Raw genomic sequence first — 56799 nt, 5'->3', positions numbered from 1 at the left:
TTCAGGGGTGTTTTTGTTTGGTAAGTGTACATCCCAAAAAGCACAGCCTTCTGATGGTCAACGTGGGCGAAAAAGCGTGCCTCCGGCGGCCAGGAGAAATCCCCTGGACCCCAGGTTTCTGAAAGAATTTGCCCCTCGTTCCTCGGGCAAACCACATCCGCCTTTCAAGGACGTCTTACCTTGATTATCGTTCGGCTATCGGCCTGTTTTCATCCCCACCCCCCGGACACCCTCTGTACCCAGGCTCCGCCTGGGGATGTTTTTCGAAGGCTCTGCCTCCATGTGTGATGTCTCCGAAACCGGCGAAGCCCGTCAGCGAATGTGACGGGGCGAGGTACGAGCCCCGGAGCATTCGCACCTTGCTTTCGAGGTGGCACACCTCGCCGCCGGAGGCATGGTTTTATCGTTTTCTTGCCCACTCCTCCATGCGGCAGCGGGTGCGCAGGATAAAGAGGAGGCAAGGGATGGCGGCACCCGGGGCGAAGCCCAGGGCTGTGTCGGCCAGGAGGCGGCGGAAGGTTGTGGTCGCTGACGGGGAGGTCCAGGTTTGTGTTTCGTCGGGAAAAGTGGCGGTGACCTTGTGGGTGCCCCACACCAGTGGGGGCGCGTTATTGGTGGAGGCGGCCTGACGCACTTCGTCGGTGAGCCGGGTGCGAAGGTCTCGGATGTGGGACTGGCTGACGGGGCGCTTGGGGACGTCGAACCGATGGATCCAGGGCATGTGCCCCTGGATACGGTCACAGGCCACGTCTTCGGCGCTGACAAAGGTGACGGGGATGTTGTGTTCTCCAAGCACGGCGGAGAAGAGTTCCACCTCGGTGACGGGGCTGTCGTTGATGCAGAGCTTTCTTAAACGCTTATGGAAAATGTGGGGGCTGAACCCTTCCTGGTCCGGGGCTGCGTGCCAGCCGACCATCACGGCGCAGTCTGCCTCGGGCATGGTGCCGATGAGGGGCACGGGGTGCCAGCGGTGGCCTTGCTCGCAGCGAGCTTCGGCCATGAGTTTTTCCGGGAGGATGTTAAAGCCCGTACCGTGCATGTCGCCGACGGTGATGCGGTGGTAACCGGCGTCAAGAAGGCCCCGGGCCGCGGCGTTGACATCGGCTGTGAGAAGGTGCCTTGCCTTGTGCCACGCATGGGCACCGGGCGTGCACTGGGCTTTGGCGTGAACGCCGATGATGCCTTCGATGTCTGCTAAGATAAGGGCTTTATCATTCATGGGGCGCTTGCCTGTGGTTTGGCATACTCGGTTTTTGAGGGTGAGGATACTCCCTTGGGCTCTGCTGTCTCAGCTCTCCAGCATGATACGTGGCTGATGGCGCCCAGGGCAAGAAAAAAGCCCTTTACTCCCAAACGGGTAAAGGGCTTTTTTATCTGTGCTCTGTCGACCGATGCTCGTTCGTGCTACTTCTCCACCCGGACATCATCGCCTTTACATTGGGAATCGTGGGGCAGGTGGTGGTGTGGTGCGCATGATCACCAAAGGCCAGGATCATAAGGGCCCCCAGGGTGTGGATAACGGCGATGGCTCCCAGGCCAACGTCTGCCATGAAGTCGGTGCGGGTGTTAAAGCCATTGCAATCGAGAAATCCCATGGCCGTGTGAAGGGGAAGGAGCACGGCCGAGAAGACGAGGTAGACGATCCGCTGCAGGGGGTTGTGCTTGGCCCGCTCCGTGGCGGGGACGGGGTGTGGCTCGCCTTTGAAGATGCCCACGGCGTAGTGGCGCACCACCAGGGCCATCTTTCGGGTGGTGGGGATGTAGTGTTTCCATTCGCCGGTGGTGGCAATCCAGAAGGCAAAGAAGGCAAAGGCCACGGCCCAGGCGATGCCGGAGATGTTGTGGATAGTGACGGCTGCCTCAAAGCCCATGAGGGTGAAATTGCCGTGGACCTCAAGGCCCGTGACCATGAGGACGGTGATGACGGCCACCTGGAACCAGTGCCAGAGGCGCTCGTAACGGGTGAAAAGGTAGATGGGTTCGTTCATGGTATTTCCTTTAAAAAAACGGGCGAAGGGCCAATGGATAAAGGCGAAAGGCCGTGGAGTCGCTTCGCTCCGGTCAGTTAAGTAAGGGAGGCAGGGCCTCCCGAGGGCCATTCCCAAAGCAGAGCCTGGGAACAAGACCAAAAAGGTGAGCCGTGTAATCGCAACCTGGGTGGAGGGGAGCCGTCTCTCTCCGCCAGGGGCACGTTTTTACCCTTTTCGCCGTGCCAGTACACGAATCGTCCCGTGAATCACGACACCGACAAGGGATGCCAGGACCAGGGCCCAGCCCGAGGCTTCCAAGGGGCCACTGGTGTCGCGGCCAGGCGTGCGAAACCTGCCCAGGTGGCGCGGTGAGTCCATGCGGCCCCCTTCCCGGGTGTGGCATTCGGCGCAGGCCACGGTTTCCTCTTTGGGGGCCACCATGTGGGTGATGGGAAAGACGTAGCTGGTCTCGGCAAAGGCGAGCTCCCCGCTGAAGGGAAGCCCTGCGTGCTCCATGCCGCTGGCCACGGCCCGGTTCCAGTCGTAGGTTTTCCAGTAGGCGTCACTCCCGTTTTTTCCGAAGAGGTGGGGGATGACGAGGTTTTTGCCTGGGCGTGGCTTGGCTGTGCTCGCCGAGACCGACCTCGCGAAGGGGAAGTAGGGCGTTGGGGTCCGTTCGGTCACCCAGGGGGCGGTTGACGGCAATCTCTTTTGAGGGATCCACCGTGTCCCGGGCCGTGAGGGTCTCGATGCTGCCGTTGAACCAGAAGTACTCGGGTTTGACGTGTTTCTCCCAGCGCATGTCCCCTTTCTTGGTCATGTAGACGGGCTTGCCGTAGGGACCGTTTTCCACGTAAGGTTTTCCCTCCTTTTTGACGCCGGCCTTTGACCAGTCCCACCACATCTTGGTGGGCTTTTCCCGGGCAAAGGTGGGGATGTGGCAAGTCTGGCACGAGCCCCGCCCTTGTCGAGGTCGTTGGCCTTGGATCCCTTTTGGTGAGGGGTGGCCGTGTGGCAGGACTCGCAGGAGATTTTGTGGGTCAAATCATCCTCCACGAGGCTTTTTCGGCTCTCAAAGGCCGGGGTGCGGTAGGAGCGGCCCGCGATGTCATGGGCCACGGTGGTGTGGCAGCGCACGCAGTCGAAGTTTTTGCCCTTGGCATCCATGTGCACATCCAGGGCGTTGTCCGGCATGAAGAGGGAGGAGTCCAGGTCGCCGTGCTTGACTCCGTCCCCGCCGCCGCCGAAGAAGTGGCAGGTGCCGCAGTTTTTTCGCGTGGGGCGTGCCACGCTCTGGGCCACGGTGTTCCACTCCGGCGGGGTGAAGGTCTTTTTCCCAAACTTTTTGGGTTTGTCCACGGGCAGGCCCGCCATGGTGGGAAACTTTTTGTAGGTGCCTGTCTGCTCATGGCAGACGAGGCAGTCGATCTTCGTCTCGTCGGTGAAACCAAAGCTTTTATCTTTCCAACCGTACCCGGCGTGGCAGGAAGTGCATCGGGGCTCGTTGCCGTGGATGCTGATGCAGAAGTTGTTCAAGGTCAGGCCTGCCTTGCCGATTTTCTCCTCTTCAGGGCTGTCGGGGTCCCGCCAGGTCCAGTGGATGGTCTGCATCACCTGGTTGCCCGCCTCGTTGTGGCAGGTGAGGCAGGCTTTGGTCACCTCGCTTCCCGAGGTGAAATTCTGCTTCAAGATGTCATGGTCGGCATGGCTCGTGGTGATCCACGGTGTGGTGTCTGCCGTGGCCTGCCTTGCCATGGCGCGTCCCGGTGCTTCGTCCGCCCGGGCAGATTCAAGCCCGAAGCAGGCCAGGCACGCCATGATCAGCCCCAGCCTTCGCATCATGTTTCCTCCCATAACGTCTCCCTTCGATGTGTGAAAAAACAGCCTCGCCGGAGGCCATTGAATAGTTGCATTTGCAGCATTTCACCGCAAAGGGTGTGCCAGGTGGCTGAACGTGTAACATATGGAAATGGCAGCTTCATATTGCAGGTGTGTTTGGGCTGTGTTAATAAATTAACGTAAGTATGGCAACAAATGTTAATTTACGTTAACTCCGCCCATGAGGTGACCCATGGAACACGTGATTTCTCATATTTTCGACACCCTTGCCGACGGCGTTCTGGTTGTGAACAGCAAGGGGCGGATCCTCGATGCCAACCGGGCTGCCGAGGAACTCACGGGGTTTTCCCGGCAGGAGCTGAAAGGGGGCCCGTGCCGTATGCTGAACTGCTCGGGCTGCAAGCGGATTGAAAAGGGTGGGGAACATCCGCACTGCAGCCTTTTTGCCTCAGGGGGGGAGAAGGTGGTGCGGTGCACCATCAAGTGCCGGAGCGGTGAGAGCATCCCGGTGTTGAAGCGGGCCCGGGTGATGGAGGACGGAGACGGGCAGGTTATCGGTGCCGTGGAGATCCTCACGGACATGAGAAAACTCGTGGCCCTGGAGAACCGGGTGGACGACCTGGCACGGGAGGTGGTGGCCAGCCGGGAGCACCACGGCATCGAAGGGGAGTCCGCAGCGATTCGCCGGCTCCTGGCCTTTATCGACAGTGTGGTTACCTCCACGGCCCCGGTACTGATCCAGGGCGAGAGCGGCACGGGAAAGGAGCTGGTTGCCCAGGCCATCCATACGGGCAGCATGGGGGCAGGGGCGCCCTTTATCAAGGTGAACTGTGCAGCCTTGAATGAAAACCTTCTGGAGAGTGAGCTCTTCGGCCATGTGAAGGGGGCCTTTACCGGTGCCTCCCGGGACCGGGTCGGTCGCTTTGAGGCGGCCCACGGCGGCACCCTCTTCCTGGATGAGATCGGGGACATGCCCGCCCCGATTCAGGTGAAGCTGCTGAGGGTCCTTGAGGAGAAGGTGATCGAAAAGGTGGGGGACCACACCCCGGTACCGGTGGATGTGCGGGTTATCACCGCCACCCACAGGGACCTGGGGGCCCTTGTTGAAAGGGGGGATTTCCGGGAAGACCTCTATTTCCGCATCAACGTCATTCCCGTTATCTGTCCGCCGCTGCGGGAGCGCGACGGCGACGTGCTGATCCTGGCCAACCGGTTTCTTACGCGGTTTGCCCTGCGGGACGGAAAGCCCATGACCGGCATCTCTCCGGAAGCCGCAGCAGTCCTTGACGCCTATGGTTGGCCGGGGAACGTCCGGGAGCTGCGCAACGCCATGGAGTATGCCATGGTCCTGAGCCGAAACGGGCGCGTGGAGGTGGAGCACCTGCCCGTCCATGTGGGGAACTCCCGGGAAGCCGTCCCCTTTCAGGGGGGACGGCGGGCCGTGACCAGGGATGACGTGGAGGCCGCCCTTTTTCGGGCGGGGGGCGTGAAAACCGAAGCCGCAAGGCTCCTGGGGGTGAGCAGGGTCACCTTGTGGAAATGGATGAAAAAAATGGGGCTTTGAATTAAAGGCCTGATCCCTGCGTCCCTTTCATCTCTTCCTCAATTTGCCTGTCCAGCTCCTCCATGCTTGTCTGCTCTTTGGGGGTGGTGACGGCGCTTTCGGCAAAGGGGTTTGCGTCTTTGCTCACCCAGCCCGTGCTGTCCCAAAGATGGTGGCGTTCGTCCATGGCTCCCTGCCAGGTGAAGGTGCCCCAGGGCGTTTTGAGGGCCTCTCCTTTTTTTCCTTCCATGCGCTTGCCATCCTTATAAAGGCTCCCGTGGTAGCCCTGGCTTCGGCTGCCCGGATGGAGGATGTGAACCACAAGCTTCCAGCCATCTTCTTCCTTGACCATCACCTTGGGCGCGGTGCGGCCGCAGGGGGGCCGCTTTTTCATCTGGGCGACGCATGTGCGGTGCTGGGTCAGGCAGGCTTCCTGAGTTGCCGTGCAGGTGGTGCGGGGGCATGGGGTGGACGGATCGGCCGTTTTGTTGGGGCAGGAGGACGGTGTGGCCAAGGCTGCGGCGGTCACGGCAAGGGCGGCTGTCAGGAACAGGCATATGCAGGTGCGTTTCATCATGTCGGGTCCTTTTTCGTTTTCTATGTCACGGAGATGGGTTGGGTACGGTTTGCTGCCCGTGGGTGGGCGTGTGAATGTCTATTTTTGCGGATGAGGGGGGAGAGGTCAAGGGGGAATGGGAGAAAGGGCTAAAGGCTAAAGGGGAAAGGTAAAAAGGCTAAGGGCTAAAGGGGAAGGGCTAAGGGCAAAAAGGCTGAGGGCTAAAGGGGAAGGGGTAAGGGCAAAAAGGCTGAGGGCTAAAGGGGAAGGGGTAAAGGCAAAAAGGCGAAGGGTGAAGGAAAGGACGGGTTTTCCGGCTTGCGCAGAGGAAAGGGATCCGGCTAAAGTAAGTTTTTTGGGTAATGACTCAGCTCATCATTGCCTCAGGCGGCCCTGCCGGAGGCAACTGAATCGTTGCATTCATCATTTCTTTTCAGGACGTACCCATGAGCCATTCCGATCCGGTCATCCGCCACGACGCTCTCTCCCATTGCCGGATGCTCTTTTCCGGTGACTTTCGCCTGCTGGTCATGGCGGCCCGTGCCGGTCAGGGCAAGACCACGCTGGCACGGCAGCTGATGGCCTCGGCCCCGTCCCTTTGGCATGCCTGCTCACCGTCTCAGGATGACCCGTCGGTCTTTATGGACGGGCTGATCCACAGCCTGGGGCTGCCTTCCCTGCCCGAGGGCGGCTTACCAGAGAATCGCTGGGAGCAGGCCCTGGCGCGGCTTGTAAAAGCAGCCCCCGATCTGGGGCCGGGCCTGCTGATTGTGGATGACTACCACCTGGTCATGGACAGCCCGGCAAACCGTACCTGCCTGCAGCAGCTTCTTGCCCACAGTCCGTTGCACCTGGTGATCCTGACCCGTGAGTACCCGGATCACGCGGTCCTGGCCCCCCTGGGGGACACCCTTTTCATCGACAATGACCTTCTGGCCCTGAGCCTGGACGAAACCGCCCAGGTGGTGCAGGCTGCCCAAGGAGACCCTGTTGCGGCCCACACCATTCGGGACATCCATGCCCTCTCCGAAGGGTGGCCCGGAGGGGTGCGGCTGATCCTGGAGCACGGGCGGCTGAGCGGCAGGCCCTTGTCCGGACATTTTCCCAAACTCTCCGGCAGTCGGATTCTCGGGGCCATGGATCTTCTCTGGACCGAGGCGTCTCCCAGGATGACCCTTCTGGCGGGTCTGGAGCGTATTCCTTTAGGAATCCTGACGGACGACGGTCCCTGGCGCGCCGAGGGGGAGCAGCTTGCCTCCCTTGCGGACAGGGCGTGCTTTGTGAGGATTCAGAAAGACAAGGATGGGGAGTGGGTCATCCTGCATCACTTGCTTCGGGATGCCTTTGCAGCTCGTAAATCCAGCCTGATGCCGGAGTTTTGTCGCCGCTGGGCCGAGGTGCTGGGTGCCGGATGCCTTGAACGGGGCCTTGTGGAGGAGGGGTTGCTCTGCCTGAGTCGGGAAGGCTGTCATCAAAGGCTTGCCGAGGAGCTGAGTTCTCACGGGCTGGCGCTTCTTGGACGGGGCCGGTTTGCCCTGGTTGCCTCTTTTCTCGATGTGCTATCGCCCTGGTCTTCAAAAAGTTATCCCTGGCTGGACCTCTGTCGGGGTATGATCATCCTGCTCACCAAGGACCCTGTCTCCGCCTGGCAGTGGCTGGAGCAGAGCCTTGACGGCATGCGCGAGGCAGGTGATGGGGCAGGAGAGCTTCATGCCATCGGTCGCCTGGTGGAGTATGAGGTGCTCCACGGCGGGGCCTACGGCAGGCTTGCCCCGGACATCGAGCGGGGAAGGGACCTTCTTGAAACCATCGATTTGGCGGCGCATCACCGGCGTCATATCCTGGCGGCCCTGACTCTGGGGGCATGCTACGCCCTGGACGGGGCCGCAGCCCGCGGTCTGCTTCGCCTTCTGGAACCGGAACTTACAGCAGGTGGTGAAGATCACCTGGATCTTTTCAGCCTCCTGGTGCCCTGTTTGCACGCCATCCTGCGGACCGACGTTCCCAGTGCCCTTGCCGAACTCGACGCCAAAGTGGCGCCGGAGCGCATGGCGGCCTTGAGCCTGTCAAGCCGTTTTGCCGTTCACTTTTGTCTCTTGAACATCCTGCGTATTCGCGGCCGGGTGGATGATTTTACCCTGGCCGGGAGGTATGTGAAGACCCATTTTGCGCCTTTTCTTTCGTCGCCCTACCTGGTGAAGATGACCCGTACCTGGGACGCCCTGGCTGCGTTGCGCGGAGGCCGGGTAGAAGAGGCCCTCGGGATATTTGACGAGGTACTCACCACCGATGGCGGGCAAGACAACATCCACGCCGTGACCCTGAGCTGGAAGGCCCTGTGCCTGGCCCACCTGGGCAGGCACGACGAAGCCCGGGCCCTGTCTGCGGAGATCGGGCCGGTGGGACCCCTTGATTGCGGTCACTACTACGCTCGCCATTGTGCCATGATCCTGGGGTGCAGCCGAAGCCTGGACCCGGGGGATGATGGTGCGGTGCCCATCCTGATCCAGCACACCTCAGACCACACCCTTTTCGAGGATGCTTCCATCCAGGTTCTGGGGTTGGGATACCTGGCCAGGCGATACTTGACGGACGGCGAGGTCGATGCCGCCATGGGGACTGTTACGCGTATGCTCTCCATGATGGAGACCGTGGATTGCCTTAATTTTGCCGGATTTGAGCCCCTCACGTTCACGCCCATGCTCACCGCGGCGGTGTCCGGGGGAGCCGAGAGCCGACGGGCTTTTCTGGCCGCCAGGCAAATGCTGGGCGTGGATCTTCTGGACGACGGCAGCGCCGTGCCCGTGCTGGACATCCGACCCGCCCCCGGTGGGCGCCTTGATGTTTGTTGCCTTTCCACAGGAAAATCGGTGACGATTCGAGCGACCCAGCAGGTCCGGCTGCTCACCCTCCTGCTTGGGGAGCCCGGCACCTGCATGACCGCCCATCGCCTGGCTGCCCTTCTCTGGCCAGAGAAGGAGCCCAAAGGCCTCAGGGGGCGCCTCGACAACCTCATGAAGCGCCTGAGGCAGACCCTGGGCGCAGCCCTGGACGCGACGTCGCCCCGGTGTTACCTGGCCATTGACGCGGGCACGGCTGTGCTGCGCCATGTCCGGTGCGAGGCGGCCCGCCTCGATGACCTGCTGGAAGAGGGGCGGTTGATCTTGGAGCAGAAACGCCCCTGGACCGCCTCCGTTCTTTTGACCCGTGCCTTTTCCCTTCTCAATGATCCCGCCCCCTTTGTCCCCGACCCCCGGGAAGTCCGCCTTGCCGCCCTGGCGTGGTGCCCGGTGCTGGCCCAGACCCACGGCACGGACCGGGCCCTGGATGCCGGGCGCTGTGCCCTCACCTTCCTTCCCCTTTCTCCGTCCCTCAATCGACTGATCCATGATCTCTGCCTTGAGGCAGACCGTCCCCACCAGGCCCTGGACCAGGTGGAGCAGTTGCGAAAGTCCCTGCGCCGGTCGGGCCACAGCCTGGAAGAGCAGGAAGCGGTCATGGAGAGCTTTTGGGGCTAGGACATCCCACTGGTGGTTTTTATCTCGTTTTAACAGGTTACGTGAAAACGACAGGTTTCTGACAGGTGGGCCCCCAAGGGGGCGTATACTTTTGCCGATGGGTGGTTTACTTCATTCAGTCAGCCTTCCGGGTTGTACCGGGTATGCTGAATTAAGGAATCATCGAAAGGCACGTTATGTACTCTCCAAGATATCGACTCTTCTGGTGCGTGTGGTTGCTCTGCATGTTTCTGAGCGCTCCATTGCATGCCCTGGAACCCCCTTCCCCTGATGCCGCGGCACAGGGCGATCCTCTCTTTTCATCAGACAGTGCATCCCCATGGGCCGTGGAACTCGGCGTGGACCTTGCCGGGTATGGGGCCGAAGCCACCTCAACGTACGGGGGGGAGGCTTACGACCTGAGCGTTCGTCACGGCATCAGCCCCATGGTTCAGGTGGCGTATCGGCTGAACGGGAACTGGGATCTGGAAGGCGGCGTGCGATACGACTGGATACGCTGGAAGCTCTCTCCCTCCCTGGGGCCCGATGACGGTTCTGTGCGTGCGCTGACCCTGGCCCTGGGCGCGTCCCGGCATGGTGCCGAGTGTACGGTTCCTGCCTTGGGAGCCATCCGGCCCGTAAGCTCGATGGCCTTTTTGTGGCGCTTTCTCGACGCCGATCTGGACGGCCCTGTGCGGGACTACCGATCCGGACCCGGGGTGGAAGTCGCCGCAGGTTTTACCCGTGACTATTGGGGGCTTCGTGCCGGTCTCTCCTATACCCATCATGAAGGGGCCGACCTGCTTCCCGGAGCCACGGCTGAAGACCTGGACCTGCTGGGGGCGTTCGTGCGTTTTACCCTTTTTATCGGTCGTTAAGGTGGGAAACCTGCGGGGACCGGGTTGGGGAGCAGCTGCGTCCAGCCCGGTTTTGCCTTTCCCCGTATCCCTCACCCCATGGATGGTTTTGTGATGAAAGACCCTGACATCAACCGCCGTACCCTGCTCAAGGGCATGGCCGCAGCCTCCCTCGCGCTGGCAGGCCTCTGCATGGGCCGTGTTGCACTGCTCGATGGCGCTTCGACCGTGGCCGGGGTATCCCTTGGGGTTGCCCATGAGTGGGGAACCCTCAAAGAGGCCGTTGTGGGATCGCCTTACGTAAAGATCCCAGAGAACCTGTCCCCGGAAGTGCGCCGGTGGTTTCCCCGGAAATGGCAGGCGTTTTTTGGCGCCCATGCCGGGAAAACCCTGGCCGAGGCCGATCCCGCCTTTTATAGGCGCATGGATCGCCAGATGACGGCGGTTATGAAGGTGCTGACGGATCGGGGCGTCACGGTCCACAGGATCCCGGAGATGACCCGGGTTGAGCTGGAATATATGGATTCGGTGTTCCCTGCCTGCGGGTCTCAGCTCTATCCCCGGGATCCGCTCCTGACGGTGGGGGACAGGTTCATCGAAACGGAGCTCCTGTTCCCGTTTCGTCGGCGGGAACGCTTCGGGATTCGGCGGGCATTGGACCGGCGGTTTGCACAAACCAAAATGGCCCGGGTTTCCATGCCCCCCCTGGTGCCGCCGCCGGTGTACGGAAGGGGGACCGCCCCATGGGGGCGGGGAGCTGTCCTCGAAGGGGGAGACGTCCTCGTGCTGGGGCGGGACATTCTGGTGGGGCTTTCCGGCAATGCAAGCAACCCCGAGGGCGTCCGCTGGCTGGCTGAGTACCTGGGAGCGGGCTACCGCGTCCATGAGGTGAGGCTCAGTCCCCATGTGCTTCACCTGGATTGCTGTCTCTCCACACCGAAGGAAGGCTTGGCCGTGGTGTGCCCCGAGGCCTTTCCCGACGGCCTGCCTCAATGCCTGGATGGGTGGGAGACCGTAGGCGTATCGGCGGCCGAGGCGTTGGAAGGCTTTGCCTGCAATGGCCTGATCCTGGATGAGAAGGCTTTGATCCTAACCGCGGGGGTGCCGCGCGTTGCCGACAGTCTGCGGGCCGCCGGGCAGGAGGTGATGGAGGTCCCCTTTGATGCCGTGACTTTTTTTGGCGGGTCCCTCAGGTGCTGGCATCAGGCCCTGGCGCGGGAGAGTGCCTGATGGCGCGAAACAGTGAAGGGAACCGGTTCAGCACATGTGGGGTCGGCTTTTCGGCTTTGTCCGGGGCGCTTTTGGGCGTGGCCACCACGGCCCTGGTCTCCTGGCTGGCCTGGGTGTGCCTGGTTCCCTTTCTCCTTGCGGTGCGGAGCGCAAAAAAGCCCGTGGCGCAGGTGTGCTGGGCAGGCCTGGCCTACGGTCTGGTCATGTCGTTTTGGGTGGCTGGGGCCGCTTTAAGGTACACGGGCGACCGCTGGGGCGTGGCCCTTCTCTGCCACGGCGTGGCCGTGGGGATCATGGCCGCAAAGGCGGGAATTATCCTGATGCTCTTTGTCCCGGTGCGAAGGAAATCCGCTGGCGTTCAGCTTGTTTGGTGGCCTTCGGCAGCCATCCTTGCGGAGATGGGAATGTACCACCTTCTGGAGGGCTTTCCCTGGTTTCAGTACCCCATGGGGTTTTCCCAGGCCGGAAATCTTTATGTGAGTCAGCTGGCGGCCTTGGGAGGGATTTTTTGGCTCTCTTTTGTCGTGCTGATGCTCAATCTGTGTGCACCCATGGGATCAAAGGGCGCTCCCCAATCTGGGCGGCCTTTGTTGTGCTTTTTCTTGCCCTGCTTCACGGGGGAGGGGCCCTGGCGGTTCGTCAGGTGGAAGGGCTTCGTATGGACGGGTTTCCTGTGGCCATTGCCAATGACAATTCTTCTTTTACCCTGCGGTGGACCCGGGAGCGGGTGAATGAGTATGCGCAGCGCCTTCTGGGGCTGGCCGCATCCATTAAAGGGAAGGGCCAGTGCCTGACCATTTGGAACGAGGGCGTCGTACCCTGGTCCTACAGGCCGGATGATGACCTCATCCTGGCCATTCTGAAGGCCACAAACACCTCAGCCGACACCCTGCACCTTATCGGCATGACCACCGCTGTTAAGGGCCACACCTTTAATTCGGCTTATCTTTTTACCGGCAAGGGGCAGGTGACGGGGCGCTACGACAAACAGAATCTCCTGAAGGGCATCGAAATGCCTGCTTCAGGGATGAAACTTCCGTTTTTTGAGGCCTCGCCCTTTGAAGAGCCTGCAGAGGCAAACCGGGGGATCCTTGCGGCCGGCCGTGCCCGCATCGGGGTGCTCATCTGCAACGAGAGCAGCACCAACCGGGTGGCAGCCTCCTTTGCCCGCAGCCCCTACGATTTCCTGGTGGTCCTGGCCAACAACAACTGGTTCACAGGCACGCCCCTGATCCGTCACCATTTTTACTTCAATCGGCTCCTGGCCATCCGGAACCGCAAAGACCTGGTGGTCAACAACAACCTCGGGGTGTCCGGCCATATTTCCGCCTCCGGCATCATTGTGCAGAGGCGGGAGTCCAAAGAGCCGTTTGTTAGCTATTGTATCGTCAAAAAAATCGTGAACCATGGAGATACTTGATGAAAAAACGCACCCATTGCTTGATGGCATTGTTTCTATGCGTCCTGCTCTTTGCTGCGGATGCCTCCGCGCGTATCGTTGCACACACGAATTGGCGCTGGCGCAATGACGACGGCACCGAAGAGACCGCCACCTGGGCCACGAAAGAGGCCCGACAGCCCGCGACCCTTGTGGGAAACGATGAGATCATCCGATTGAGGTTCAATAACATCAATGGCTTTGACTGCGGCGAGTTGAAGGTGAAGGGCGCGGGCAGTGACTTTTTTACTCCGTATTCTGACTTTTTTTGTTATGGGGACTCGCGGTTTTTGACGGACGGGGAACCGGTGCAGAGGCGGTTGGGAGAAGATACCTGGGGGCGGAACGTTTATCATCCGGGTGGGGTTGCCGTGGAGTCTCCCTGTCTGATCATGGCGCCACCAAACGATACATTTCAGGAGATTGAGCTTTGCCTCAAGGCCAAAAAGGGACCGGGTGTTTCGGAGGGAACCTATACCTTTCAGCTGCCCGACGGGGATGAGACCTCTGTGGGACTCATTTATAAACATCCCCGGGCTGCCGTGGTCTCTACCCTGTCCCCGTGGGAAATCGCCGCCACCTCGGCCACAGGGCGGGGGGACTTGAAAGAACTCGGGCTAAGGCATCCCGTGAGTTACGGGGTGTGCTGGTCCGACACCCAGGACCCGGATACCTCCTGCTCCAGAACCGACGGAGGCAAGACGGGCTCCACCGGACTGTTCGGGCATGCCATGACAGGGTTGTCCCCGGGCACCACCTATTATGTGCGGGCCTTTGCCGTGAACACCGGGGGCACGGCCTACGGCCGAGGAGCGGGTGCGTTTGCCACCTGTCGGCTTCCGACACGGAAGAGCCCCGGGTGACGGGTGACGGCTAGCGAAAACAATGACAGCTCCCTCAACATCACCCCCATGGTGACCTTCAGCGAGCCCATGGAGCCGGAAAGCCTGACGCCTGCATCCATGAGCCTCACCACCGCCGGAGGCGTCAAGCCGTCTTTCCGCCATGTGTATGTGGAGGCCTCTCGAACCCTGGTGGTGATCCCCGAATCGGATCTGCCCGCCGATACCCTCTTGACCCTGACCATCTCCACCTCGGTCCGTGACCGGGCGGGAAACAGCCTGTACGAGACATTTGTGCGGCACTTTACCACGGCAAATCCGGGTGCAGACGACGACAGCGACGGGGTGCCCGACTCCCTGGAACAATTTCCCGGGGACAGCTCCCGTGCCACGGTGGCGACCGTCACCAACACGGGTCATTTTACCCTGGATGCCTCGGTGCTGAAACCTGGGGTGACACTTGCCGACGTGCGGACCCTCTCGGAATTCGACCCCTCTCTGGGGACAACGGGAAAACCCCGTGATGCCGAGTTCCCCGACGGGGTCCTTGCCTACCGGGTGGTTTCCGTGCCTTCAGGGGAGAGTGTGGAACTGCCCGTGGGGATGCCTTCAAGTCTTCCTGAGGGCACTCGGGTCTACAAGGTGACGGAGGCGGGATACGTGGAGATCACGGAACGATGCCGCATGGAAGGCAAGACCCTCTACGTGACCCTCACAGACGGAGGCCCAGGTGATGCCGACGGCGAGGTCAACGGAAACATCGACGACCCCCTTGCCGTGGACATTCCCAAGGCAAGCCCATCGCCAGATACGGACCCCGTGGGGGGCACCGACCAGGGAGGGCCGTGCTTTGTGCGAAGCGCGGGATGGCGGTAGGGGCAAGCCTCCGGCGGCCAAGGGCTGAGCCCTTGGAACCCGGGGGCGCAAATGCGCAGGGCGAGGAACGAGCCCCGGAGCATTTGCGAGCCTGGGGATTTATCCCCTGGTGTTTTTTCCGCTATTCGTGATCAGGAAACCAGGTTTTGTAGTTTTCCCGCATTTTGTACTTCTGCACCTTGCCGCTGGCCGTCATGGGGTATGCATCGACAATGGCCACGTGTTTGGGGATTTTAAAGCGGCTGATTTTTCCCCGGCAGAAGTCCCGCACGTCTTCGGGGAGGAGATCTGCCCCCTGTTTCGGGATGACGAAGGCGGCCACTTCCTCGCCGTATTTGCGGCTGGGGATGCCCACCACCTGGACGTCCTGGATTTCTTCCATGGTGTAGAGGAACTCTTCGATCTCCCGGGGGTAGATGTTCTCCCCGCCCCGGATGATCATGTCCTTGTGGCGGCCGGTGATGGTGATGTAGCCGTCCTCGTCCATGGTGGCCAGGTCCCCGGAGTGGAGCCAGCCGTCTTTATCAATGGCTTTTTCCGTGGCCTCGGGCATGTTGTAGTAGCCCTTCATCACGTTGTATCCCCTGCAGCAGAGTTCGCCCTGGGTTCCCGGGGCCACCACGTCTCCGGTCTCCGGGTCGATGAGCTTCACCTCGATTTCGGGCATGGCTTTGCCCACAGTCTCAACGCGCTTTTCAATGCTGTCTTCGATGCGGGTCTGGGTGATCACCGGGGAGGCCTCGGTGAGGCCGTAGCAGATGGTGATCTCGCTCATGTACATCTTGCGGATCACCTGCTTCATCACGTTGATGGGGCAGGAGGACCCGGCCATGATGCCGGTGCGAAGCGAGGAAAAATCGAACTTGGCAAAGAGCTTGTGCTCCAGGATGGCGATGAACATGGTGGGCACGCCGTAGAGGGCTGTGCAGCGCTCCTCTTCCACGGAGGCCATCACCTGCACCGGGTCGAAGCTCTCCAGGACCACCAGGGTGCTGGCGTGGGTGACGGCGGCCAGGACCCCTAAGACGCAGCCAAAGCAGTGAAAGAGGGGAACCGGCAGGCAGAGGCGGTCTTCATGGGTGAAATTCTGGTTTTCGCCGATCCAGAAGCCGTTGTTGCCGATGCTGTGGTGGCTGAGCATCACCCCCTTGGGGAACCCGGTGGTGCCGGAGGTGTACTGCATGTTCACCACGTCGTGGCAGGAGAGGGTGGCCTGGCGGGCTTGGTAATCTTCCTCTGAGACCATGGGGGCCATGGCTTCGATCTCGGGGATGGAGTACATGCCCCGGTGCTTTTCGTGACCCAGGAAAAAGACCCGTTTGAGGTTAGGGAATGTGTCGGTTTTGAGGTAGCCGCGCTGGCAGGTCTTGAGTTCGGGGATGAGGTCGCAGGCGATGTTGATGTAATCGGCGTCCTGATACCCGTTGATGACCAGGAGGTTCTCCGACTCCGACTGCTTGAGCAGGTACTCCAGCTCGGCGGACCGGTAGTTGGTGTTCACGGTGAGGAGGATGGCGCCGATCTTGGCGGTGGCAAACTGAAGGGTCACCCAGTAGGGGATGTTGGTGGCCCAGACCGCCACCTTTTCGCCCTTTTGGACCCCCAGGGCCATGAGGCCCCTGGCCACCCGGTCCACGGTCTCGCCGAATTCGCGATAGGTGAGCCGAAAGTCCCGGTCCACATAGATGATGGCTTCGTTGTCCGGGTGCTCGGCAACGGCTTTGTCGAGGATCTGCCCTAAGGTCAGTTCCCGAAGATTGGTGGTGGTCATGGTCTGCTCCGTATTGCGCTGGCCCGTTTCACGGGCCGGGTTCGTAACCGAGGGATCTTCTTAGCACGGGCGTGGCGGGCGTCCCCACTATTCCGGGATGTAGAGCACCGCGTAGATGCACGCCGGGGTCTCTGAAGCACAGCTTACGTAGTGGGGGACCACAGAGTTGTAGTAGATGCTGTCTCCGGCCTTGAGAAGATGGGTCTCCGTGCCGTAGATGACCTCCACCTCCCCTTGGGTGACCACGATGAACTCCTCCCCTTCGTGGGTGGAGAGCTTTTTGTCATGGGCAGATTCGGGCAGGATTTCAATGAAGAAGGGTTCCATGTGCCGGTCGGTTTTGCCCTGGCCCAGGGAGAAGAACCTGAGGGCAACGGGCTTGTCCTTGTCCGGGAGCATGTCGATCTCTCTTTTCTGATCGCCTTTGCGCACAATAAGAGGATCTTCGCTTACCTGATCATCAAGAAGGGTGCCCAGGCGGACCCCTAAGACCCGTGAAATTTTGAGCAGGGGGCCAAGGGAGGGGAAATACTCTTTCTCACGACCGATCTGTTCCAGGAACTCCCGTTGAAGTCCCGTGCGCTCCACAAGATCCTCCAGGGTGATGCCCCGTTGTTTCATCAGGCCGGCAATACGGCTGCCGATCTTCTCGATTTTCATGCAACGACTCCTTCATGTTGTGTTGGTGGATGGCTTGCCATCAAATATCACAAGGGGTGCCGGATTCCTTACAGGACGCAGGCACGTGGAGCGCCCCTCCTGCGGGATTGCTGACCGCCGGTCACCCTGGCGGGGATTGAAAAGCATCGTGAGCCTGTCTCGTCGTGATCGGATGGGATGTCCACCGGTCGGGTGGGGGAAGAGGAAACAGCTTGAGAATGATCCCTTTCATGTTACAGGATCTCTTACCGAATTCATGCCTTGATTGTAAATGGATTTTTCGTGGAAAAACGTGTTTTTTTCGGTTTCTCCGCACGCGGGAAAGGCGGGTTTGCCCCCCGGGGCTTTCCGGGTGCGGGGCAAGCTGGGGAGAGGTGGGCGGCATCGACGAATCGCAATGGGGGTATTCCTCCTTTACGGGGAACATAGTGGCTGATTACTTGGCCCAGAGGATGCGATGGTTTGCCGTGTCGATGGTGTGGGGAAAGTGTTTGAGAAAATCCATGCCCAAAAGGCCTTCGTGCTGGGTATGGCCTCCGTAATAGGGAATGACCGTGATGGTGGGGTTTTCCAGCTTCTTGGGACCCAGGGAGATGAAATCCGCCCTGGTGATACCTGTCTGGATGGTGTGGCCACCCGCCACCGAGGCATGGCCCGTAGCCATGTTCCTCAGACCGATGCGGCGTGCAAGGGCCTTGTGGATCACCGTGGTGCTGGCCCCGGTGTCCAGGAGCAGGATGGCCGAGACCGTCCGGTTGTTGTTGCCGATGGTCACCCGGACCAGGATTTTGTTGTCGGCAAAGGTGAACCGGGTAGAGGGCGCATTGGCCACGGGGGCGGGCTTGCCCTTCCGCTCCCGCTCTTCCTTGGTCATCTCTTCTTCTTTGAGGTCGACCACGGGCTCTTCGGGCTTCTCGTCAAACTGGTCGTAGAAGACCTTTGATTTTTCCGCCTCCTCTTTGGGCACCTGGCTCAGGTCGTCGGTAAAGCAGATGACCCCGTCTTCGTTTCTGTACTGGTAGAATTCCGCATATCCGGTCCCGCTGGAGAGAACCCAGGCCGCGGCAAAAAGTCCTGCGATGATGTGTCTGAGATGCATGGTGCTGTCCTCTCGGCCTGTTGCTCGGGTTATCCCATGGCCTCGGGAAGGACCAGGGCAATATCTGGAAAGAATATCACAAGAAGGGCAGCCAGGGCCAGGGCCGCAAGCAGAGGAAGCACCCCCTTGAAGATCACGGAAAGGGGGATGCTGGGCACAGCACTGGCGCCAGCGTAAGCGTGGATTCCCACAGGGGGGGTGATGACGCCGATCTGGGTGACCAGCACGATGACCACGCCGAACCACATGGGGTGAAACCCCAGCTCGGTGACCACCGGGTAGAAGATGGGGACGGTGAGCATGATCAGGGCCAGGGCGTCGATGAAGCACCCGCCCACCAGGTAGACCAGGACAATGAGGCCGATGACGGCATACGGGGGCAGGGCCATGTCCGCCACGGCCGTGGCGATCTCAAAGGGAATGCGGGTGACGGCCAGAAAATGGCCGAAGATGGTGGCTCCGGCCACGATGACAAGGATCATGCAGGAGATGCGGGTGGTCTCGGAGAGGGCGGCTGCAAAGCCTGAAACGTCGATGGTGCCTCGGGCCAGGGCAATGGCCAGGGTGCCGAAGGCGCCGATGCCCCCCGCTTCCGTGGGGGTGAAGATGCCGAAAAAGAGCCCGCCCATGACCAGGGCAAAGAGGAGTAGGGTCTCCACCAGGCCGCTCAACGACGCCAGGCGCTCTTTGGTGGTGCTTTTGGGTCCCCGTGGCGCCACCTCCGGGGTGATGAGGGCCCAGACGGCAACGGCCGCGGCAAAGAGCAGGGTGAGCAGGATCCCCGGAAGGATGCCCGCCATGAAGAGCCCTCCGATGGACTGCTCGGTCATGATGCCGTAGAGGATGAAGATGACGCTGGGGGGCACGAGGATCCCCAGGCTCCCCCCTGCCGCCACCACCCCTGCGGCCATGGTGTCCTTATAGCCGTAACGCTTCATCTCCGGGATGGTTACCGAGGCCATGGTGGCGCAGGTGGCGTTGGTGGAGCCGCAGATGGCGGAAAATCCGGCGCAGGCACCGATGGTGGCGATGGCCATGCCCCCGGGCAGGTGACCCATGAACCGGTAGGCTGCCTTGAAGAGCCGGGTGCTGATGCCCGCATGGAAGGCAATCTGCCCCATGAAGATGAACAGGGGAATCACGGTGAGGTTGTACGATCCGAAAACGTCGATGATGTCCCGCACCGCCAAATTCAACGCCGCGTCAAAGGAGACCAGGGCGCCAAACCCCAGGATGCCGGTGAGGGCCATGACAAAGCCCACGGGCATGCCCGTAAAGAGAAGCACAAAGAGAAAGAGAAAACCGGCGGCCCCGGCGGTTGTTGGAGACATCATAAAGATACAGACCCTCAATAGCTCGGTTGAAAATGCCGAAAAGCCTCCGGCGGCGAGGTGTGCCACCTCGAAAGCAGGTTGCCATTGCGCTTCGCCCTTCGTTCCTCAGGGCAAATCGTAATGGCATTTTCTGCGGGCTCCGCCCGCAACCAAAGCTGGCGGCTTTACGGGACGGTTCATAATCTGTTGAGTCCGGGTGATATTAAGAAAATTCCAAAACCCTTCATCGTGTTTTTAGAAAAATGAAATGGGCCTCTCCTGCAAAAGCGGCGGCCACATGTCACACACCATGCGAATGCCGTTGAAAACGGTTGCATGATGTCTGCTTTCATGCATTCGCCTCAGGGTTTCCAGGTGCCCCCACCTGGCCGCCGGAGGCTGGCTTTTCCTGCCCACTTTAACCATAGAAGGCTGGCTTTTTGACCATACAAGGCACGCTTTTCGCTACTTTAGCCGTGTGGCCAGTACGGCCACAAAGAGACCCATGCCTGCGGTGATGCCTGCCACCACGGGCCACACCGGGATTTTGAGGGTCATGGAGACCTCGGCGGCTTCTTTCAGCTCCAGGGCGTGGCTGCCCATGCGCAGGGTGAGCAGGCCGAAGAGGAGGATGAGCACCAGGGTGACGGTGCGGTCCAGCCATTTTGCAGGGGCCGGGGGGAGCTTTTCCCTCAGGAACGCCACGGCGATGTGGCCCCCTTTGAGGGTGGTGTCGGCCAGGGCAAAGGCCACCATGAGGGCGCTGAGGAACCCCACGGTTTCGTAGGTCCCTGCGATGGGGCTGCGGAAGAAGCGCAGGACAACATCCAGGCAGGTTGCCGCCATCATGGCCAGAAGGCAGGCGGCGGCGAGCCAGGCGGAGAACGTGGCTCCCTTGGTGATGCCTGTGGTGAGCGGGCCCGGCCTGGTCATGCGCCCCTCGCCTGGAGTTGGAGGGCCATGATGCGTTTGAGGGTCTCCACCAGGGTGGCTCCGTCAAGGCCTTTCTCTGAGGCCCGGGTGATGTAGTCCGTCACCACCGGGCGGACCGCTTCTTTCCAGGCCGCGTTTTCCTCTTTGGAGAGTTCCACGGTGCGGTTGCCCCGGGCAAGGCTGGCTTCCATGCCTGAGGTATCCAGCTCGTCCCAGGCTTTGCCGTGGACATCCACCCACCGGGCGCTGGTCTGTTCTAAGATGGTTTGCAGGTCGGCGGGCAGAGCATTCCATTTTCGCTTGTTCATCACCACGTACATGGTGGTGGTGTAGCCCACGGTTTTGCAGAGGGTGGTGGAGGAGATCACCTCGGCCTGGCGCCAGCCCTTGAGGACTTCCACCGGCCCGAAGGTGCCTTCCACCACGCCCTTTTGAAGGGCCTCGTAGGTGCTGCCCTGGGGCATGGCCACGGGCACGGCGCCCAGGGCTTTTACCACCTTGGCCGAGAGGCCGGTGGAGCGGATCTTCAGGCCCTTGAGGTCGGCCAGGGAGGCCACCGGTTTTTTGGTGTGGAGCAGGCCCGGTCCATGGGCGTGGAGGTAGAGCACTTTCACGTTGTCCAGCTCTTTGGGGGCCATGGCCCGGTGGTAGGCATTGACCACCCGGGAGGCGGTGAGGCCGTCGGGATAGCCCATGGGGAGGTCACAGGCCTCCATGACGGGAAAGCGGCCCCGGTTGTAGGCGAACACCGACATGCCGATGTCGGAGATGCCCCCTGTAACCCCGTCGTAGCAGTTTTTGGCGTTGGTGAGGGTTCCGCCGGGAAAGACGGTGATCTTGATGCGGCCGTTGCTCTGTTTTTCCACCTCTCTGGCCCAGGCTTCGGCGGCTTTGGCCTGGCCGTGGGAGGCGGGAAAGAAGACGCTGTAGGTCAGCTTCCAGGTCTTGGCTGCTGCAGGGGTGGAAAAAAGGGCCAGGGCAAGGGCCCCGGCAAGAAGAAGGCAGGAACAGCGAAGGACATGTCGGGTCATGGTACACTCCTCGGAAATCCTGGTGTGATGTCACGTCGAAGGCCGTGGCGATGGCTCGGCCTGAAACCATGGTGTTTCGCCTTGTTGTGGAATGGTGATGCGTCATTAAAAAACCGTGACTGGCGGTCATTTGTCAAGGGAATTGTGGCTATGGTGGGGAATCCATGATGTTTTTTGCGTGCGGGTTCCCTATCAAGGGGCTGGGCGCGTGTTGATGGGTTGAGGCCGTCAAAGGGAGTGTTTTTTGGGACAACAGGAATGAAAAAAGCCCTGCACGCGTCAAGTCGGGCGTGCAGGGCCTTTGGATGCAGGGAAACCGAAGTGTCTGTTTTATACCAGCCCTTTAGTCATTGGGGGTGTCGGCTTTTTCCACGATGCCTTTGTGGGGCTTGACCATCTCTTTTTTCAGCATTTTCCGTATGGCCTGACGCATGTCCGGGTCCTGGGTGAGCTTGATCATGTCTTCGCTCATCTTCATGGCGTCGGCGTCGTCGTGGGGAAAATCGTAGAGCCCGTTGGCTTCGTAGTAGGCGTGGTCGGCCTGGAAGACAAAGCGGTGGCGTCCCCACACGTCGTCTCGGAAGACCTTTCGGCCGCCGATGCCCACAAAGGTGGCCGGGCGCACATACCCGCGCTCGGCAAAGGCGGTGATGCGGCGGACCATGGTGTCGATGCGGGAATCAATGAAGCCGCTTCTCTCCACCTCGTCGGTGACGGTGTCGGCAAGGTGGGCGCCCTGCCATTCGACGATGGCGTCCAGGGTCCCTTTCAGGGCCACCATCTGGGTCAGGGGGCCGGAGAGGAGCAGGCCCACCTGCTTGCCCTTCAATGCGGGAACATGGTTCTGGAAAAAGCTGCGGTCGAAGAACTGCTTCCAGGTGGACGAGAGCCACCGGTCCCTGATTTCACCGGCGAGGATGAGGATATCGGCCGGGGCCACCTTTTCCCGGGCAAAGTCGATGAAGTCATCTTTGCCTTCGTAGATGCACGCGTGGTCGAATCCGCACTGGATACAGCCCAGGCAGTCTCCCTTGACGTTGAGCTCTGAGAGGGTAACCACCTCGATGTCCGCCTTGAACCCTTGGGTGCAGCGGGCCACCATTCGCCCTAAATTGGTTCCGTCGTAGTTTTCGTCCTGAATGAGCAGCACTTTCAGGGGGCCTGAGTCCACGGGTTCAGGTGCCGGGCCGCTCTCGTAGACATGCCAGCTGTAGGAGAGCGGGTAGGTGCGCTTGCCGAACATGGCCCCGGAGGCGACATCCTCGAAGAGTTGCGCGGCAAACTGGGCCAGGCGTATCTGTCCTTCTTCCTTGAGGAGGTCGTAGGAATCTGCGGAGTAGGAGCCGGCGAAGAGGGTGTCTAAGTCGTCGTTGATGGCCCGGAGGTAGTCCACGGCATAGTTGTCGAAGAAGTTGATGGAGGTGGAGATGGCCGCAGCGTATTTCCCCTTGAATAGCGGGGCTTTGCCGTCGTTAAACACCTTCTCGATGAAGCGCTTGTACTGGGCAGGCACCAGGCAGGTATAGACGGGTGTGGCCCAGAGGATGAGGTCTGCCTGTTTCACTGACTCCATGACGGCGTCAAAGGCATCTCCGTTTTCTTCCATGAGGGCGTTGATTGTCTGGCCGATGTGGAACACATCGTAGGTATGTTCCGGGAACAGTTTACTGATGTAGTTGACCGATTGCAGGGTAACGCTGTCCTTACCCTTCGGGCTCCCACTAAGGACGGTGATGTTCATCTTTGGACTCCTTGAAGTTGCAAAAGCAAATCTTTAGGGGCCGGAAAGTGCACCATGAAACTACTGAAATGTCTACTTCCCCCTTCTCCACTGAGTGAGTTTTAGCAGACGGTCAATTCGTGTGTAAAGCGGAAAGTTTCACTTGCCACTTTGGTGGTTGAAACTTGGTAAACAATGTTTTAATATCGGAACCATTCTTGCCGCAAGTCCCCGAGGCGCGCGGTAATTGCTTTCCTCAGTTTTAAACTCGAATTTGTTGTTTTTTATGTAAGTGCTCAGACCCACTATGATTTTTTGTTGAACCGCTGTTTCTTTTGAAAAAAAAAGGCACATGGGGGAGGGGCCTGCCACCACGACGGCAGGGTCGTGTCGTCGGGTTCGGACAACCCGCATCGGGATACACACGGTGATAAAATTCTACAATTCCAGGCCTGTGGGGGCGGAATTGCCAACCCATGCGAAGGATCGAGGATCAGGCACAATGGAGCAGATGATATCCGAAGATATTCCCCGTACGAATCGCGGGGTGCCTTATGTGAAGATGCGCGACCTCAAGTCGCTGACGGGGCTGCCCGGGTCCACCATTCAACACTATGCCAACCTGGGGCTCCTGCCGGGAACGGTGAAGACCGAGACCAATGTGGCGTGGTACCCCCCGGACACCGTGGCGCGGATCCGGCTGATCCGCCTGCTGCAGAACCGGCATCGCCACGCCGTTACTCAGGCCATTTCGCGGGAGGTCTTTATCCGCGACACCGGCCTCACCGCAGAGATCGTGGAACGGCTGGAGGCCTTAGGCCTTCTGCTTCCGGTGAGCGAGGGAAAGTATGATCGGGAGGACGTGATGGTGGCGTCCCTGGCCCGGAAAGCCCTGGCCATGGGGGTGGACCTGGAGGACCTCACCTTTTATTCGGATCTGGTGGGCAAGATGGTGGCCCGGGAGATGAAGCTGAGACGGGGGGTGAGCCGGGGGCTCAGCGTGGAGCAGAACAGCGCCATGACCCTGGAGCTGACCCGCATGGGGCGGGCATTTCGTATCTACCTGTTTGACCGGACCTTTCAGAAGGTGATCCTGGATTCGGTGTCGGAGGATGATTCGGAAACCATGTGACGGAGGCGCTGCCCCCGGCGGAGAGGCCGGGGGCAGTGCAGGGGCTTGTGTCTACAGGCCCAGGGGGGTGAGGCTTTCAAAGCCCTCTTCGGTGACCACGATGGTCTCCTCAAACTGGGCGGAGAGGGAGCCGTCACGGGTGACGGCGGTCCACTGGTCATCGAGGATATAGAGCTCGGGGCTCCCTAAGTTGATCATGGGCTCGATGGTGAAGACCATGCCGGGCACCAGGGGGATGCCGTGCCCCTTGCGGCCGAAGTGGGGCACCTGGGGGCCTTCGTGGAACTCGTAGCCCACCCCGTGGCCGATGAACTCCCGGACCACCGAGCAGCCCTGGCCCTCGGCGTAGCTCTGGATGGCGTGGCCGATGTCTCCGATGGTGTTGCCGGGGCGCACCACGGCAAGGGCCTGCTTCAGGCTCTCTTTGGCCACCTCCACGATCTTTACGGCGTCCTTGGACGGGGTGCCTACATAGTGAGTCTGGTTGGCGTCTGCGTAAAATCCGTCCACAATGGAGGTGATGTCCACGTTGATGATGTCGCCGTCTTTGAGGACCCGGTCTCCGGGGATGCCGTGGCAGATGACATCGTTCAGGGAGAGGCAGACACTCTTGGGGTAGCCCTTGTAGTTGAGGGGGGCGGGGATGCCGCCGTTCTTGACGGTGAACTCGTGGACGGCGGTGTTGATCTCATCCGTGGTGATGCCCGGCCTGATCATCTCTTTGACCAGCTCGTGGGTTCTGACCACCAGATCGCCCGCAACCCTTATTTTTTCAATGTCTTCCGGCTTTTTCAGGCGGATGTCGAACTTGTTTTTGTAATACGCTTCCACGTTGTCGGGATCGGGCTGGCCTTTTTTCAAGGCGCAGCACTTCTTGTATTTTTTCCCGCTGCCGCAGGGGCAGAGTTCGTTCCGTCCGATTTTGATTCCTAATTTCTTTTTCATAAGGCCCAGTGTGAGTGGCAAGGTAAATGACATGGATAAACCCATGATGGCCTCAAAAACAAATGGGTGAGGCCGCGTTATATATACAACATGTCGCCAGCTGCCGCAGGTGCCGGGCAGGTAAAAAAGCAATACAGCCACCCAGGTAAGGTGGTGGGGGACGACCGCTGTCCTGCCTCGGGAGTGCCTCGGCGTTCAAAGGGCCCGCGCTGTATAGTTGTCCGTTACTTTTTCATCCGTGCCCGCACGCCGTGTCGTCGGCTGGCGGTGACGTTTCCAACAACCGCATCAACCAGTGGTGTCGTTGCTCGAATGGATAAATATAGGGCAGGTTTAGGACAATGTAAAGGGGGGCACCGGAGACCGGTTGGCTGGGCGGGGATGCAAGGCGGCTGAATGTTCCTTCTTTGATGATGAAATATCCGGGTTAAGGGGATTTCAGGCCGTGAATCCCCGGGCCGGGAGGGGCGGGTTGGTGTGACGGCCGGTGGGCCGGTCCATGGCCCGAAGGGGATCACTGCGGGTTGCGCGTGCCCAGAGGCGCCGTGAGAGAATATCGATTTTTTCGGTGCAGCCGCGGGTGATCCAGTGGGCCAGCTCCGATGCCGTGTCGGGAAAGGGACGGGGGGCGGGCATGGGGGCATCCAGCCACGCTGTGACGGTGCGTGGGGCAAGGCGTTCCATGCGAGTCGCAAAGCCAAGGAGTTCAAGGACCCTGGCGTTGGAGAGCTGCTCCATCTGGCCGTCGGGTCTCGTTCCACCAGGAGCTTTTTGCCCAGGTGGATCGCCTCGCTTGCAAGCTCAAACCCCGCGCTGCTGATCACCCCCTGGCAGGTGGCAAGATCTTTTTGGAACCCTGTGCGGCTGAAGGGGCGGAGGTGCAGGTTCCCCTGGTCCCGGGGGGCGTTGATGTCGCAGTAGATCGTGTACCGGGCCCGTCCTGCCTGGGCAAGGACCTTCTCAACGGCGCTGCGTTCTTCAAAGGGCAGGTAGACCAGAATTTTTCCTGGGTCCGGTGGAGCCGCGGAGTGGGCCGTGTCGATGATGGGGGGCAGGATGTGCGGGGCAAAGGGATGCCAGTGCAGGCCCACGGAGGTGGTGCAGGGGGCAAAGCATTTCATGACAAGGCGCTGCAGGGGCCGGGCCCCTTCCACGGGGACGGGGTCGGCAAAGGCGTTTTGGTGGGAGATGCCCAGGCACGGCAGGCCATGGAAGCGGCAATGCCAGGCCGTGACCGGTTCAAAGTCGCTGATGATGCGGTCAAAACCAGACAGGTCCAGGGCGCGGACATCCCGGAAAAAGGTGGGAAACGAAAGGTTGGCCGCTGTCTTCAGCGGGTCGATGCGTCCTTTTACCGTGGTAAAGGTAAGCCCTTTGCAAGCCCGGTAGTCACCAAAGGCCTCCATGTCGAAGAGTTTTTCCGGCGGCCTGCCGGAGAAGAGCCAGGTAACGTTTGCTCCTGCCGCTTCAAGGGCACGACCCAGGATTCGGGCTCGGGTGATGTGACCGTTTCCCGTGGCCTGGACACCGTAAAAGATCTTCACGGGGTCCCTCCCGGCATCAGGAGAAGGGCGGAGACGGCGCTGCTGATCCCCAGGGTCATGCCCGCCAGGATGTCCGTGGGGTAGTGGACCCGCAGGATCACCCGCGACAGGGAGATGAGAAAGGCCAGGCCCAGGGCCGGGATCATGAAGGCGGGGTAGACGTGCCCCACCAGGGTGGCCGTGACAAAGGCGGCGGCGCTGTGGCCCGAGGGAAAGCTGAAGGTGTCCGACGGGGTGATGAAGGCTGACACCTGGCCCAGGGCGTGGTTGGGCCGGGGCCTTCGGATGGTGTGCTTCAGGAACAGGTAGAGGGGCAGCTCAAGGGCAAAGGCCAGGAGCCCGGCCGCAAGAAAGTAGGGTCCTCTTACAGGCTCGAAGAGCGCAAGGCCCAATCCTGCGGCAAGGTAGAGGTAGCCGTCCCCCAGCCGGGAGATCCAGCGGAACACCCCGGCGATACGCTGGGCACGGGGCCTTTGGACAATCCAGAGGAAGAGTCTCACGTCACAGGTTGTGAACGTCTTGATGAGCGTGCTCATACATGGCCTCCTTGATGAGTGGTTGCATGTATTTTAAAGACATCCCTGTTTCGGTTGTGTGTCGGGGGCGTGAGGGTTCTGTTGTCTTGCATCGGAGAAAATAAAAAAGCCACCGGGGTGTGCCGTGGCTGTGGTCATCCAGCTCTGTGTCTCCTGGGGTAACACACGGAAGAGACGTGTGAAAAGGTTTGGACAAAGGGGGCGCCCAGGCGCATGATAAAGGGCGATACGGATTTTCAGGCTGGGATGACTACGGAGAAAACGTGATGGCAGAGATGACAATTCGAGAAGCCCGCGTGCAGGATGCGGATACCCTTGCCGACATGATACGCCTCTCCCACCGGGACGTTGCAGAGCGTTTTAACCTTACAAAGGAAAATTGTCCCAAGCACCCCTCCTTTTGCCTGGACTCGTGGGTTCAGGCTGATTTTCAACGGGGCGTGAGGTATTTTTTCCTGGATACCGACGGCTCTCCTTCAGGGTGCATGGCCCTGGAATGGGCGTCGGATCAGGAAATGTACGTGGAGAGGTTATCGGTTCTTCCCCACAGGAGGCGCTGCGGAGCAGGTATCCGCCTTGTTGCCCATGCCCTGGGGGAGGCAGCCAACCTGGGCGTCGATACCCTGGGCATCGGCATCATTTCAGAGTTTGCCGAGTTGAAGGCCTGGTATCGGTCCCTTGGCTTTGAGACGGAGTCGGTGAAGCGTTTTGACCACCTGCCGTTTGAGGTGTGTTTTATGAAACGCTGGGTGCCGGTGACGGTGTAGGGTATATAAAGCTCCCATGCCCTTGGAAAACAAAAAAAGCGGGCCCCGTATGGGGTCCGCTTTTCTGCGTTTGAGCCGGAGGTTGGGCTACTTACCCTTGGTCGGATCCGGGAAGATGAATCCCTTGGCGGCGAGCTCCTCTTTGGAGAGGGCTTCCAGCTCGTGGGGGAGGACCAGCCAGTCCTGGGAGGCGTATTTGCGGTAATGAAAGTGGGGGGTGATGTCCACCTGGGTGTTTTCCGGCTTGTAGTAGAGGGCCGCCATTTTTACGTCTTCGGGGTTGCACTCCACCTCGTCCAGAACGCGCTCGTACACCGCTTTGAAGGTTTTTCCGCGGTCGAAGATGTCGTCCACGATGAGAAGGCGCTTGCCCTTTTCCATGCGGCGCTTCAAAGAGTCCAGGTTCTCTACCAGAACCTCACCGGCCTGGGCGATGCCCGTGTAGGACTGGGCGTGGATGGTGGTGAACTCCTTGGGGGTTCCGGAAAGGAGGCCAAAGACCTCCTGCATGTAGATACAGATCTGGGCCCCGCCCCGCGTGATGCCCGAGAGGATCTCAAAATCATCCCCTGCCGTGAAAATTTTCTTGGCAAATCCCCAGCAGTCCCGTTCCATCTGGAGGGCGTCGATAAAAATCTTTTCGTTAACCTGGCTCATGTGAACTCCCCGGTTTTATAAAAAAGAGCCCTGTCAGGCCCTTTCTGGATTTAAGCGTGTTTGGGGCAGTCATACAGGGTTTTTGTCAGGATTTCCACTGAAGAATCATCCCGCAGCCACGAGAACAAGCCCCACGGACATGATGGCAATGCCCGTGAATTTCGGCGCGGTGCGGCTCTCCTTGAGGATCCCCATGCCCATGAGGGCGCCCAGGGGAATGCTGAGCTGGCGGAAGGCCACCACGTAGGTGACGTCCGAGGCAAAGTTCATGGCGGTGAGCACCAGGCTGTAGGTGCCGGAAACGCCGATACCGGTGACGGCGGCGTTCTTGAGGCGCCGGGTGACCGTGTGCCGGAGACGCCCTCGGGCCGTTGTCCTTGGCAGGACCAGAAGGAGCATAAAGCCGATACTTGTGAGGTTCTGGACGAGGAGGTAGAGCAGGGAGAGCCTGAAGGAGGAGATGCCCTGGTCCGTCAGGGGGGAGAGCAGGCGGATGCAGTGGTCGTCGGCCAGGGAGTAGACCACGGTGCAGAGGGCCACCACAAGGGCCGTTGCCGAGGCGCGGTTGAGATAGCCCCCGGGACGGATGTCTTTAAAGGAGGCCTGGGGCAGCACAAAGCAGCCCGCCATGATCAAGGCGCCGCCCGCAAGGCAGGTGGCGGAGATGGCGTCACCCCGCCCCAGGAGAAAGGACCCGGCGGCCACAAAGACCAGGGGAAAAGCCCGGGCAATGGGGTAGACCACGGAGAGATCCCCGCACCGGTAGGCCGCAGAGAGGCTGGTGTAGTAGAGGCACTGGAAGAGGCCCCCCAACGTCAGGGGAAGCCAGACCGCCGGGGGAAACCGCAGCACGGTGGGAACCACGGGCAGCACCACCGGCGAAAGGGCCAGGGTGCCGATGACGGTGGCCACCAGGAAAAACGCGATGGAGGGGTGCTCGTGTTTTCCCAAGAGGTTCCATCCCGCATGGGTAAACGCAGAGACAATGATGAGGGCAACGGCGGTGAATTCCATGTCAGGGCTGCCTTTTCAGCATTGGGAGAATCTGGCTCAGGAGAAGGCCGGCACAGGCCTCGGGGGAGCGCGTGCTGGTGTCGATGGTGAGATCCGGATTTTCCGGGGGCTCGTAGGGGGCGTCCAGGCCGGTCATGCCGGTGAGGACCCCCTGTTCTGCTCTGACGTAGAGGCCTTTGGGATCTCGGGTGCGGCACACCTCAAGGGGGGTGGATACGTGGATCTCCACGAACCGGTTTTGAAATTTTCCCCGCAGGGCGTTTCGTTCGGCATGGTACGGGCTGATAAAGGCGCAGAGGGTGACGAGCCCGGCATCCAGAAAGAGCCCTGCTACCTCTCCGATGCGGCGGATGTTCTCTTTGCGGTCGGAAGGTGAGAGCCCCAGGTCCTGGTTGAGACCGGAGCGGACATTGTCCCCGTCAAGGAGGATGGTGTGGACCCCGTGATCATGGAGCCGTTGCTCCAGAAGACCGGCCACCGTGGACTTTCCCGATGCGCTGAGACCGGTGAACCAGAGGAGCAGGGGGGCATGCCCCTTTTGGGACGCACGCATCCCCGGGGTGACAGGGTGGTTGTGGGTGAACACTCGGGTCGTCATAACAGTTCCTTAACGAGTCTGGACGGGGCAATGGCCGGATAGCCTCAGGTGATCCGTTCATACCATCGGACGGGGCGGGAGGAAATAGGAAAAGGGGGGAGTGAATGGTCAATAGTGAATAGCGAGTGGGAAATAGCGAATGGGGAGCGGTTTCAGATGCGTCCCGTCATTACATGTGACGGAAAAGGTGGCGCCGGGGCCTGGGGGTGTATTATAGCAGATGGCTTGGAAAGGTTTTTTGGTAGACGCAGGCAAGGAGAGAGGGAAATGGACGAGCCGGTATATATTGTCTCGGGATACATGCGATCCGGGACTTCCATGATGATGAAGGTGCTTGAAGGGGCGGGCATGGTGGCCCGGTACAACTCGAAAAAAGATGAGGTGCTGGGGGAAAAGTACGGCAGGGAGGATTACCACCCAAATCCGGAAGGGTTTTTCGAGCTGGGCCGCAAAGAGTTCGATGACCCCGGCTTTCCCGGGATTTTTTCAGGGCAGCTCATCAAGGTGCTGCACTGGCGGCTCAAGGGGCTGCCCGTTCACCCCTATCGCATCTGCTTTATGACCCGGGACCCCAAGGAGATCGAGGTGAGCTACCTTAAGATGTTCAGGCGCCGTCCCCCCTTTGTCCTTCAGAAATACCACGAGCTGGTGGCGGAGGTGGTTCGGGATGTGAATGCCCGGGGCGACTCCGAGATCCTGCTGGTGCCCCACGCCGAGATGCTCAGCGACCCGTCAGCTGTCCTTGCCCGTCTTTCCTCAGCCGGGTGGCCCCTCACCGACCTTAAAAACGGCGCCGCCCAGGTGGACCCGTCCACTCTACCGCTCCCGCCCCGAGACCCTTGCCGAGGCCCGCGACGCCGTGCCCGGCCTTCGTACCGACATGCCCGAGTGCCTGTCATAACAAAAAAGCCCCCGGAAAACCGGGGGCTTTTTTTTATATCATGCAGCGGTCGACAACGCGTCGCCTGCCAAGGGGATTATCCCAGAAGGATTTTCTTGGCGGACTGGTCGTTGATGTCCGAGATGTGCAGGATACCTGTCTCTTCGGCGGTCTCGCGGTTGGCTGCGAAGATGTCGTTTCGGGTCAGGGTGTCCATGGAGAAACGACGGGCACCTGCCATGAGCTGCTGGATGCCGCAGCCGAGCTTGTCGGCGAGGGTCCAGATGGCCATGGCGCCGTAGGGGATGTTTTCCATCTCCTCTTTGCCCACTTTCTTTTCGATGTCGTAGTAGCAGGAGAAGATCTCCTGGGGGGTGGTGCCGAACTGGGTAACGGTCTTGGGAAGTGCATCCCAGTTGCCGTTGACATTTTCCTTGCGCTCGTGGTGGATGGCACCTTCGATGTTGGCCCCGAGGAAACCGGGAACCATGAGGGCACGACCCATGCAGATGAGCTTGGTGAAGGGGGCACCCAGGGCCAGGCCCTTGTAGATGCTGTCTTCCAGGGCAAAACCGCCGGCAAAGGAGATGTCCACAACGTCCTGGCCGTTGGCAGCCAGTGCCGCCGCGTATTCGTAGGCCTTGGCGTGGAGGTTGATGGAGGGAACGCCCCAGCTCTGCATCATGTTCCAGGGGCTCATGCCGGTGCCGCCGCCGGAACCGTCGATGGTGAGCAGGTCAAGCTTGGCTTCGGAGGCGAACTTGATGGCCATGGCCAGCTCTTCCATACCGTAGGAACCGGTCTTCAGGGAGATGCGGGCAAAGCCGAGGCTGCGGAGGTAGTCCACGCTCTTCATGAAGTCTTCGCGAACGAGCTCTACGCTGTTGAGGTTGGTTCCACCGAGGCGGCTGTGTCGGGCAAAGGACTTGATGGCACCGCTCTTGAATGCTTCCTGAACTTCGGGAAGGAGGGGGTTGGGGTCAACCACGTAGCCACGCTCTTTAAGGAAGGTGGCGTAATCGAGGCTGGAGACCTGGATCTCGCCGCCGATGTCCTTGGCGCCCTGGCCCCACTTGAGCTCGATGATGCACTTGTCGCCGTACTTCTCTGCAACGTATTCGGCCACGCCGTTACGGGTGTCTTCCACGTTGAGCTGAACGATAATGGCGCCGTAGCCGTCATAGTAACGCAGGTAGGTTTCGATGCGGCGGTCCAGCTCAGGGGAGTTGATGACCTTGCCGTTTTCGATGATGGACTTCTGGTCCACGCCCACGACGTTTTCGCCGACGACGATGGGAATACCTGTCAGGGCGCAGCCGATGGCAAAGGAGTCCCAGTATTTGGCGGCAATGAAGGTGGAACCCAGGGCACCGGTCATCAGGGGCATGCGGCACTTGGTCTTGATTTCGTTACCGAACTCGGTGGTCAGGTCCACGTTGGGGAAGATGCAGTCGTCCGGGTCGTTGGTAAGGGTGCCGTTGAGGCCCATGGCGCCGTACGCGTAGCCCTGGATTCGCAGGGAGTTGTAGGAGACGCCCAGGTGGGTGGTGTTGTTGGCACCAGCGGTGACCACACCGAAATCACGGGGGTAAAGGAGTTTACGGCCGACCATGCTGGAGAGCCAGGTCTCGCATTTGCCCTGACAGTCGGCGCGGCAAAGGGTGCAAAGTCCTGATTCAGCGGGGTTTCCACGGTTTACGGTTCCGAGTACATCGTTGTTTTTGGCAAAACGCATGACAATTCTCCTTCTCAAAGTGATCTTAAAAATATGTCAAATCAAAATTATCGTGATGCGGATGGCATGTTCTGTATGCAGCGTGATGTTCACGCGCTCGGTCACAGCGTTCTGAATGTAAATACCTGCTCAGGTATCGCAGTCCTTGATTAATAGAGAGTACAATGGCAAGCAAATGAGATCGCATGCTCGGTTCGTGATCCTGGGCAGATTTTATCCGGGGACGTCTCTGGCTGTTCAGGAGAACTCAGCAAAGGCGCAAAACATTCAGTGTAGCGCTTTGTATTATTAGTTTGACCGTTAAGATCGAACCAAAACACAGTTTATATGACAGTTCAAGAAAAAATTGAGCGAGATATTCCAAGGGATCCGGCAATGGAGTAGGCGCAAAATCCGCAAAAAAATGTGTTGAAGTAATTTACCTGCGATAAGTTTTAGAATGACTTATAAAAAGGGGGGAGACCGCTCCGAATTTTATTCGGGCTTTATGAGGATCAGCCGAATAATACAAAGAGGTCCATGCTCATTTTTTTCGCGCCGTGAACTGACGTTGACGTAAAATTCAGTCGTTGGTCCAGGGTTGGTACCCTGGCTGTCGGGCGGAAATGTTCTGAATTTATTTGATATCTGATATATCACATATGTGAAAAACAGTGTTGTTCGGTCAAGGGAACGGTTCGCCGATTCGCTGCCTTTTGCCTGTTCTGCGTCAATCGCGAAACTGAACTGAATAATATTCGCGAAAAGGAATGTTCGGGGTGTGTTTCTGCGATTTGAGTTGAAACGACGGGGGGCTTTCTGTGGTTCGGTGAGTTCCGGCAGCAGGGCGGGGTGCGGAGACGCCCCGGCTCCTGAAACGGCGGGCGTTTCACCTTTATACGGGTTGGGTAGGAAAGGACAAAAGGGGGCTGCTCTGCTGAAAAGGCCTTTTATAACGTGACCATGCACAGGAACAGCCCCCGAAGGCTTTTGTTCTGGGGGTGCGGCCTTTTCTTATACGGCAAGGCCCACGGAAAAGAGCAGGGAAAAGACCACCGAGAGCCTGGCCGTTGACGCCAGGGTCTCGTTCAGGGCGGGGCCCTTGGTGTGGAAGAGATCCTTTATAATAGGCAGCACCATGGGAGAGGCTCCCAGAGCCAGGAAGCCCGCAGCGCCCATGAAGCCGGAGAGGAAGAGCAGGGGCAGCATGAAAAACGGGATGAGGACAAGGAGTCCGCAGAAGACGGAGCTCATGCCGCGCCCCATGCGAACGGCAAGGGTCTGTTTGCCTGCCACGGAGTCCGTGGGGATGTCCCGGAGGTTGTTGACGTTCATGATGGCCGCCACCAGGAGGCCTGCAGGGATGGAGGCGATGATGGGCCGGGGGCCCATGGCAAGGGCCTGGACGTAATAGGTGCCGCAGCACCGCCACCGGTCCGAAAAAGAGAAAGGCAAAAAAGCGACCTGAGGCCGTTGGAGGCGATGGGGTAGGGCCCTCCGCTGTATGCCAGGGTGGAGAGGATGCACAGCACGCCGATGACCACAATGGGCAGGCCGCCCCGGGCCACCAGGTAGATCCCCGTGACAGTGGCCAGCACCAGGCAGAGCACCATGGCGGCCAGGACCCGGTTCGGTGCGATGAGGCCACTCTGGGTTACCCGCACAGGCCCCAGGCGTTTCTCCGAGTCGATGCCGTGCTTGTTGTCAAAGTAGTCATTGGCCAGGTTCACCGCCACCTGAAGGAGCATGGCCCCGAAAAGGGCAGCCAGGGCCGGGAGAAAGGCAAAGGCGTTGTCGCCCATGGCACAGGCCGTGCCCACGATAACCGGAGCCGCTGAAGCGGGAAGGGTTTTGGGCCGGATGGCAAGGAACCAGGGCGATGCAGTAAGGGTTTGAACGACAGACATGGGGAACTCCTTTATATAAAAAATGCCTCCGGCGGGTCGCTTTTTGAAAAAAGCTCCGCAAAAACTTTTCGATTGCATCGTCTTCAGCTGCCCAGCCCCGACGGGGCTGGGCAGCTGAAGACGATGCATGTGCGTTATGTTAACCCGGATATTTCACGAGTCGAGTGCACCCATATTCAAGGCATCAGAGCTGCAGATGTAGTGGTTTACCTCAAGGCTCTGATAACGCAGAAGGTGGGTGCACTCGGCCCGCCCGAAGGGTGAGAAAATCAAACAGCAAACGGCGATTTACATTTTGTATTTTCAAAATAGCTAATATTTTTATTGTAGATATGCGAAATAATGGCTCTTTTCTTTTTTGGGCTGGCTGTTTTCTCATGAAATATCCGGGTTAAAACAGCCCGCTTGTCGATAGCTTTCGGTCTGTCCATGTCGGTTGTAAGACCTGTTTTGTCAAACTTTTTCAGCCACGGCAGGGCCGCCGGAGGCTGCATTTCGTTTGCTTCTTACCCCTTTGCGTACTTTCGTTCGATGGTATGGATCAGGACATAGAGGGCCGCGCCCAAAAGGCCCATGGCCATGATGCCTGTGTACATCTCCGGGTACATGAGGACCTGGTAGGTCTCCACCACGATGTAGTAGCCGAGGCCCCAGCTGGTGAGGGACTGTTCGGCGATGAAGAGGACGGCCACGGCCGTGCCCACCGAGACCCTCAGGGCCGTCAGCACGGGGTGGAGGATGGAGGCCGGAAGGTAGACGTAGCGGAAGAGGGCCCGTCGTCCCGCGCCCAGGGAGCGCACCGAGATGATGAGCTCGCGCCGGAGGCCTGCGGCTTCGTCCCGGACCACCACCAGGATCTGGAAGAAGATGATAAAGGCGATGAGGGTTATTTTGGAGAGATCGGTGATCCCCAGCAGCACGTAGATCACCGGCAGGAAGATGATCTTGGGGATGGGGTAGATGATGGCCACCAGGGGCCCGACGATGCGGTCGAGTTTGGGCAGCTGGCCCAGGGCCAGGCCCAGGGGCGCTGCCGTGATGACGGCCAGGAGGATGGCGGCCAGGACCCGCGCTGTGCTGGCTAAAAGGTGAAGGCCCAGGTCCCCGGGCAGGGCCTTGAGAAAGAGGGGCACCACCACGGTGGGGGGCGGCAGGATGGGCCGGGCAAGGAGCATGGAGGCTACCTGCCAGAGCAGGAGCAGGGTGAGGCTGCCCAGAAGGGTTCCCATGGGGGTGGAGCGCCGACGTGTCTGGCTCATGGCTCCTCCTTTCGGGAACGGGTTTCGATGAGGGCGCGCAGGGCGCTACACTGGTCCAGGAACTGTCTGCCCATGCGCAGGTCGGGGTCTCCGGCGTGGGGATTGTCCACGATGGTGGGCGTTTGGTTCACGGTGTCGGACAGGACGAGAATTTTTTCGCCCAGGACCACGGCCTCTTCGATGTCGTGGGTGACGGTGAGGCTCGTGAGCCCGGTCTCCCGGTGGAAGCGGTTCATCACCCGCTGGAGCTCTTCACGGATGGGGGCGTCCAGGGCGGAAAAGGGCTCGTCCATGAGGAGGAGGTCCGGTGAGAGGACCAGGGTTCGGGCAATGGCGGCCCGCTGTCGCTGACCCCGGGAGAGTTCTGCGGGGTATTTTTCCCGCACGTGATCGATGCCGAGCCAGGAGAGCCAGTGTCGGGTCAGGGCCTCTTCGGCCTCGGGGTCTTTTTTGGCTCCTCCGGGTTGGGTTTCGCCGTCGGGGCCGTAAAATCCGCGAATCTTGAACCCCAGCTTCGTGTTCTCCTCCACCGTGGCCCAGGGCAGGAGCCCGTGGTCCTGAAGCACCAGGCCCGTGCCCCGGGGCCGGGGTCGCTCGATGGGGGCGCCGCCTACGCGGATCACCCCTGAGTCCGGCCGGGTCAGCCCGGCCATGAGGTAGAGCAGGGTGGTCTTGCCGCAGCCCGATGGGCCGATGACACTCCACGCCTCGCCCTGGCAGATGGTGAGAGAAAAATCCTCAAAAATGGGGGCTCGGTCCCGGTAGCGGAAGCCCAGGGTCTCTATGTCGATGATGGGAGTTGTCACAGGTCTCGGCTTACTCCTTGAAACGGTCGGTCACAACGGAGGTGCCGTAGGCGACGGGTTTTTTGAGGATGCCTTTTTCCGTCATCCAGGCCATGACATCGTCCCACTGGGCCTTTGATGGCACGGTGTTGACGGGAAAGGGCGGAATGACAAAGCTCTGGCGGACGTTCTTGGGGACCCGGATGTTTTTAAGCATCAGGGGACGGAAACTCTCGGGGTCGGCGTTGATGTCTTGGGCAGCCTTCATCCAGGCGTCCACAAAGGCCCCCACCGCCTCTTCGTTGCCGGTCCAGGCTTCGGCGCTGACGGAGAGGACGCTTGCGCTGTACAGGGGGGCGCGGGTGTCGTCCATCACCACATGGGCACCGGCCTTCATGGCGGCAAAGGCCAGGGGATCGGGCAGGGTGGCTGCCTTGATCTGTCCGGAGAGGAGCAGCTGCATGCGCTCGGGCAGGACAGGCACCGATTTTTTGACGATCTCTTTGGTGGAGAGCCCGCTGTCGCCCAGGAGCCGGTCCGTGAGGTATTCGATGACGGTGTGCTTGGAAACGGCAATGGGAACCCCTGCAAGCTGGTCCGGGGTGGTGATCTTTGAGCCGGGGCTGGAGAGGATGCGAAAAAGGGGCGAACTCCCCTTGGGTGCACGGGCCACGGCCACGATCTTCATGCGCACCGTCTCCCGGTTGAAGCTTGCCGTGCCTGAGATTTCGTTGACCATGGCGTCGATGCGGCCTGCCTGCATGAGCTGGTCCCGTTCCAGGGCGCTGCCCACGGGGAGGGTCTCCACGCGGATGCCCGCCTCTTCGAAGTACCCCTTTTCCTCGGCCACGAACACGGGCAGCACATCGGGGATGGGCAAAAGGGCGATGCGCAGGGTGGGGGGCTGCTGGGCTGCGAAGGCTGTAGAGCAGACCGACAGCAGGGCCAGCAGGGCGAACAGGGTGGTGGCAGCCTCAATGGCGAGCTTTTTCATCATAGACCTCATGGCATGGGATTGAAAAGGCGGTGTTCCCATGGGGAAAACGCCTTACTGCATTACTCGTAACCTTACGGTGTATACAGGATTTTTACGGGGTAACGTACCCTGCCCGCACGCAGTTTTCATGCTTCGGTGAGCCGGGGGATGGGCGTGGCAGGCCGTGAAGCGCTTTGATTTGAAGGGGTGTGATCGTCGTTTTTGTGCAAAAACGGTTGACACGGGTGGCGGGGTGTGACAGGAAGGAAGGCAACGGAAGCCTGTAGGTTTCAGAAGCAAAAATGGTTCTTTATGCGTTTTGGCCCCGAATGGGAAAGGGCTGGAAACGGCTAATCTTAAGCCACGAAGGCTGATGCATCGCGAGAGCGCGGTCCGTCATCATTTCGTGGTTTTTTTGTTTTTAAGGGCAGTTTTTTGTGATGCCATGGCTGGTTTGCGAGGGAGAGCCGGATGACTCGGGTGAGAAGGGGATGAGATCCCGACACCGGCCCGGGAAGCCATGGAACGGTATGGGCCTGTGACGGGCCCGGGGCGAAGGTGCGGTTCCTGAATAGGTCAGGGCGGACGAAGGCGTCCATGATCGCGCCTTCGCCCTATTTTTTTGTGGGCCTAAGGGTACCAGGCATCCACCAGCTCGCCCACCTCAAAGGAGACGACCTCGTCGCGCTTTTCGAGCCAGGCGTTTGCCAGGGCTCGGTGCTCGTCGGTGACGCTGCCGCGGGTGGCCAGAACCACGAAACCGGCAAAGTCAAAACGGTCTCCGCCGCCGCCGAAATCCAGGCCGTTGGGATCGATCACTTCATCCAGGAAGGACTCCACAAAGGCGTCCAGGGCCTCGTTGGTGTTCTGGTCGGTGAACTTGATGGTGAGGTTGAAGCCAAACTCCTGGAACTCACCCACGTGCAGTTTTTTTCTCAGTCGTTTTTTCATGGTGGTGTCATATCCTAATTTGATGGTTTACCCATGTTGTCGTGTTGTATTGGCGCTCCAGCTTACACGAATTCAAAGGGGACGCAATACAAAAAATCGCTTGATGCCGATCCGTTAGGGGGCCGCTTTTCCTAAGGCCCGGTTTTGGGGGATCGGGGGCGTATTTTACGCGGGTTGAACCGGTTCACCGCCCGCCTCAGTTCCTGTGGCCTTTCGGTGCTGTCACCACCCGGGCCGTAGGTGAGGGCCACATAAAGGCGGATGATCCTGCTGGCCTCGGGGTAAAGGTGGGGGGCCTCTTTCTTGATCCGGTCAAGGAAGTCCAGGGGGCCGGTGGCTGGGTGGCGGGTGATTTGTTCTTTTTCCATTTTCTTTTGAAACAGCGCCCAGCTGGCCCGTACCGGCGGGATTTTGGTGCGGCTTCGCAGCTCCAGGATGAGCCAGGCCAGACCAAAGACAGCGCAGCAGAGGGCAACCCCCCAGGCTGCGGCGGCAACCCATCCTTTGGCAGATCGGGACGAGGCGCCCAGTTTTTTAAGGAACGCCTCCTGGAGGCTGCCGGAGTACCCGATGACCCGCGTGTCCCAGTGGTAGTTGAGTGCATCCCACCCCAGGCTGAGTCGCTGGAGCCCCCGGGCCAGGAAGGAGGCGCCGTCGCCGATGAAAAAGGAGGGCCGGTCCGCCTCGGGGAGCCCGAAGCCCGCACCCCGCTCCACCCGGTCCGGGGCCACGGCCGAGGTGGGGTCCACCCGCACCCAACCCTGTCCTTTAAGCCAGACCTCCGCCCATGCGTGGGCATCGGCCTGCCGGACGATGAGGTAGTTGCCCATGGGGTTGACGGTGCCGCCCAGGTAGCCGCCCACGATGCGTGCCGGAACCCCTGCGGCCCGCATGAGAAAGACAAAGGCCGAGGCGTAGTGTTCGCAAAGCCTGTCGGTGTCAAAGAGGAACCGGTCGATCCTCTCCCCGGGAGAATAGGCGAGGAGGTAACCAACCCGTTGGTGCCGAGATAGGCCAGGGCGCTGTCCACCACTTGGCGGGCATCCGAGGCCTGGGCCCGCCAGCGACGGGCCAGGCGGCGGCTTTGGGGGTTTCCCCCGGCGGGCAGGCGGGTGAACACAGCTTCCCAGGGGGCAAAGGGACCGGTGGTGTAGGCGGTGAAGTCAAAACCCGGAGGGCGTCTCGAGGCCGCCCTTGGGTTTTTGCATGGTATGATCTGCCAACTGTGCCGTGCCCTTGGGCAGGGTGACGGGAAGGTCCAGGGGAAAGAGACGGTCCGTGTTTTTGGTTTCCACCATGATTTCGTAGGACGCAAGGGGACCGATTCCCTTGATCGTGGCCCCCGATGGGGGGCGGATGGCGGCGCGCCAGGAGGTGCCGTTGAAGGTCTGGAAGACGATGCCCCGGAAGTAGCGCTGGTCCGAAGCAGGGATGACTCCGTCAAAGGTTACCCGGAAGACAGGGGCCTGGCTTTTGACCATCTGAGAGACGCTGCCCGGGGAGAGGGTGGTTGAAAACCCCGAGGAGGCGCTTCTGGTGGCGGTGATCCCGAAGAGGCTGCCGTCGATGCGCGGGAAAAAGAAGAAGAGGACCAGGGTGAGGGGGACGGCCTTGCCGGTGATGGCTCCCGACACCTTGAAGGCCTCTTTTAAGGGGACCGCAGGGCAGTTGATGCGCAGCAGGATGGCGGTGATGTGGATCATGGCCGCCACCATGTACGCTGTCATCACAAGGGAAGCGGAGAAAAAGAGGCTGGAGACCACCATGAAATAGGCAATGAAAATGGCGATGAACAGGTCCCGTTCCCGCCGGGTCTCCAGGGGCTTCAAACCCGCCATGACACACAGGAGGCTTGCCCCGAAGCGGTTGTCGATGACCCCGTTGCTGGAGACAAACACGCAGGCAAACCCCAGGAAAGTCATGCACACGCGGGAAGGGTCCGGGGGCAGGGGCCACCCCTTGGGCTCGGACAGGACCGCATACCCCCAGAACCCCACACACCAGACAGGGATCCAGGGGCTGAGGTGGGTCATGTGGGGAATCAGCCCGGCCGCAAGGGCCGCCACCAGAAGGGGCAGGGTGCCTTTCACCGCCTCTTCCCTGGGATGGCGGCCTTTTTTTGTTGAAGACGTCGACACGGTGGTTGGTCCAACCTTTTCTTTCATGTTCTCATGGCAAGATGCTTTCGAGGTGGCTCACCTCGACGCCGGAGGCACGCTTATTGTTAATCGCTTGGTGGCATCATGGCCAGGGCGGTGAGGCATTGGTCCCGATGGGGGACGCTGGCCGGGGCACCCGGAGTGATGGCTATGCCCGGGGCCGACAGGCCGTAAGGGATTCCTTGCCGGTGGGCTTCCAGCACCAGGTGGCAGAGGTGGCTGATGCGGGCCTCGGTTCCTGTTGCCCGGATGAGGTCCCAGGAGAGGGTCACGGCGTGGTTCTGCTCTGCCTCAAAGGATTTGGTCCAGAGTCCCTGGCCCCGGGCCAGGGGCTTCCAGGCAATTCGGCTTCCGGGGTCCCCCGGCCGATAGGTCTTGAGTTCCCTGAAGTCTCCGGTTCCTGGAGTGGGGAGAGAGGGCGCCTGCGCCTTGACCTGGGGTAGGGGCTGCGGCCGTTTCAAAGGCATGGGGCAGGGGCGCGGGAAAGACAAGGCAGTGGGTATCCAGCCGGATGCTTACCCAGGTGCGGAAGAGCCCGAAGGGGTATGTGGACTCCACGATGAGGGGCGGGGGCCGGAAGCGTCCTCGCGTCAGGGTCTCAAGGGGCAGGCGGAAGGTGACGGTTTCCCCTGCCGGGATGTCCCGCACAACGCGTCCGTGGTCTTTGAAACCTGCCGCGACCCTGTAGCGGGGGGCTGCATCGGCTTTGACGGCCAGCTCAAACCAGAGGGGTTTGCCCGCAAAGACAGGGACGTGCTTTTCCGATACCAGGGTGAGCACCTTGATGTTTTTCTGGGTGTAGAGGGTGGACATCAGGGCCATGGAGGCCAGGAGAAAGGCAAAGAGAAACCCGGGGTTGTTGGTGTAGTTCAGGGCCCCCCCGATCATGGCTGTCACCGCGCAGGCAAAAAGGAGTCCCCGGCCCGTGGGGAGGATGTAAATGCGCAGGGCCCTGATCCCAAGGGGAAGGGGCCGTCGGGGTCCCCGGGAGGTGAACCGGAGCAGGGCGTTTGCCGCGGCGACTCTCAGCCTGGGCGGCACCTCCATGAGCAGGTCCTGGAGCTGCCGGAAGGAGTATTCGGACCGCGTCTCCCGGGACTGGAGCCGGTGTCCGGCGATGTAGGGGAAGACAGCCTGGAGGTCTTCGGGGATCACGTGGTCCCTGCCGTTGAGGCAGGCCCAGGAGCGGGTGGCGTGGAGGATGGCCAGCCCGGCCCGGGGGGAGAGACCGTGGGTGAAGTGGGGGGCGTTCCGGGTGAAATCAAGGAGGTCCTGCACGTAGTCCAGAAAAGCGGCGGAGACATGGATGGCGGCGATGCTGCTTCGAATGGTCATGACCTGCTCGGTGTTCAGCACCGGCCTGATTTTTTCAATGGCGTGCTTTCGGTTCCCGGTTTCAAGGAGTTCGCGTTCGGCTTTGCGGTCCGGATACCCCACGCTGATTCGCATGAGGAACCGGTCGAGCTGGGACTCGGGCAGGGGAAAGGTGCCGGACTGCTCCAGGGGGTTCTGGGTGGCGATGACGAAAAAGGGCTTGGCCAGGGGGTAGCTGTTGCCCTCAACGGTGACCTGCCACTCTTCCATGGCCTCCAGAAGGGCGCTCTGGCTCTTGGGGGTGGCGCGGTTGATCTCATCGGCCAGGAGCACCTGGGTAAAGATCGGCCCCTTGTGAAAAACGAAGCTGCCGCTGGCCTGGTCGAACACGGAGACCCCCAGGAGGTCGCCGGGGAGCATGTCGCTGGTGTACTGCATCCGGGTGAAGCCAAGCCCCAGGCAGCGGGAGAGGGCCTTGGCAAGGGTGGTCTTGCCGATGCCCGGTCGGTCTTCGATGAGGAGGTGTCCACCGGCAAAGAGGCAGGTGATGGCCAGCTTCACCTCGTGGGTTTTGCCGAAAACCACCCTGCTCATGGCGGAGATGATGTCGTCAAAGGCTTTTTTCATGGCGGCCTTTTATCATTAGTATCAGGCGGGCCGGGGCCCGGTTGCGTTTGGCATGGTTCCAGAAGGCGTTGGGTGCTGATCTCCTTCAACGGGGATGCTCACAGGTGGTGATCCGGTACGAAAGGGTATCAATTTTTTGATGATACGTGGTTGACGGTGCCTTCGTCAAATCTTTCCGGTTTTCCGGGGGCTCTTCGGGCGAGCGGTTTGTCGCTGATTGAGACGCGGGATGTTTCATGGTACGCTATGACGTTTGATGGGGCCATCTTGTGGGGCTCCGATGCCATGAAACCTGGAAAGGAAAAAGGAACGGCCCATGCAGCGCATGATGATTACGGATTTTGACGGGACCCTGTTCCGCAGCGACCGCACGGTGGCGGACGAGGATCTCGAGAGCCTTCGGCGGCTGGGTGAGCAGGGCGTCATCCGCGTCATCGCCACGGGGCGAAATCTGTACTCCTTCATGAAGGCCGCCCCTGCGGATCTGCCCGTGGACTACCTTGTCTTCTCCACCGGGGTGGGGATTGCCCGCTATCCCGATCCGGCGGCCAACATGATCCGGGAAGCGAGCCTCTCCCATGAGGCCTGCCTGAGCATCAAGGGCGTCTTTGATTCCTTTGGCCTGGATTACATGGTCCACGGGGCCGTGCCCGAGGGGCATCGCTTTGTCTACCACCGGCACGCCCCGGAGAACCCCGACTTCGATACCCGTCTCTCCTTTTACGACGGGTTTTCCGAGCCCATCAACGGGCACTTTTCCGGTCCTGCCTCCCAGTTCCTGGCCATTACCCGGGAGGTTCGCGCCAGCTCTCTGTTTGCCGAAATCACCGAGGCTCTGGCCGATTTCACCGTGATCCGCACCACCTCGCCCTTTGACGGCACCAGCACCTGGCTGGAGGTGTTCCCCAAGGGGATCTGCAAGAGCGAGGCGGTCTCCTTTCTTGCCGAGCAATGCGGGGTTTGCCCCTCTCAGACCATGGCCGTGGGCAATGACTACAATGACGAAGACCTCCTTCACTGGTCGGGCAAGGGGTTTGTGGTGGCCAACGCGCCGGACGACCTGAAAGCCTGCTTTGCCTCTGTTTCGGACAACGACACCTGCGGGGTCTCCGAGGCCATCGGTCGCTGGGCGCGTTACTTTTCCGCTCCTGCTGACCCGGGATATGTCATACGCAAACCACCAAACAAGAGCAGGTGGGTGAGGGCCGCCGATTGTTGAGGTATTTCAAAAACCCACCATGTAATTCACCGTTTTCTGCTCGACCCGTGAAATATTCGGGCTGGGGTTTGCACCACCCTCCGTCCTCCTTATTCTAAAAGATCCTTCACGGCCCGTGGTTGCGGGCGGGGGCTGCTCTGGTTCTTTTCATATCTCTTCCGGTTCTATTCAGATGAGTTCCGATACGTGTGCCCTGGCATGCACATGTCCTGCCGTCTTGCGGGCCTTTGTCGGCTTTGCCTTTCGTCTCCCTTGATCGTTACAAAAGAGTTTTTTAAACATTTGTTTGAAATGAACAGTTGATTTAAACAAATGTTTGAATTAAGCTGAATCAGAATCGAAAACATGCCGGGATATGGTGTGGTTGAAGCGGATAACTGGAAGAGGAGACGAGAGATGGCGGTGGAAGAGACCAAGGCAAATATTCTGGACGCAGCGGAGTCGTTTTTTGCGGAGCTGGGGTTTCACGGTACCTCCCTCAGGCAGATTACCGAGCGCGCCGGGGTCAATGTCGCGTCGGTGAATTACCACTTCGGCAGCAAGGAGAACCTCATGGACGCGGTGCTCCGAAGACGCCTTGAGCCCCTCAACGCCATTCGGCTGGCCCGGCTGGATGCCGTCAGGGCCGAGGCGGCTGAGGCCGGTGAGCGTCCGTCGGTGCGGGCGGTGATGACGGCCCTCATCGAGCCCACCCTCCGGGCGGTTGTTCAGCCAGTTTATTATGAGCCGCGTCTAGCTCTGAGCACAAAGGGGCCATGATGGAACGTGTGGGTCCGTTGATCGAGCCCCTTCTGAAGCAGTACTTAGAGACCCTCTGGGAGGCCCTCCCGAACCTGCCCGAAGAGGAGGTGGTCTTGAGGTTACGGATGTCCCTGGGGGCCATGCAGCACGCGATCCATGCGGTGCGCGGGCACCAGACGGACTCCTGCCCGAAGGAATTGACCACGGCCATTCCCGAAGACGAGGTGGTGGACTCCCTCATCGATTTTGTTACACGGGGCATGGAGGACACATGAAACGAAGGTGGATGATGGTTCTGGCCCTTGGCCTGGGGATCCTTTCAGGCTGCTCCGTCCATGACCGGACAGCGCCCGGGGCCCTGGCCGAGGAGGCCTCAGATTTACGGGAGGCAGGGGATAAAACCCCGCGCCCGGAGGTGGACTGGTGGCTTTTTCTGGAAGACGAGACCTTGAACACGCTGGTGGAGACGGCCCTGAAGGAGAACCCCACCCTGGATAGAGCCGCGGCCAACGTGCGAAAGGCTGATGCGCTGCTGGGGGCGCAAAAAGCGGCGGATCTTCCCGGGGTCAATCTCACCGGTTCTGCGGGCCGCGCCCGTACCGAAGGGTTCATGGCCGGGATCTCCAACTCCTGGAACCTATCGGCGGCGGCCTCCTACGAGCTGGACCTCTGGGGCGGCAGGCAGGCCCTTGAAAATCAGCGGGCCCTGGATCGGGAAGCATCCCTTGCCTCCCTTTCCGAAGCCCTTGTGACCGTATCGGCTCAGGTGGCGGACACCTGGTACCTCCGCCTTGAACGTCAGGTGCAGCAGGATCTGTCCGAAGAGCGCGTGGCCCTGCGCCGGGAGCTGCTGGAGATGATTGAGTGGCGTTACGGCCAGGGCACGGCCACGGCCCGGGATGTCTACGACACCCGCACCGAGCTGGCCGTGGATGAGGTGACCCTTGCCAGGTACCGCACCGACGTGGCTGTGGCCGACCATGCCCTGTCTGCCCTGCTCAATCGCAAACCCGGCGGCCTTGAGGCCGTTGTCCCCGGTATATCGGACAAGCCCCTTCCCACCATGGCTCCCCTGGCCCGGGATCCCCTTTCATCACGCCTGATCCTCGGACGACCCGATATGGTCCGTGCCATGCTGGATGTGATGAAGGCCGATGAGGCCGTTGCCGTCTCTCTGGCGGACCGGTTTCCCACCTTCAGCCTCACGGCCGGGTACGGCAGGGCCGGAGACGGCTGGGAAGCGGGGTCCAACAGCGGCCCGGTGTGGAACATCGGCGGTGAGCTCCTGGCCCCCCTCATCGACTGGGGACGGCGAAAGTCCCTGGTGGAGGCCGACAGGGCTGCCTTTGACGATGCCCTGGCCCGGTATCGTACCACGGCCCTTACCGCCTTCACCGAAGCGGCGGACGCCCTCACCCGGTGCCGCAACGGCGAGCGGGAAGACGCCCGCCTCAAGGAGTCCCTGGATGCGTCATCGGCCACCACGGCTTACGTGACCAGCCGGTATCTGGAAGGCGCCTCGGATTACCTGACCCTGATGATCGCGCGTATCGCGGAAAATGAAGCCCGGAGCCGCCTGGCAACCAGCCGGCGCCTTCTCCTGTCCAACCGAATCGGCCTGGCCCGTGCTTTGGGAGGGTCTTTCAGCGACACATGGGTTGAGACGTATGTGACGACACACAGAGAAACGGAGTAATGGTCATGGAAGATGAACGGCGGTCGAGCAAGGAGAGAACCATGGGACAAAACTGGCGCCCGCGGCTGAAATGGATCCTGCCCCTGGTGATCCTGGTGGCGGGGTTTCTGGTGATGCGTGTGATGATCCACCTGAAACGGGCACCGGAGAGGACCACGGCCGAAGAGCGGGGCCAGCTGGTGGAGACCGTGCCCGTCACCCGCGCCGAAGGGCGGGTGCGTATCGTGACCCAGGGCACGGTGGTGCCCTTCCAGCAGATGGACGTGGTGCCCAGGGTGTCGGGGTATGTGACGGCGGATCACATGGAAGTGGGCAAGTCCTTTGTCGCAGGGGAGGTGTTGTTCACCCTGGATGACGAAGACTACCGCCTGGCCGCTGTCAAGGCCGAATCCCAAGTGGCCCAGGCCGCCCTGGCCCTGGCCGAGGTGCGCTCCAAGGCCAGGTCCGCCAAGCTGGAGTGGGAACGGATGCCGGGCCGTGAGGGCATGACTCCTTCCCCCCTCTTGCTTTATGAACCTCAGCTGGCGTCTGCCAAAGCCCAGCTTGAAGGGGCAAAGGCCGACCTTGCGGCACGGCGCCTGGATATCGCGCGCTGCACGGTGAAGGCCCCCTTTGCCTGCCGGGTCCTTGCCGAAACCGTGGCCCCGGGCCAGTTTGTCTCCCAGGGCATGACCGTGGCCCGCCTCCTGGCCTCGGACCGCATGGACGTGGTGGTGCCGGTGACGGCCGAAGAGCTGGCCTGGGTGGACCCGGAGCAACACGAGGTCCGGGTGAGCCTGACGGCGGGCAAAGAAAAGGCCCTTCGCACCGGACGCCTGGTGAGGCGCCTGGCCGACGTGGATCCGGACGGCCGCATGGCACGGCTCCTGGTGAGGGTGGAAGCCCCTTTTCAGGATGAGGTGGCCGCCGTGGTCCCCGAGATGTACGTGGGGGTGGAGCTGACGGGCAGGCCCATCGACTCCGGTTTTTCCATTCCCCTTGAAGCCCTGGTGGACGGCAAATGGGTCTATGTCCTTACCCCGGAAAGCACCCTGTCCGTGCGGGAGGTGACCGTGGTGTGGCGCCGCAAGGCCCGGGTCATTGTCACAGGTCCCCTTGCCGAAGGCGAGCTGGCAATTACCTCCGGGGTTGCCGGGGCCGCCCCGGGCATGAAGCTGAGGCAGTGGCAGGCAGCGCCCGATCTCGGGTGCCTCCGGCGGGCAGGGATACATCCCCTGCACCCCAGTATTGCGAATGCTCCGGCCTTCGTTCCTCAGGCCGATTCCATTCGCTGAGGGGCTTTGCCGATAATGACGCCCATGGTTTGTGCGGGGTGGTCCACAAAGAAGAATGTTTGGTAACCATCCCCCTCAAAAAAAAGCCTCGGGCGGAGCCGCCGGAGTTATTCCGCTTAGAGCCAAAGTGAACAACCCCATGAAGGGCATGGGGTTTTCAGGCGAATGACAGAGGTCTTTGCAGCAAAATCGGTTGCCATATGTCATACCCCACGCGAATGCACCGAAAACGTCAGTATGGTGTCCACCTTCATGCATTCGCCATAGGGTTTCAAGGTGCCCTCCACCTTGCGTAGAAGGCGATGTCAGGGCAAGTATTCAAACCTATAACGTTGTGTGACCCTTAGGTGCCGAAATGAAAAAATGGATTGAATGGATGGCCAACAACCATGTGGCGGCCAACCTGTTGATGATGGTGTTTGTGGTGGGCGGTCTGATCAAGGGCCTGGGGGTGAAGCAGGAGGTGTTTCCCGAGATCGCCCTGGACAAGGTCCGGGTGGAGGTGGAGTACCTCGGGGCGGGCCCCGACGAGGTGGAAGAGGGCATCATCCTGAAGATCGAGGAGGCCATCTCCGGCATCGACGGCATTGACGAGCTCTCTTCCCAGGCCTTCGAGGGTCGGGGCAGCGTCATCGCCGAGCTGCGCACCGGGGTGGATCCCAACGTGGTGCTCCAGGATATCAAAAGCGAGGTGGACCGCATCACCACCTTCCCGGAAGACGCGGAGCAGCCCATTGTCAGTAAAATCTTAAACCTCCAGGAGACGGTGTCCGTGGTGGTCTACGGCGACCTGCCCGAACGGACCTTGAGGGAGCGGGCCGAGATGGTGAGAAACCAGCTCCTGGACCACCCCAAGATCACCCAGGTGGAGCTGGGCGGGGTGCGGCCCTACGAGGTGACCGTGGAGGTGACGGAGGAGAACCTGAGGCGTTACGGCCTCACCATGGAGACCGTGGCTGCGGCCGTGCGCCAGGCCTCCCTGGATCTGCCCGGGGGCACCATCAAGACCCGCAGCGGAGAGATCCTGCTGCGCACCAAGGAGAAACGCTACAAGGCGGCGGAGTACGCCGACATCGTCATTGTCCGGGGAGGCAACGGGGCCACGGTAAGGCTTGGGTAATTGCTCGCTACTCACCGATGGGTTTGAAGACACCGGCACCTACGCCCGTTTTGACGGCAAGCCCGCGGCCATGATCAACGTCTTTCGCGTGGGCGACCAGAAACCCACGGAGATCTCCGACATTGTGCTGGCCTACGTGGACGAGCTCAACGCCCAGTGGCCGGACTCGGTACGCGCGGCCGTGTGGAACGACACCAGCGAACTCCTGGAGAGCCGCCTCAATCTTTTGAAGAAAAACGCCCTTTTGGGCCTGTGCCTGGTGATCATCGTGCTGGGGCTCTTCCTGGAGCTGCGCCTGGCCCTCTGGGTGATGCTGGGGATTCCCATCTCCTTTATGGGCGCCTTGATGCTCATGCCCTCCTTTGACGTCTCCATCAACATGATCTCCCTGTTTGCCTTTATCCTGGCCCTTGGGATCGTGGTGGACGACGCCATCGTGGTGGGGGAGAATATTTTCGCCCATCGCGAAAAGGGAAAGCCCTTTCTCCAGGCCGCCATCGACGGAGCCGCCGAGATGTCGGTTCCCGTGACCTTCTCCATCCTCACCACCGTGGCCGCCTTTTTGCCCATCGCCTTTGTGGCCGGGACCATGGGCAAGTTCATGGTGGCGGTGCCCATCGTGGTGATTTCTCTTCTCCTGGTCTCCCTTGTGGAGAGTCTCTTCGTGCTTCCCGCTCACCTGAGCGGGGGCTCGGCCAAACCCCTTTCCGGCCCGGTGCTGGGGCGCATCGATGCGGTGCGGGTCCATTTCGGGGAGCGGCTGGAACGCTTTGTGTCCGGCCCCTATAAGCGTACCCTGGACCTGGCCCTTGCCCATCGGTACACCACTTTTGCCATCGGCATCGCCCTGCTTTTGATGAGCGTGGGGCTGGTTCGGTCCGGCCTCATCAAGTTCACCTTCATGCCCGAGGTGGAAGGGGAGCGTATCACCGCGGCCCTTCAGATGCCCGTGGGCACTACCCTGGAATCCACGGGCCGCCAGACCGACATGCTCATTGAAACGGCCATGGAGGCCGTGGCCGAGATGGATGCCGAAAACCCGGGGGAGCCAACCATCTTTCGCCATGTTTACGCCATCGTGGGCGGGGCCATGGCGGCCACCGGGCCTGGAAACGACGGCGAGGGCGCCGCGTCCTCAACAAACATCGCCCAGGTGGCCCTGTTCCTGACCCGGGCCGAAGAGCGCTCCGTACCCATCAGCGAGGTCAAGGCCCTGTGGCGGAAAAAGGTGGGGGAGATCCCCGGGGCCGACTCCCTGACCTTTACCACGGACCTGGTCCAGATGGGCGCCGACATCGACGTGGAGCTGCGGCATGTTGACTACCGGGTGCTGGAGGCTGCCGCCGAAGAGGTGAAGGCCTATGTGGCGGGCTACCCCGGTGTTACCGATATTGAGGACAACTTCTCCCCGGGCAAGGGGGAGATCAAGTTCACCCTTACGGACGAGGCCAAGACCCTGGGTGTCACCGAGGCGGACTTTGCCCGGCAGGTGCGGGGCGCTTTTTTCGGCAGCGAAGCCTTGCGCCTGCAGATCGGTCGCAACGAGGTGAAGGTGAAGATCCGCTACCCGGAAGGGGACCGCAGGCTTATGCAGACCCTCACGGCCATGCGCATCCGCACCCCCGGTGGAGGGGAGATCCCCATTGCCCGGGCCGCCCGGTTTGACCGGGGCCGGGGCTACTCCACCATCACCCGGAACAACCGCAAGCGGGTGGTGAACGTCACGGCCACGGTGAACGCCAAAGAGGGCAACGCAGGGGAGATCAACGCCGATATCCGGGAAAAGCTGCTTCCGGGCCTCATGGCGACCTACGACGGCCTCTCCTATGGGTTCGCAGGGGAGGAAAAAGAGAAACGCGAGTCCCTGGGGAGCCTGAAAGAGGGCTACCTCCTGGCCCTGTTTGCCATTTATGCTCTCTTGGCCATTCCGTTCAAAAGCTACGGCCAGCCCGTGATCATTATGTTCGCCATCCCCTTCGGCATTGTGGGGGCCATCTTCGGCCACCTTCTCATGGGCTACAACCTGAGCATGCTGAGCCTCTTCGGCGTCATCGCCCTCTCCGGGGTGGTGGTCAACGACTCCCTGCTCATGATCGACCGCATCAACACCAATCGGGCCAGGGGCATGACCATCCTTGAAGGGACCCGTGAGGCCGGTCAGCGACGGTTTCGCCCCATTCTTCTGACCTCGCTCACAACCTTTTTCGGCCTCGTGCCCATGATCCTGGAGACCAGCGTCCAGGCCCAGTTTCTCATCCCCATGGCCATCAGCCTGGGCTTCGGGATCCTCTTTGCCACCCTCATCACCCTGCTTCTCATCCCGGCCCTCTACATGATCCTTGAAGACGCCAAAAGGGTCTTGGGCTTGGGCAGGGAGATCCGTCGAGGCGATATACCGTCTTGATGGACTCGGTGTGGCGATATGTCGTCTTTACCGCCGCAACCGGGTGCGCTGTGACGCCCTCCGGTTGCCGGGTGCTTTTCCTTTCTTGTTGTTTTGTTGTTGCCCGGATTATACTGCCTGAACAGAAGGTTGTCCCATCTGCCCCCGCCTGTGCCCATGGCCGGATCGCGGGGCGGTTTTCCTTTTTGCGTGCCTGGAACGGATTCTGCACAGGTTGATGCCCGCATGGCTTCAACCACCCACCCGAACAAGGAGCAACCATGGATGCAAAGGCGCTTGTCGAGAAACAAAGGGAGTACTTCAACACAAACACGACCAAAGACCCGGCCTTTCGGGTGGCGCAGCTCAAAAAGCTCAAGGCGTTGCTCAAAGCCAGCGAGGCCAGGCTCAACACGGCCATTTACGAGGACTTCGGCAAGTCCGAGTTTGAAACCTACCTCACCGAGCTCTCCCAGATTTACCATGAGATCGACATGTTCGTGATAAAGGTGCCCCGGTGGAGCAGGAGAAAAAGGGTCCCGGGGAGCCTGGCCAATGTGCCGTCCAGAAGTTACATCCTGCCGGAGCCCCTGGGCACCACCCTTGTCATCGGGGCGTGGAATTACCCGTACAACCTCTCCCTGATTCCGGCGCTTTCCTCTTTGGCTGCGGGGAACACCGTGATCCTCAAGCCCAGCGAGCTGCCCGCCCGGACCTCACAGGTCATGGCCGAGATCATCAACCAGGGCTTTTCCGATGCCTACTTTCATGTGGTGGAGGGCGGGGTGGAGGAGACCACCGAGCTGCTGGAGAACGCCTTTGACAAGGTCTTTTTCACGGGAAGCATCCCGGTGGGGCGCATCATCTACCAGAAGGCGGCCAAACACCTCACCCCCGTGACCCTGGAACTCGGGGGCAAGAGCCCCACCTTTGTGCTTTCGGGCTGCGACATCCGGGTGGCCGCCCGGCGCATTGCCTGGGCTAAGTTCCTCAACGCCGGGCAGACCTGCATTGCCCCTGACTACGTGCTGGTGGAAAAAGAGGTGGAAGCGCCTTTGCTTGCCGCTCTGAAAGAGGAAATACAGGCCCGCTACGCTCCCGGAGAGGACCTTCGGGAGAACTACGTGCAGATCATCAACGAGCGAAACCTGGAGAGGCTTGCCGCCCTCATTGACCCGGCCAAGGTGTACCACGGCGGGGAGGTGGACAGGGCCGCCCGGACCATCAGTCCCACCCTCATGAATGGGGTAAACTTCGAGGATCCGGTCATGGAAGATGAGCTCTTCGGTCCCATCTTGCCGGTCATCGCCTTCTCCAACCTGGACGAGGCCATCGGCAAGGTCAAGGAGCGGTCCAAGCCCCTTGCCTGCTACGTGTATGCAAAGGACAGGGCACGGATCCGCAAGGTCCTTCGGGAGGTCTCCTTCGGGGGCGGGGCGGTGAACGACTCCCTGATGCACCTGAGCAACCCCAACCTGCCCTTTGGGGGAGTGGGGGCCAGCGGCATGGGCAACTACCACGGCAAAGCGGGCTTTCGGGCCTTTACCCACTACAAGAGCATCCTGGACAAACCCACCTTTTTTGAGGCTCCCCTGAAGTACTGGCCCTACGCCCCATGGAAGCTGAAGCTCATCAGGCGGATGTTCAACTGACCCCGGTAGAGGGGAAAAGCAAGCCTCCGGCGGCCAGGTGGGGGCACCTGGAAACCCTGTGGCGAATGCATGAAGGAGGGCATTAAGCGCCCGTTTTCGGGGCATTCGCGTGGTGTGTGACATATACGATGATTGGGACTTGGGATTCGTTTTACGTTGACCGGAATCACTTCGGCGGGTTGCTTTTTGAGCAAAGCTTCGCAAAAATAAGAGGGACGAGGCTGTCGGAAACACATAATCACACAATGGCTCGCCAGAATACCGCTGGGATTTGACCCGAGGAACGAGGGGCAAAGCCCGGCGGTAATTTGCTTTCAAGGTGGCACACCTTGCCGCCGGAGGCTGTTTTTTGTGCTTTTATTTTTATTTTGAAGTGGGGCGCGTTTCCAAAAAACAAAACCTGTTTGTCGAACGTTTTCGTTGCGTTGGAGTCCTTGGTCGAAGGCGGATCAAACGTTTGGTCCCCGGCAAGGCTGTCGGAGGCAATGTTGAGCTGAAAAGTGACGGTGGGGGTGTATGCAGGAGCCTGTGAGTGATTCGGATCGGTTTTCGTTTTTCAGGGAGTCCATTGGGTGCATCAGCGCGAGCCTGGACATGGATCAGGTCCTCAAGCGATTGCTGGTGTCCATGCAAGACCGGATACCCATGAACCGGCTTGTCCTGATCTACTTTGATTACCCGAAAAACTGCTTCAAGCGCCTGGGGTATGCCTCCTTGATGCATGAGGCGTTCAACGCCTTTCCGGAATACCTCCACATTGAACAGGGTGCGGAGTACGTGGAGGAGGCCTTCAAGCGAACCGAATCCGCCATTGTCATCGAGGACCCGGAGCGGGATCTGCTTGCCGGGGAGTATGTCCGGCATGCGGGCACAGCCGATGACTCGTTCATGGCGATCACCCTCATGCTGGACGGGGAGCGCATCGGCGCCCTCATCGCCGTCACCAGCGGCAGGAACCTCTTCACCCCGACCCACCAGGACCTCTTCAGCCTTTTGAAGGAGCCCATGGCCCTGGCCCTCTCCAACACCCTGCGGTACCAGGAAGTGCTCCACCTGAAAGAGCAGTATCGGTACGAAAAACACGAGCTGACAAAAAAAATGGGAAGTGCTGTGGAGGGGAGTGTCATTGGTGAGACAGGTGGCCTGGGGCCGGTGATGGCGTCGGTGCGCAAGGTGGCGCCCCTGGACAGCTCCGTGCTTCTTCTGGGGGAGACCGGGGTGGGCAAAGAGGTGATCGCCAACGCGGTGCACGCGCTGTCGCCGCGAAGCGCCAGCCCCTTTATCAAGATCGATTGCGGAACCATCCCCGAAACCCTTGTTGAAAGCGAGCTGTTCGGCCACGAAAAGGGAGCCTTTACCGGGGCCGGGGGGCGAAAGCCCGGGAGCCTGGAGCTTGCCGACGGGGGCACCGTTTTTCTTGACGAGATCGGGGAGCTCTCCCTGACCGCCCAGGTCAAGCTCCTGCGCCTGCTCCAGCACCGCGAGGTCGTGCGGGTGGGCGGCCACAAGGTCATTGCCCTGGATCTTCGCATTGTCTGCGCCACCCACCGAAACCTTCAGGAGATGGTCCGCCAGGGGACCTTTCGGGAAGACCTCTGGTACCGCCTCAACGTCTTTCCCATCCGGATTCCCCCATTGCGGGAGCGCAGGCAGGATATCCCCGCCCTGGTGGCCCACCTCATACGCAAGAAAGCCCGGGAGATGAACCTGGGCACCGCCCCTTTTCCCAACAACTTCGAACTCAGCGAGCTGGCGTCCTATGATTGGCCCGGAAATATTCGGGAGCTGGAAAACATCCTGGAGCGCTGGCTCATCCTGGGGTGTGGCTCCGTCTCCTTCCGCTCTCTCCTGAACCCTTCGGATGCCGCAGGCAAGGAGGCCTCGTCCCTTCTGTCGGTCTTTGACAGGGTCACCACCCCGGACCAGGTCCTTCCCCTTGCCACCATCGACCGACGGTACATCGAATCCGCCCTGAAAGCCTGCAACCATGTGGTGGGAGGCAAAGAAGGCGCGGCCGTGAGGCTCGGCCTTCCGCGGACCACCCTTCGGAGCCGCATGGAAAAACTGGGCATTCATCGCCGTCGGACCAAGAACACCCTGTAACGATTCAGCCTGCCTTCTATGGTGAAAGTACCCGGGAAAAAGCGTGCCTCCGGCGGCAAGGTGTGCCACCTTGAAAGCAGGTAGCGGAAGTGATTTGCCCCTCGTTCCTCGGGCAAATCACTTCTCCGCATTTAAAACGGCATTCATGCAAATATTTTTTTGTGACCTGTTTGCTAAACTTTTTAAAAGTTTAGCCCGCAGCGGCCGCCGGGGGCTTGTTTGAACGGAATCGTTACACCACCCTTACACCCTGAACCGTCCCACCACCTCCTTGAGCCGTCCGGCAAGGTCCAGAAGCTCACTGGCGTTTGTACTGACCGTGGTGCTGCTGGTTGTCATTTCCCTTGCCTGGCTGTGGACTTCGGCGATGTCTCCGCTGATGCCGTCGGCTGCTTTGGCGCTTGTTGCCACGTTGCCGTTGATCTCCGAGAGACCCTGGGATGCCTGGTTGACGTTTTCGGCGATTTCACGGGTGGTGGCGGCCTGTTCTTCCACGGCTGTGGCTGTGGTGGCAACGATTTCACTGATCTCGTCGATGACCGTGGTGATTTCGTTGATGGAGTCCACCGAGATCGTTGTGGCCTGCTGGATACCGCCGATCTGGTCCCGGATGTCTCCGGTGGCCATGGCCGTGAGCCGGGCCAGCTCCTTGATCTCCGATGCCACCACGGCAAACCCCTTGCCCGCTTCACCGGCCCGTGCCGCCTCGATGGTGGCGTTCAAGGCCAGGAGGTTGGTCTGGTCGGAGATGTCGGTGATGGTTTCGGTGACGGCATCGATTTTCTGGGCGGCGGCCCCTAAGTCCGAGATCTGCGTGTGGGCCTGTCTGGCACGGGTGACGGCGGTGTCCGCAATGCTACGGGCCGACTCCGTGTTCTGGGCCACCTCCTGGATGGTGGCGGTCATCTCCTCGGCGGCCGCGGCCACCATGGAGACGTTGGTGGATGCCTGCTCCATGGCCGCGGCAACGGCGGTCATGCCCGTGCTCATCTCTTCGGTGGCCGAGGCAACGGTCTCGGTCTTGGAGGCGGCAAGCCCCGCACCGGAGGACATCTGGCCGGAGACGGCGGCGAGATCAGCGGATGAGGCCGACAGGGTCTCGACCCCGGAGGCGAGTTCCCGAATCACCCCGCCGATGTTTTCCGTCACATGGTTGAGAGACTCCCCCAACTTTCCAACCTCGTCCCTGTTACGGACCGTCAGGGTCCGGCTGAAATCCCCGGTGGCCATGGCCTCGGCAACATCGACTCCCTCCTTGATGGGGCCGGTGATGCTGTGGACGATGGCGTAGATGATGGCAATGAGAAGCAGCACCGACACCGTGCCGATGCCCATGCTGACTCGCCTGATGCTGTCGGTCTCGGCACGGATCTCGCTCAAGGGCACGTTGACCATGACGGCCCACGGGGTTTTGGCCTTGCCGATGCGGATGGGCTCGCAGATCCGTACCACCTTTTCCCCCAGGGAAGCCGAGTGGTTGGCCACATCAAAGCCTTGTCCAGAGGCAATCTTGCCGAGGAGGCCCTTGATCCAGGGGTCGGTTTCCAGCACCGACAGGCCGATGCGTTTTGTTTTCGGATGGGTTACGTAGGTGCCTGCGTTGGAGATGACGGTGAGGTAGCCGGTGTCAAGGATCCGGATGTCGGCGAGCCGTTTTTGGAGCGTGGAAAG

52 protein-coding genes (2 of these 52 running past the window's edge) are annotated in these 56799 nt (G+C 60.5%); 19 read left to right on the top strand and 33 right to left on the bottom strand.

Annotation, left to right across the window (positions count from 1 at the left end; all coding sequences use genetic code 11):
* Positions 1 to 400: 400 nt before the first annotated feature.
* The 5 genes from ACOYW1_RS22190 to ACOYW1_RS22170 all read right to left on the bottom strand — a co-directional run bounded on the left by ACOYW1_RS22190 (position 401) and on the right by ACOYW1_RS22170 (position 3812).
* On the bottom strand, positions 401 to 1219 hold the full coding sequence (locus tag ACOYW1_RS22190) for a M55 family metallopeptidase (protein WP_482419778.1): 819 nt from the start codon (positions 1217 to 1219) through the stop codon (positions 401 to 403).
* A 151-nt stretch (positions 1220 to 1370) separates the two neighbouring features.
* Complete coding sequence (locus tag ACOYW1_RS22185; protein ID WP_482419777.1) at positions 1371 to 1988, bottom strand: cytochrome b/b6 domain-containing protein; 618 nt, start codon at positions 1986 to 1988, stop codon at positions 1371 to 1373.
* 207 nt (positions 1989 to 2195) lie between these two features.
* A complete protein-coding gene (locus tag ACOYW1_RS22180; protein ID WP_482423797.1) occupies positions 2196 to 2564 on the bottom strand; it encodes a hypothetical protein in 369 nt (122 codons plus the stop codon).
* A complete protein-coding gene (locus tag ACOYW1_RS22175; protein ID WP_482419776.1) occupies positions 2533 to 2823 on the bottom strand; it encodes a hypothetical protein in 291 nt (96 codons plus the stop codon). The genes ACOYW1_RS22180 and ACOYW1_RS22175 overlap by 32 nt, the downstream gene beginning before the upstream one ends.
* A complete protein-coding gene (locus ACOYW1_RS22170) occupies positions 2787 to 3812 on the bottom strand; it encodes a multiheme c-type cytochrome (RefSeq protein ID WP_482419775.1) in 1026 nt (341 codons plus the stop codon). The genes ACOYW1_RS22175 and ACOYW1_RS22170 overlap by 37 nt, the downstream gene beginning before the upstream one ends.
* Before the next feature lie 229 nt (positions 3813 to 4041).
* On the opposite strand from ACOYW1_RS22170, the gene ACOYW1_RS22165 reads away from it, so the two are divergent.
* Positions 4042 to 5373: a sigma-54 interaction domain-containing protein gene (locus ACOYW1_RS22165; protein WP_482419774.1), complete on the top strand. Its 1332-nt coding sequence runs from the start codon at positions 4042 to 4044 to the stop codon at positions 5371 to 5373.
* A gap of 1 nt (position 5374) precedes the next feature.
* Here the strand turns inward: ACOYW1_RS22165 and ACOYW1_RS22160 are convergent, their stop codons facing one another.
* Entirely contained in the window at positions 5375 to 5929 is a 555-nt protein-coding gene (locus tag ACOYW1_RS22160) for a hypothetical protein (protein ID WP_482419773.1), read from the bottom strand.
* Between the two features lie 425 nt (positions 5930 to 6354).
* On the opposite strand from ACOYW1_RS22160, the gene ACOYW1_RS22155 reads away from it, so the two are divergent.
* From ACOYW1_RS22155 to ACOYW1_RS22125, 7 genes are all read left to right on the top strand, one after another.
* On the top strand, positions 6355 to 9426 hold the full coding sequence (locus ACOYW1_RS22155; RefSeq protein WP_482419772.1) for an AfsR/SARP family transcriptional regulator: 3072 nt from the start codon (positions 6355 to 6357) through the stop codon (positions 9424 to 9426).
* A 224-nt stretch (positions 9427 to 9650) separates the two neighbouring features.
* On the top strand, positions 9651 to 10283 hold the full coding sequence (locus ACOYW1_RS22150; RefSeq protein ID WP_482419771.1) for a hypothetical protein: 633 nt from the start codon (positions 9651 to 9653) through the stop codon (positions 10281 to 10283).
* 93 nt (positions 10284 to 10376) lie between these two features.
* On the top strand, positions 10377 to 11492 hold the full coding sequence (locus tag ACOYW1_RS22145; RefSeq protein WP_482419770.1) for a dimethylarginine dimethylaminohydrolase family protein: 1116 nt from the start codon (positions 10377 to 10379) through the stop codon (positions 11490 to 11492).
* Positions 11492 to 12223 (top strand): hypothetical protein, encoded by a 732-nt coding sequence (locus ACOYW1_RS22140; protein WP_482419769.1) that lies wholly within the window; start codon positions 11492 to 11494, stop codon positions 12221 to 12223. The genes ACOYW1_RS22145 and ACOYW1_RS22140 overlap by 1 nt, the downstream gene beginning before the upstream one ends.
* A complete protein-coding gene (locus ACOYW1_RS22135) occupies positions 12136 to 12912 on the top strand; it encodes a nitrilase-related carbon-nitrogen hydrolase (RefSeq protein ID WP_482419768.1) in 777 nt (258 codons plus the stop codon). Before ACOYW1_RS22140 ends, ACOYW1_RS22135 begins: the two co-directional genes overlap by 88 nt.
* Positions 12912 to 13793: a fibronectin type III domain-containing protein gene (locus tag ACOYW1_RS22130; protein ID WP_482419767.1), complete on the top strand. Its 882-nt coding sequence runs from the start codon at positions 12912 to 12914 to the stop codon at positions 13791 to 13793. The genes ACOYW1_RS22135 and ACOYW1_RS22130 overlap by 1 nt, the downstream gene beginning before the upstream one ends.
* A 3-nt stretch (positions 13794 to 13796) precedes the next feature.
* Entirely contained in the window at positions 13797 to 14648 is an 852-nt protein-coding gene (locus ACOYW1_RS22125; protein WP_482419766.1) for an Ig-like domain-containing domain, read from the top strand.
* Between the two features lie 121 nt (positions 14649 to 14769).
* Here ACOYW1_RS22125 and ACOYW1_RS22120 read toward each other — a convergent pair whose 3' ends face one another.
* From ACOYW1_RS22120 to ACOYW1_RS22090, 7 genes are all read right to left on the bottom strand, one after another.
* Entirely contained in the window at positions 14770 to 16419 is a 1650-nt protein-coding gene (locus ACOYW1_RS22120; RefSeq protein WP_482419765.1) for an AMP-binding protein, read from the bottom strand.
* Between the two features lie 87 nt (positions 16420 to 16506).
* A complete protein-coding gene (locus tag ACOYW1_RS22115) occupies positions 16507 to 17079 on the bottom strand; it encodes a helix-turn-helix domain-containing protein (RefSeq protein ID WP_180139290.1) in 573 nt (190 codons plus the stop codon).
* Positions 17080 to 17515: 436 nt separating this feature from the next.
* A complete protein-coding gene (locus ACOYW1_RS22110; protein ID WP_482419764.1) occupies positions 17516 to 18178 on the bottom strand; it encodes a retropepsin-like aspartic protease in 663 nt (220 codons plus the stop codon).
* A gap of 29 nt (positions 18179 to 18207) precedes the next feature.
* Positions 18208 to 19509, bottom strand: coding sequence for a TRAP transporter large permease (locus ACOYW1_RS22105; protein WP_482423796.1), 1302 nt, complete (start codon positions 19507 to 19509; stop codon positions 18208 to 18210).
* Between the two features lie 447 nt (positions 19510 to 19956).
* Positions 19957 to 20424 (bottom strand): TRAP transporter small permease, encoded by a 468-nt coding sequence (locus ACOYW1_RS22100; protein ID WP_482417819.1) that lies wholly within the window; start codon positions 20422 to 20424, stop codon positions 19957 to 19959.
* Positions 20421 to 21455 carry a TRAP transporter substrate-binding protein gene (locus ACOYW1_RS22095; protein WP_482419763.1) on the bottom strand — a complete coding sequence of 345 codons (1035 nt, stop codon included), beginning with the start codon at positions 21453 to 21455 and terminating at the stop codon, positions 20421 to 20423. Before ACOYW1_RS22095 ends, ACOYW1_RS22100 begins: the two co-directional genes overlap by 4 nt.
* A gap of 343 nt (positions 21456 to 21798) precedes the next feature.
* Positions 21799 to 23196 carry an NAD(P)H-dependent oxidoreductase gene (locus ACOYW1_RS22090; RefSeq protein ID WP_482417817.1) on the bottom strand — a complete coding sequence of 466 codons (1398 nt, stop codon included), beginning with the start codon at positions 23194 to 23196 and terminating at the stop codon, positions 21799 to 21801.
* Between the two features lie 481 nt (positions 23197 to 23677).
* Between ACOYW1_RS22090 and ACOYW1_RS22085 the strand changes: the two genes are divergently transcribed.
* Complete coding sequence (locus ACOYW1_RS22085) at positions 23678 to 24307, top strand: MerR family transcriptional regulator (protein ID WP_482419762.1); 630 nt, start codon at positions 23678 to 23680, stop codon at positions 24305 to 24307.
* Positions 24308 to 24358: 51 nt separating this feature from the next.
* Here the strand turns inward: ACOYW1_RS22085 and map are convergent, their stop codons facing one another.
* From map to ACOYW1_RS22070, 3 genes are all read right to left on the bottom strand, one after another.
* Positions 24359 to 25252 carry a type I methionyl aminopeptidase gene (gene map / locus ACOYW1_RS22080; protein WP_482417815.1) on the bottom strand — a complete coding sequence of 298 codons (894 nt, stop codon included), beginning with the start codon at positions 25250 to 25252 and terminating at the stop codon, positions 24359 to 24361.
* A 224-nt stretch (positions 25253 to 25476) separates the two neighbouring features.
* A complete protein-coding gene (locus ACOYW1_RS22075) occupies positions 25477 to 26796 on the bottom strand; it encodes a glycosyltransferase family protein (RefSeq protein ID WP_482419761.1) in 1320 nt (439 codons plus the stop codon).
* Entirely contained in the window at positions 26793 to 27332 is a 540-nt protein-coding gene (locus tag ACOYW1_RS22070; protein ID WP_482417813.1) for a phosphatase PAP2 family protein, read from the bottom strand. Before ACOYW1_RS22070 ends, ACOYW1_RS22075 begins: the two co-directional genes overlap by 4 nt.
* A 266-nt stretch (positions 27333 to 27598) precedes the next feature.
* On the opposite strand from ACOYW1_RS22070, the gene ACOYW1_RS22065 reads away from it, so the two are divergent.
* Complete coding sequence (locus ACOYW1_RS22065) at positions 27599 to 28099, top strand: GNAT family N-acetyltransferase (RefSeq protein WP_482419760.1); 501 nt, start codon at positions 27599 to 27601, stop codon at positions 28097 to 28099.
* 87 nt (positions 28100 to 28186) lie between these two features.
* Here ACOYW1_RS22065 and ACOYW1_RS22060 read toward each other — a convergent pair whose 3' ends face one another.
* The 15 genes from ACOYW1_RS22060 to ACOYW1_RS21990 form a co-directional block, all read right to left on the bottom strand.
* A complete protein-coding gene (locus tag ACOYW1_RS22060; protein ID WP_482419759.1) occupies positions 28187 to 28756 on the bottom strand; it encodes a phosphoribosyltransferase in 570 nt (189 codons plus the stop codon).
* A gap of 105 nt (positions 28757 to 28861) precedes the next feature.
* Positions 28862 to 29770, bottom strand: coding sequence for an EamA family transporter (locus tag ACOYW1_RS22055; protein WP_482419758.1), 909 nt, complete (start codon positions 29768 to 29770; stop codon positions 28862 to 28864).
* Between the two features lies 1 nt (position 29771).
* Positions 29772 to 30368: an adenylyl-sulfate kinase gene (gene cysC, locus ACOYW1_RS22050; protein ID WP_482419757.1), complete on the bottom strand. Its 597-nt coding sequence runs from the start codon at positions 30366 to 30368 to the stop codon at positions 29772 to 29774.
* 977 nt (positions 30369 to 31345) lie between these two features.
* Complete coding sequence (locus ACOYW1_RS22045; RefSeq protein WP_482417807.1) at positions 31346 to 32983, bottom strand: glutamate synthase-related protein; 1638 nt, start codon at positions 32981 to 32983, stop codon at positions 31346 to 31348.
* 993 nt (positions 32984 to 33976) lie between these two features.
* Positions 33977 to 34354, bottom strand: coding sequence for a UbiA family prenyltransferase (locus ACOYW1_RS22040; RefSeq protein WP_482419756.1), 378 nt, complete (start codon positions 34352 to 34354; stop codon positions 33977 to 33979).
* Positions 34294 to 34869 carry a 1,4-dihydroxy-2-naphthoate octaprenyltransferase gene (menA, locus tag ACOYW1_RS22035; RefSeq protein ID WP_482419755.1) on the bottom strand — a complete coding sequence of 192 codons (576 nt, stop codon included), beginning with the start codon at positions 34867 to 34869 and terminating at the stop codon, positions 34294 to 34296. Before menA ends, ACOYW1_RS22040 begins: the two co-directional genes overlap by 61 nt.
* A 269-nt stretch (positions 34870 to 35138) precedes the next feature.
* Entirely contained in the window at positions 35139 to 35363 is a 225-nt protein-coding gene (locus tag ACOYW1_RS22030; protein ID WP_482419754.1) for a hypothetical protein, read from the bottom strand.
* A gap of 12 nt (positions 35364 to 35375) precedes the next feature.
* The gene (locus tag ACOYW1_RS22025) at positions 35376 to 36128 is read right to left on the bottom strand and encodes an ABC transporter permease (RefSeq protein ID WP_482419753.1); all 753 of its coding nucleotides are present in this window, start codon (positions 36126 to 36128) and stop codon (positions 35376 to 35378) included.
* Complete coding sequence (locus tag ACOYW1_RS22020) at positions 36125 to 36934, bottom strand: ABC transporter ATP-binding protein (RefSeq protein WP_482419752.1); 810 nt, start codon at positions 36932 to 36934, stop codon at positions 36125 to 36127. Before ACOYW1_RS22020 ends, ACOYW1_RS22025 begins: the two co-directional genes overlap by 4 nt.
* 10 nt (positions 36935 to 36944) lie before the next feature.
* Complete coding sequence (locus ACOYW1_RS22015) at positions 36945 to 37910, bottom strand: ABC transporter substrate-binding protein (RefSeq protein WP_482419751.1); 966 nt, start codon at positions 37908 to 37910, stop codon at positions 36945 to 36947.
* Positions 37911 to 38519: 609 nt separating this feature from the next.
* On the bottom strand, positions 38520 to 38840 hold the full coding sequence (locus ACOYW1_RS22010; RefSeq protein ID WP_180139396.1) for a YggL 50S ribosome-binding family protein: 321 nt from the start codon (positions 38838 to 38840) through the stop codon (positions 38520 to 38522).
* 131 nt (positions 38841 to 38971) lie between these two features.
* Positions 38972 to 39904, bottom strand: a complete 933-nt coding sequence (locus tag ACOYW1_RS22005) for a DUF4129 domain-containing transglutaminase family protein (protein ID WP_482423795.1) — start codon at positions 39902 to 39904, stop codon at positions 38972 to 38974.
* 99 nt (positions 39905 to 40003) lie between these two features.
* A complete protein-coding gene (locus ACOYW1_RS22000; protein WP_482419750.1) occupies positions 40004 to 41005 on the bottom strand; it encodes a TgpA N-terminal domain-containing protein in 1002 nt (333 codons plus the stop codon).
* Between the two features lie 59 nt (positions 41006 to 41064).
* A complete protein-coding gene (locus ACOYW1_RS21995) occupies positions 41065 to 41271 on the bottom strand; it encodes a hypothetical protein (RefSeq protein WP_482419749.1) in 207 nt (68 codons plus the stop codon).
* A gap of 19 nt (positions 41272 to 41290) precedes the next feature.
* Positions 41291 to 42940, bottom strand: a complete 1650-nt coding sequence (locus tag ACOYW1_RS21990) for an AAA family ATPase (protein ID WP_482419748.1) — start codon at positions 42938 to 42940, stop codon at positions 41291 to 41293.
* 316 nt (positions 42941 to 43256) lie between these two features.
* Between ACOYW1_RS21990 and ACOYW1_RS21985 the strand changes: the two genes are divergently transcribed.
* The 9 genes from ACOYW1_RS21985 to ACOYW1_RS21945 all read left to right on the top strand — a co-directional run bounded on the left by ACOYW1_RS21985 (position 43257) and on the right by ACOYW1_RS21945 (position 55128).
* Positions 43257 to 44159 (top strand): HAD hydrolase family protein, encoded by a 903-nt coding sequence (locus tag ACOYW1_RS21985; RefSeq protein WP_482419747.1) that lies wholly within the window; start codon positions 43257 to 43259, stop codon positions 44157 to 44159.
* Between the two features lie 360 nt (positions 44160 to 44519).
* Entirely contained in the window at positions 44520 to 44918 is a 399-nt protein-coding gene (locus tag ACOYW1_RS21980; protein ID WP_482419746.1) for a TetR family transcriptional regulator, read from the top strand.
* Positions 44915 to 45175, top strand: coding sequence for a hypothetical protein (locus ACOYW1_RS21975; protein ID WP_482419745.1), 261 nt, complete (start codon positions 44915 to 44917; stop codon positions 45173 to 45175). The genes ACOYW1_RS21980 and ACOYW1_RS21975 overlap by 4 nt, the downstream gene beginning before the upstream one ends.
* Entirely contained in the window at positions 45172 to 46596 is a 1425-nt protein-coding gene (locus tag ACOYW1_RS21970) for an efflux transporter outer membrane subunit (protein WP_482419744.1), read from the top strand. Before ACOYW1_RS21975 ends, ACOYW1_RS21970 begins: the two co-directional genes overlap by 4 nt.
* 41 nt (positions 46597 to 46637) lie before the next feature.
* Positions 46638 to 47870, top strand: coding sequence for an efflux RND transporter periplasmic adaptor subunit (locus tag ACOYW1_RS21965; RefSeq protein ID WP_482419743.1), 1233 nt, complete (start codon positions 46638 to 46640; stop codon positions 47868 to 47870).
* 355 nt (positions 47871 to 48225) lie between these two features.
* The gene (locus ACOYW1_RS21960; RefSeq protein WP_482419742.1) at positions 48226 to 48990 is read left to right on the top strand and encodes an efflux RND transporter permease subunit; all 765 of its coding nucleotides are present in this window, start codon (positions 48226 to 48228) and stop codon (positions 48988 to 48990) included.
* Positions 48983 to 51394: an efflux RND transporter permease subunit gene (locus tag ACOYW1_RS21955; protein WP_482419741.1), complete on the top strand. Its 2412-nt coding sequence runs from the start codon at positions 48983 to 48985 to the stop codon at positions 51392 to 51394. The genes ACOYW1_RS21960 and ACOYW1_RS21955 overlap by 8 nt, the downstream gene beginning before the upstream one ends.
* 260 nt (positions 51395 to 51654) lie before the next feature.
* Positions 51655 to 53025: an aldehyde dehydrogenase family protein gene (locus tag ACOYW1_RS21950; RefSeq protein WP_482419740.1), complete on the top strand. Its 1371-nt coding sequence runs from the start codon at positions 51655 to 51657 to the stop codon at positions 53023 to 53025.
* A gap of 528 nt (positions 53026 to 53553) precedes the next feature.
* Entirely contained in the window at positions 53554 to 55128 is a 1575-nt protein-coding gene (locus ACOYW1_RS21945; RefSeq protein WP_482419739.1) for a sigma-54-dependent Fis family transcriptional regulator, read from the top strand.
* Between the two features lie 243 nt (positions 55129 to 55371).
* Here ACOYW1_RS21945 and ACOYW1_RS21940 read toward each other — a convergent pair whose 3' ends face one another.
* A protein-coding gene (locus tag ACOYW1_RS21940; protein ID WP_482419738.1) for a methyl-accepting chemotaxis protein crosses the window boundary here: on the bottom strand, positions 55372 to 56799 show its 3' portion. It continues 24 nt past the right edge of the window; the window shows 1428 of its 1452 coding nt (coding positions 25-1452); the start codon falls outside the window, past its right edge; it ends in the stop codon at positions 55372 to 55374.
* Positions 56756 to 56799, bottom strand: partial view of a cache domain-containing protein gene (locus ACOYW1_RS21935; RefSeq protein WP_482419737.1) — the final stretch only. 514 nt of this gene lie beyond the right edge of the window; 44 of the gene's 558 nt are visible here — the last part of the coding sequence; the start codon falls outside the window, past its right edge; the stop codon is at positions 56756 to 56758. The genes ACOYW1_RS21940 and ACOYW1_RS21935 overlap by 68 nt, the downstream gene beginning before the upstream one ends.

It is taken from the genome of Desulfoluna sp. CYM3A, assembly GCF_056829965.1.
Note: the sequence above shows the minus strand (reverse complement) of the source record. Positions and strands in the feature narration are given on the sequence as shown.

What these genes read in the sequence shown, in the direction of transcription:
- ACOYW1_RS22190 (WP_482419778.1), bottom strand. Translation starts at nt 1,219, where the DNA reads ATGAATGATAAAGCCCTTATCTTAGCAGACATCGAAGGCATCATCGGC.
- ACOYW1_RS22185 (WP_482419777.1), bottom strand. Translation starts at nt 1,988, where the DNA reads ATGAACGAACCCATCTACCTTTTCACCCGTTACGAGCGCCTCTGGCAC.
- ACOYW1_RS22170 (WP_482419775.1), bottom strand. Translation starts at nt 3,812, where the DNA reads ATGATGCGAAGGCTGGGGCTGATCATGGCGTGCCTGGCCTGCTTCGGG.
- ACOYW1_RS22165 (WP_482419774.1), top strand. Translation starts at nt 4,042, where the DNA reads ATGGAACACGTGATTTCTCATATTTTCGACACCCTTGCCGACGGCGTT.
- ACOYW1_RS22160 (WP_482419773.1), bottom strand. Translation starts at nt 5,929, where the DNA reads ATGATGAAACGCACCTGCATATGCCTGTTCCTGACAGCCGCCCTTGCC.
- ACOYW1_RS22155 (WP_482419772.1), top strand. Translation starts at nt 6,355, where the DNA reads ATGAGCCATTCCGATCCGGTCATCCGCCACGACGCTCTCTCCCATTGC.
- ACOYW1_RS22150 (WP_482419771.1), top strand. Translation starts at nt 9,651, where the DNA reads ATGTTTCTGAGCGCTCCATTGCATGCCCTGGAACCCCCTTCCCCTGAT.
- ACOYW1_RS22145 (WP_482419770.1), top strand. Translation starts at nt 10,377, where the DNA reads ATGAAAGACCCTGACATCAACCGCCGTACCCTGCTCAAGGGCATGGCC.
- ACOYW1_RS22140 (WP_482419769.1), top strand. Translation starts at nt 11,492, where the DNA reads ATGGCGCGAAACAGTGAAGGGAACCGGTTCAGCACATGTGGGGTCGGC.
- ACOYW1_RS22130 (WP_482419767.1), top strand. Translation starts at nt 12,912, where the DNA reads ATGAAAAAACGCACCCATTGCTTGATGGCATTGTTTCTATGCGTCCTG.
- ACOYW1_RS22120 (WP_482419765.1), bottom strand. Translation starts at nt 16,419, where the DNA reads ATGACCACCACCAATCTTCGGGAACTGACCTTAGGGCAGATCCTCGAC.
- ACOYW1_RS22115 (WP_180139290.1), bottom strand. Translation starts at nt 17,079, where the DNA reads ATGAAAATCGAGAAGATCGGCAGCCGTATTGCCGGCCTGATGAAACAA.
- ACOYW1_RS22110 (WP_482419764.1), bottom strand. Translation starts at nt 18,178, where the DNA reads ATGCATCTCAGACACATCATCGCAGGACTTTTTGCCGCGGCCTGGGTT.
- ACOYW1_RS22105 (WP_482423796.1), bottom strand. Translation starts at nt 19,509, where the DNA reads ATGTCTCCAACAACCGCCGGGGCCGCCGGTTTTCTCTTTCTCTTTGTG.
- ACOYW1_RS22100 (WP_482417819.1), bottom strand. Translation starts at nt 20,424, where the DNA reads ATGACCAGGCCGGGCCCGCTCACCACAGGCATCACCAAGGGAGCCACG.
- ACOYW1_RS22095 (WP_482419763.1), bottom strand. Translation starts at nt 21,455, where the DNA reads ATGACCCGACATGTCCTTCGCTGTTCCTGCCTTCTTCTTGCCGGGGCC.
- ACOYW1_RS22090 (WP_482417817.1), bottom strand. Translation starts at nt 23,196, where the DNA reads ATGAACATCACCGTCCTTAGTGGGAGCCCGAAGGGTAAGGACAGCGTT.
- ACOYW1_RS22085 (WP_482419762.1), top strand. Translation starts at nt 23,678, where the DNA reads ATGGAGCAGATGATATCCGAAGATATTCCCCGTACGAATCGCGGGGTG.
- map (WP_482417815.1), bottom strand. Translation starts at nt 25,252, where the DNA reads ATGAAAAAGAAATTAGGAATCAAAATCGGACGGAACGAACTCTGCCCC.
- ACOYW1_RS22070 (WP_482417813.1), bottom strand. Translation starts at nt 27,332, where the DNA reads ATGAGCACGCTCATCAAGACGTTCACAACCTGTGACGTGAGACTCTTC.
- ACOYW1_RS22065 (WP_482419760.1), top strand. Translation starts at nt 27,599, where the DNA reads ATGGCAGAGATGACAATTCGAGAAGCCCGCGTGCAGGATGCGGATACC.
- ACOYW1_RS22060 (WP_482419759.1), bottom strand. Translation starts at nt 28,756, where the DNA reads ATGAGCCAGGTTAACGAAAAGATTTTTATCGACGCCCTCCAGATGGAA.
- ACOYW1_RS22055 (WP_482419758.1), bottom strand. Translation starts at nt 29,770, where the DNA reads ATGGAATTCACCGCCGTTGCCCTCATCATTGTCTCTGCGTTTACCCAT.
- cysC (WP_482419757.1), bottom strand. Translation starts at nt 30,368, where the DNA reads ATGACGACCCGAGTGTTCACCCACAACCACCCTGTCACCCCGGGGATG.
- ACOYW1_RS22045 (WP_482417807.1), bottom strand. Translation starts at nt 32,983, where the DNA reads ATGCGTTTTGCCAAAAACAACGATGTACTCGGAACCGTAAACCGTGGA.
- ACOYW1_RS22040 (WP_482419756.1), bottom strand. Translation starts at nt 34,354, where the DNA reads ATGGGCCCCCGGCCCATCATCGCCTCCATCCCTGCAGGCCTCCTGGTG.
- menA (WP_482419755.1), bottom strand. Translation starts at nt 34,869, where the DNA reads ATGTCTGTCGTTCAAACCCTTACTGCATCGCCCTGGTTCCTTGCCATC.
- ACOYW1_RS22030 (WP_482419754.1), bottom strand. Translation starts at nt 35,363, where the DNA reads ATGCAGCCTCCGGCGGCCCTGCCGTGGCTGAAAAAGTTTGACAAAACA.
- ACOYW1_RS22025 (WP_482419753.1), bottom strand. Translation starts at nt 36,128, where the DNA reads ATGAGCCAGACACGTCGGCGCTCCACCCCCATGGGAACCCTTCTGGGC.
- ACOYW1_RS22015 (WP_482419751.1), bottom strand. Translation starts at nt 37,910, where the DNA reads ATGATGAAAAAGCTCGCCATTGAGGCTGCCACCACCCTGTTCGCCCTG.
- ACOYW1_RS22010 (WP_180139396.1), bottom strand. Translation starts at nt 38,840, where the DNA reads ATGAAAAAACGACTGAGAAAAAAACTGCACGTGGGTGAGTTCCAGGAG.
- ACOYW1_RS22000 (WP_482419750.1), bottom strand. Translation starts at nt 41,005, where the DNA reads ATGAAAGAAAAGGTTGGACCAACCACCGTGTCGACGTCTTCAACAAAA.
- ACOYW1_RS21990 (WP_482419748.1), bottom strand. Translation starts at nt 42,940, where the DNA reads ATGAAAAAAGCCTTTGACGACATCATCTCCGCCATGAGCAGGGTGGTT.
- ACOYW1_RS21985 (WP_482419747.1), top strand. Translation starts at nt 43,257, where the DNA reads ATGCAGCGCATGATGATTACGGATTTTGACGGGACCCTGTTCCGCAGC.
- ACOYW1_RS21975 (WP_482419745.1), top strand. Translation starts at nt 44,915, where the DNA reads ATGATGGAACGTGTGGGTCCGTTGATCGAGCCCCTTCTGAAGCAGTAC.
- ACOYW1_RS21970 (WP_482419744.1), top strand. Translation starts at nt 45,172, where the DNA reads ATGAAACGAAGGTGGATGATGGTTCTGGCCCTTGGCCTGGGGATCCTT.
- ACOYW1_RS21965 (WP_482419743.1), top strand. Translation starts at nt 46,638, where the DNA reads ATGGGACAAAACTGGCGCCCGCGGCTGAAATGGATCCTGCCCCTGGTG.
- ACOYW1_RS21960 (WP_482419742.1), top strand. Translation starts at nt 48,226, where the DNA reads ATGAAAAAATGGATTGAATGGATGGCCAACAACCATGTGGCGGCCAAC.
- ACOYW1_RS21950 (WP_482419740.1), top strand. Translation starts at nt 51,655, where the DNA reads ATGGATGCAAAGGCGCTTGTCGAGAAACAAAGGGAGTACTTCAACACA.